Annotated in this window: 41 protein-coding genes and 2 pseudogenes; 21 read left to right on the top strand and 22 right to left on the bottom strand. The window is 40.0% G+C overall.

Features of this window, described 5'->3' with window-relative positions; translation table 11 throughout:
- Positions 1-113 (bottom strand): annotated as a pseudogene (locus H6G79_RS29470) (photosystem II D2 protein (photosystem q(a) protein)); the annotation flags it as partial.
- Positions 114-682: 569 nt separating this feature from the next.
- On the opposite strand from H6G79_RS29470, the gene H6G79_RS29465 reads away from it, so the two are divergent.
- The 8 genes from H6G79_RS29465 (at position 683) to H6G79_RS29435 (ending at position 8,631) form a co-directional block, all read left to right on the top strand.
- On the top strand, positions 683-1,276 hold the full coding sequence (locus tag H6G79_RS29465; protein ID WP_190595062.1) for a photosystem I assembly protein Ycf4: 594 nt from the start codon (positions 683-685) through the stop codon (positions 1,274-1,276).
- 174 nt (positions 1,277-1,450) lie between these two features.
- Complete coding sequence (locus H6G79_RS29460; RefSeq protein ID WP_190595061.1) at positions 1,451-2,239, top strand: peptidylprolyl isomerase; 789 nt, start codon at positions 1,451-1,453, stop codon at positions 2,237-2,239.
- 257 nt (positions 2,240-2,496) lie between these two features.
- Positions 2,497-2,694 (top strand): 50S ribosomal protein L35, encoded by a 198-nt coding sequence (gene rpmI / locus H6G79_RS29455; protein ID WP_062289269.1) that lies wholly within the window; start codon positions 2,497-2,499, stop codon positions 2,692-2,694.
- 24 nt (positions 2,695-2,718) lie between these two features.
- Positions 2,719-3,075, top strand: coding sequence for a 50S ribosomal protein L20 (gene rplT, locus H6G79_RS29450; protein WP_190595060.1), 357 nt, complete (start codon positions 2,719-2,721; stop codon positions 3,073-3,075).
- Between the two features lie 179 nt (positions 3,076-3,254).
- A complete protein-coding gene (locus tag H6G79_RS29445) occupies positions 3,255-4,025 on the top strand; it encodes a transporter substrate-binding domain-containing protein (RefSeq protein ID WP_190595064.1) in 771 nt (256 codons plus the stop codon).
- Between the two features lie 234 nt (positions 4,026-4,259).
- Positions 4,260-4,784: a tetratricopeptide repeat protein gene (locus tag H6G79_RS29440; RefSeq protein ID WP_190595059.1), complete on the top strand. Its 525-nt coding sequence runs from the start codon at positions 4,260-4,262 to the stop codon at positions 4,782-4,784.
- 183 nt (positions 4,785-4,967) lie between these two features.
- Positions 4,968-5,090 (top strand): hypothetical protein, encoded by a 123-nt coding sequence (locus tag H6G79_RS37515; protein WP_277877372.1) that lies wholly within the window; start codon positions 4,968-4,970, stop codon positions 5,088-5,090.
- Positions 5,091-6,651: 1,561 nt separating this feature from the next.
- Positions 6,652-8,631 (top strand): primary-amine oxidase, encoded by a 1,980-nt coding sequence (locus tag H6G79_RS29435; protein WP_190595058.1) that lies wholly within the window; start codon positions 6,652-6,654, stop codon positions 8,629-8,631.
- Positions 8,632-8,729: 98 nt separating this feature from the next.
- Here H6G79_RS29435 and H6G79_RS29430 read toward each other — a convergent pair whose 3' ends face one another.
- Positions 8,730-9,272 carry an HD domain-containing protein gene (locus H6G79_RS29430; RefSeq protein WP_190595057.1) on the bottom strand — a complete coding sequence of 181 codons (543 nt, stop codon included), beginning with the start codon at positions 9,270-9,272 and terminating at the stop codon, positions 8,730-8,732.
- Between the two features lie 463 nt (positions 9,273-9,735).
- On the opposite strand from H6G79_RS29430, the gene bchB reads away from it, so the two are divergent.
- The 7 genes from bchB to H6G79_RS29395 all read left to right on the top strand — a co-directional run bounded on the left by bchB (position 9,736) and on the right by H6G79_RS29395 (position 22,583).
- Positions 9,736-11,262, top strand: a complete 1,527-nt coding sequence (gene bchB, locus H6G79_RS29425; protein ID WP_190595056.1) for a ferredoxin:protochlorophyllide reductase (ATP-dependent) subunit B — start codon at positions 9,736-9,738, stop codon at positions 11,260-11,262.
- 427 nt (positions 11,263-11,689) lie between these two features.
- A complete protein-coding gene (locus H6G79_RS29420; RefSeq protein ID WP_190595055.1) occupies positions 11,690-12,265 on the top strand; it encodes a Rid family hydrolase in 576 nt (191 codons plus the stop codon).
- 297 nt (positions 12,266-12,562) lie between these two features.
- The gene (locus H6G79_RS29415) at positions 12,563-14,089 is read left to right on the top strand and encodes a slipin family protein (protein WP_190595063.1); all 1,527 of its coding nucleotides are present in this window, start codon (positions 12,563-12,565) and stop codon (positions 14,087-14,089) included.
- Positions 14,090-15,130: 1,041 nt separating this feature from the next.
- A complete protein-coding gene (locus H6G79_RS29410; RefSeq protein WP_190595054.1) occupies positions 15,131-15,730 on the top strand; it encodes a helix-turn-helix domain-containing protein in 600 nt (199 codons plus the stop codon).
- A gap of 477 nt (positions 15,731-16,207) precedes the next feature.
- Complete coding sequence (locus H6G79_RS29405) at positions 16,208-19,303, top strand: ABC transporter transmembrane domain-containing protein (RefSeq protein ID WP_190590045.1); 3,096 nt, start codon at positions 16,208-16,210, stop codon at positions 19,301-19,303.
- A 405-nt stretch (positions 19,304-19,708) separates the two neighbouring features.
- The gene (locus H6G79_RS29400) at positions 19,709-21,259 is read left to right on the top strand and encodes an HlyD family efflux transporter periplasmic adaptor subunit (RefSeq protein WP_190590046.1); all 1,551 of its coding nucleotides are present in this window, start codon (positions 19,709-19,711) and stop codon (positions 21,257-21,259) included.
- A 547-nt stretch (positions 21,260-21,806) separates the two neighbouring features.
- Complete coding sequence (locus H6G79_RS29395; RefSeq protein WP_190590047.1) at positions 21,807-22,583, top strand: peptidylprolyl isomerase; 777 nt, start codon at positions 21,807-21,809, stop codon at positions 22,581-22,583.
- Positions 22,584-22,649: 66 nt separating this feature from the next.
- Here the strand turns inward: H6G79_RS29395 and H6G79_RS29390 are convergent, their stop codons facing one another.
- The 11 genes from H6G79_RS29390 to serA all read right to left on the bottom strand — a co-directional run bounded on the left by H6G79_RS29390 (position 22,650) and on the right by serA (position 31,486).
- Positions 22,650-23,756 carry a T3SS effector HopA1 family protein gene (locus tag H6G79_RS29390; protein WP_190590048.1) on the bottom strand — a complete coding sequence of 369 codons (1,107 nt, stop codon included), beginning with the start codon at positions 23,754-23,756 and terminating at the stop codon, positions 22,650-22,652.
- Between the two features lie 234 nt (positions 23,757-23,990).
- Positions 23,991-25,187: a phosphotransferase gene (locus H6G79_RS29385; protein ID WP_190590049.1), complete on the bottom strand. Its 1,197-nt coding sequence runs from the start codon at positions 25,185-25,187 to the stop codon at positions 23,991-23,993.
- A gap of 74 nt (positions 25,188-25,261) precedes the next feature.
- On the bottom strand, positions 25,262-25,507 hold the full coding sequence (locus H6G79_RS29380; protein WP_190590050.1) for a hypothetical protein: 246 nt from the start codon (positions 25,505-25,507) through the stop codon (positions 25,262-25,264).
- A 99-nt stretch (positions 25,508-25,606) separates the two neighbouring features.
- Complete coding sequence (locus H6G79_RS29375; RefSeq protein WP_190590051.1) at positions 25,607-25,864, bottom strand: hypothetical protein; 258 nt, start codon at positions 25,862-25,864, stop codon at positions 25,607-25,609.
- Between the two features lie 522 nt (positions 25,865-26,386).
- Positions 26,387-26,629, bottom strand: a complete 243-nt coding sequence (locus tag H6G79_RS29370) for a hypothetical protein (protein WP_190590052.1) — start codon at positions 26,627-26,629, stop codon at positions 26,387-26,389.
- Positions 26,630-26,738: 109 nt separating this feature from the next.
- Positions 26,739-26,987 (bottom strand): hypothetical protein, encoded by a 249-nt coding sequence (locus H6G79_RS29365; protein WP_190590053.1) that lies wholly within the window; start codon positions 26,985-26,987, stop codon positions 26,739-26,741.
- Between the two features lie 104 nt (positions 26,988-27,091).
- Entirely contained in the window at positions 27,092-27,343 is a 252-nt protein-coding gene (locus H6G79_RS29360) for a hypothetical protein (RefSeq protein WP_190590054.1), read from the bottom strand.
- A gap of 615 nt (positions 27,344-27,958) precedes the next feature.
- The gene (locus tag H6G79_RS29355; protein WP_190590055.1) at positions 27,959-28,243 is read right to left on the bottom strand and encodes a hypothetical protein; all 285 of its coding nucleotides are present in this window, start codon (positions 28,241-28,243) and stop codon (positions 27,959-27,961) included.
- A gap of 368 nt (positions 28,244-28,611) precedes the next feature.
- Positions 28,612-28,767: a hypothetical protein gene (locus tag H6G79_RS29350; RefSeq protein WP_190590056.1), complete on the bottom strand. Its 156-nt coding sequence runs from the start codon at positions 28,765-28,767 to the stop codon at positions 28,612-28,614.
- Positions 28,768-28,852: 85 nt separating this feature from the next.
- A complete protein-coding gene (gene prmA, locus H6G79_RS29345; protein ID WP_190590057.1) occupies positions 28,853-29,770 on the bottom strand; it encodes a 50S ribosomal protein L11 methyltransferase in 918 nt (305 codons plus the stop codon).
- A 135-nt stretch (positions 29,771-29,905) separates the two neighbouring features.
- The gene (gene serA / locus H6G79_RS29340; RefSeq protein ID WP_190590058.1) at positions 29,906-31,486 is read right to left on the bottom strand and encodes a phosphoglycerate dehydrogenase; all 1,581 of its coding nucleotides are present in this window, start codon (positions 31,484-31,486) and stop codon (positions 29,906-29,908) included.
- Positions 31,487-32,167: 681 nt separating this feature from the next.
- Between serA and H6G79_RS29335 the strand changes: the two genes are divergently transcribed.
- The 3 genes from H6G79_RS29335 to H6G79_RS29325 are packed head-to-tail and all read left to right on the top strand — an operon-like array spanning position 32,168 to position 34,748.
- Positions 32,168-32,908 (top strand): Uma2 family endonuclease, encoded by a 741-nt coding sequence (locus H6G79_RS29335; RefSeq protein ID WP_190590059.1) that lies wholly within the window; start codon positions 32,168-32,170, stop codon positions 32,906-32,908.
- Positions 32,909-32,951: 43 nt separating this feature from the next.
- Positions 32,952-33,578 carry a restriction endonuclease subunit R gene (locus tag H6G79_RS29330; protein WP_190590060.1) on the top strand — a complete coding sequence of 209 codons (627 nt, stop codon included), beginning with the start codon at positions 32,952-32,954 and terminating at the stop codon, positions 33,576-33,578.
- Positions 33,579-33,581: 3 nt separating this feature from the next.
- On the top strand, positions 33,582-34,748 hold the full coding sequence (locus H6G79_RS29325; protein WP_190590061.1) for a cysteine desulfurase family protein: 1,167 nt from the start codon (positions 33,582-33,584) through the stop codon (positions 34,746-34,748).
- Here H6G79_RS29325 and H6G79_RS29320 read toward each other — a convergent pair.
- From H6G79_RS29320 to H6G79_RS29290, 7 genes and pseudogenes are all read right to left on the bottom strand, one after another.
- A pseudogene (locus tag H6G79_RS29320) lies at positions 34,749-34,985 on the bottom strand (element excision factor XisH family protein); the annotation flags it as partial.
- Positions 34,986-35,016: 31 nt separating this feature from the next.
- The gene (locus H6G79_RS29315) at positions 35,017-38,520 is read right to left on the bottom strand and encodes a PAS domain S-box protein (protein ID WP_190590062.1); all 3,504 of its coding nucleotides are present in this window, start codon (positions 38,518-38,520) and stop codon (positions 35,017-35,019) included.
- 568 nt (positions 38,521-39,088) lie between these two features.
- Positions 39,089-39,859 (bottom strand): DUF3891 family protein, encoded by a 771-nt coding sequence (locus H6G79_RS29310; RefSeq protein WP_190590063.1) that lies wholly within the window; start codon positions 39,857-39,859, stop codon positions 39,089-39,091.
- A 128-nt stretch (positions 39,860-39,987) separates the two neighbouring features.
- Entirely contained in the window at positions 39,988-40,683 is a 696-nt protein-coding gene (locus H6G79_RS29305; RefSeq protein WP_190590064.1) for a manganese catalase family protein, read from the bottom strand.
- A 231-nt stretch (positions 40,684-40,914) separates the two neighbouring features.
- Positions 40,915-41,187, bottom strand: a complete 273-nt coding sequence (locus H6G79_RS29300; RefSeq protein WP_190590065.1) for a GlsB/YeaQ/YmgE family stress response membrane protein — start codon at positions 41,185-41,187, stop codon at positions 40,915-40,917.
- A 539-nt stretch (positions 41,188-41,726) separates the two neighbouring features.
- Positions 41,727-42,485, bottom strand: a complete 759-nt coding sequence (locus H6G79_RS29295; protein ID WP_190590066.1) for a chromosome partitioning protein ParB — start codon at positions 42,483-42,485, stop codon at positions 41,727-41,729.
- A 3-nt stretch (positions 42,486-42,488) separates the two neighbouring features.
- Entirely contained in the window at positions 42,489-43,865 is a 1,377-nt protein-coding gene (locus H6G79_RS29290) for an AAA family ATPase (RefSeq protein WP_190590067.1), read from the bottom strand.
- Positions 43,866-44,198: 333 nt separating this feature from the next.
- Between H6G79_RS29290 and H6G79_RS29285 the strand changes: the two genes are divergently transcribed.
- A complete protein-coding gene (locus H6G79_RS29285; protein ID WP_190590068.1) occupies positions 44,199-45,083 on the top strand; it encodes a ParA family protein in 885 nt (294 codons plus the stop codon).
- 205 nt (positions 45,084-45,288) lie between these two features.
- Here H6G79_RS29285 and H6G79_RS29280 read toward each other — a convergent pair whose 3' ends face one another.
- Positions 45,289-45,894 carry a Uma2 family endonuclease gene (locus H6G79_RS29280; RefSeq protein WP_190590076.1) on the bottom strand — a complete coding sequence of 202 codons (606 nt, stop codon included), beginning with the start codon at positions 45,892-45,894 and terminating at the stop codon, positions 45,289-45,291.
- Between the two features lie 441 nt (positions 45,895-46,335).
- On the bottom strand, positions 46,336-49,218 hold the full coding sequence (gene ileS, locus H6G79_RS29275; RefSeq protein WP_190590069.1) for an isoleucine--tRNA ligase: 2,883 nt from the start codon (positions 49,216-49,218) through the stop codon (positions 46,336-46,338).
- 166 nt (positions 49,219-49,384) lie between these two features.
- Here ileS and H6G79_RS37020 point away from each other — a divergent pair, with 166 nt between their 5' ends.
- Together H6G79_RS37020 and H6G79_RS29265 are read left to right on the top strand one after the other, a co-directional pair.
- A complete protein-coding gene (locus H6G79_RS37020; RefSeq protein ID WP_242048609.1) occupies positions 49,385-50,035 on the top strand; it encodes a DUF6883 domain-containing protein in 651 nt (216 codons plus the stop codon).
- A gap of 27 nt (positions 50,036-50,062) precedes the next feature.
- Entirely contained in the window at positions 50,063-50,311 is a 249-nt protein-coding gene (locus tag H6G79_RS29265) for a DUF4926 domain-containing protein (protein WP_190590070.1), read from the top strand.
- The last annotated feature ends 224 nt before the right edge of the window (positions 50,312-50,535 follow it).

Genomic DNA, 50,535 nt, shown 5'->3' with positions numbered 1-50,535 from the left:
AATAGTAATATTCCTGACCAACCTACAAACACGAAGCGATCGCGCTTTAACCAGTCGTCTAGTACGTCAAACCACCCTCTTCTACTTGGGGCGCGTCCAACTGCGATGGTCATCGGACTAAAATCCTCTTTTTACTAAAAATTTCAACGCTCTTGAGGAATAAACGTTTTTTTGACAATTCCCGCAGCCTGAAAGCGGCTGATTTTCTGAGAGGTTGCCTTCTAAGTAAGTTGACATTTCTCAGGGTTATGCCATTACACGTACCATTGGCTAGTAACCTAGCTTGTGGTAACTTAATGATCCTTAACTTATCACATTAGTTCGGTTTTTTGCCTGAACTACACAGGGAATTCTGGTATTGATTACAAACCTATTAAATAATATGAATATCAGAAATTTTACAATCTGACACAACTTTTCTCAGAAATATCACAATTATCTTTGAAGGGAGTGGGGAGTTGGGAGTGGGGAGTAGTAGTCTACCAAGATAGATTTTCGTGGTGGCTGGCTTCGGAGAAAAGGTGAGAAGATTTCCCCAATTCCCCCTGCACCCCTGCTAGGGCTTGGTGAATTAGTGGGGAGTGGAGGAGACAAGGAAGGGGTGGAAATGAGAGAGAATAACTAATGGCAAGGGAAAAATCACCCTTGACCCTTGACCCTTGACCATTCACAAAGTAGTTCCATGACCGTATCAACAACAATTAACCAAGGCGATTCTAATGGCGATCGCGCTTCTTCGGGCGTGTTACATCAAAAAGTTCTCGGTTCTCGTCGGTTGAGTAACTACTGGTGGGCAACTATTGTAACTTTAGGAGCCACAGGCTTTTTGTTAGCTGGTATATCGAGTTATTTGCACGTCAATTTGCTATTAGTCACCGATCCGACTCAATTAGTGTTCTTACCCCAAGGTTTAGTTATGGGCTTGTATGGCACTGCTGGTGTACTTTTAGCTTTATTCCTGTGGCTGATGATTTTATTAGATGTGGGCGGTGGTTACAACGAGTTTAACCACGAAACTGACACCGTTAAAATTTTTCGCTGGGGGTTCCCTGGCAAAAACCGCCGCATTGAAATTTCTGCCCGCATTCGTGATGTCCAATCTGTAAGATTAGACATTAAAGAAGGTTTAAATCCTAAGCGTGCAGTTTACCTCAGAATTAAGGGACGGCGCGATGTTCCTTTAACAAGAGTCGGTCAACCCCTGTCTTTGACAGAAATAGAAACCAAAGGTGCAGAATTAGCCCGCTTTTTGCAAGTTCCATTGGAAGGACTTTAATTAAGTAAAAAGTAGAAAGGCAAAAGTTAAAAGAAAATAATCTTTTGCCCTTCGGGTTCGCCATTTGCTTTATGCCGGGAAACCCGTCCACCGCAATGGCTTACTTTTTACCTTTACCTTTTAACTTTATTCACTTGAGAGGCTAAGATACTCTGGTTGAGTCAGTACCTGAAAATGCGGTTAAAAGTTACAAAATTTTTAGTTACCTTTTTGATGGTCGCTGCTTTAATGTTGGGAGGATGTTCTACACAGCAAGTTAGCTCTAGCACTTCTTCTCCAACAGGAACAGCTACCGAAACTAGTAATACAACTACTGAAGCAACGCCTGTACCTGAAACAACAAGTGAGAGTATTCCCGGAATGAGTAATTTACCAAGGCTTGAAGGTAAAGCTACTGTAGTGATGACGGTGAAAGGTTCACCCATCACTATCGAAGTAGATGGTACAAATGCGCCGATTACCGCAGGTAATTTTGTCGATTTAGTCCAAAAAGGTGTTTACGATGGGTTGGCATTCCATCGAGTGGTACGTGATCCGCAGCCGTTTGTTGTTCAAGGCGGTGATCCCCAAGGGAAAGACCCGAAATTTCCTGCTGATAGATTGGGAACAGGCGGTTATATTGACCCGAAATCTGGCAATGAACGCTATATACCTTTAGAAATCAAACCCAAGGGTGAAGCTGCCCCAATTTACAGTAAAACCTTTGAAATGGCAGGTGTAAAGACAGTACCAGAGTTAAGCCATAAACAAGGTGCGATCGCAATGGCGCGATCGCAAATGCCAGATTCAGCTTCTTCGCAGTTTTATTTTGCTTTGGCTGATTTGGGTTTCTTGGATGGTAACTACGCTGTATTTGGCTATGTCACCCAAGGCTTTGATGTCGTCAACAAAATTCAACAAGGCGATCGCATTGATTCTGCGAAAGTTACCCAAGGCGCAGAAAACCTGAAAGTTCCTCAATGAAGAGTGCTGAGTGCTGAGTGCTGAGTAAGAAAAAGAGTACTCAGTACTCAGTAAAGTAAAGAACTTGCAATACTTCAGATCCCCGACTTCTTTGAGAAGTCGGGGATCTTGTTCTCTCCCACTCCCTGGGTACTGAGCGCAGTCGAAGTACACTCCCCATTCCCCACTCCCTAATTTCTGAAACTACCTTGGCATTTCAGCAAATTTAATAGTATATAATGATAGATTGTGTCGAATCGTCAAATTAAAGCCAGCAAATGCCTAAACTAAAAACCCGTAAAGCAGCCGCAAAACGGTTCCGCGCTACTGGTAGCGGTAAAATCGTCCGCCGCAAAGCGTTCAAAAACCACTTGTTAGAACATAAAACCACTAACAAAAAACGTAAATTTTCCAAAATGGCCATCGTCAACGAGCGCGACGAAGAAAACGTACGCTTGATGCTTCCTTATTTGTAGAGTAAATTTTTTAGGAATTAGAACATGACACGGGTAAAACGCGGTAACGTAGCTCGTAAACGCCGCAATAAAATTCTCAAGTTAGCTAAAGGTTTTCGCGGTTCACACTCAACTCTGTTTAGAACTGCTAACCAGCAAGTAATGAAGGCACTACGTAGTGCCTACCGCGATCGCAAAAAACGCAAGCGTGATTTCCGCCGTTTGTGGATTACTCGGATTAACGCGGCTGCTAGACAACATGGTTTAAGCTACAGTCAGTTGATTGGCAACTTGAAAAAAGCTGATATCCAACTCAACCGCAAGATGTTGGCACAATTGGCAGTTTTAGATCCTACCAGCTTCGGCAAAATTGCTGAATTAGCAGCCAGTCAAGCGAAATAAAGGTGCTAACGGATGAATAACCTTTGAAGGATGAAGTATGAAGTATGAAGGTTGAAACTTACCCCCAAAATCAATCAAGGGGTTTGCACAAATTTGGCTCGTTGCTGAAAAAATTAATCAAGCAACAAGTCTGTTTTTCATCCTTTATCCTTTATCCTTTATCCTTGAATCGGTTATATATGGGGTTATTTAGCGGAATTTTGGTGATTTTCTGCTGTTTATTGTTAGTCACAGGTTTACCTGCATCTGCCGCAGAAATGCCAGAAATTCAACGGCGGGGCTATTTTAAAATTGCCGTTAAAGATAATTTGCCTCCCTTGGGATTTAGGGACGCTAACGGCAATCTTCAAGGCTTGGAAATTGATTTGGCGCAACGTTTAGCCGCCGATTTGCTAGGGAAAGCCGAAGCGGTGAAATTACAGCCTGTAGCAAATCGCGATCGCTTATCTGTAGTCTTAAAGCATCAAGTTGATTTTGCTATTGCTAGAGTCACGGCTACTGAGGCACGTTCCCGGTTAGTAAGTTTCAGTGTGCCTTATTATTTGGATGGCACGTACTTGATTACTAAAGATACTTCTATTAAAGAAATTCAGGATTTAGCTAACCGTAAAATAGCTGTCCTCAACAATTCTGATGCGATCGCTCAAGTACGTTATTATCTCCCCAAGGCTGAGTTAGTGGGAGTCCAATCTTACCAAGAAGGGCAAGAAAAGTTAGAAAATAATACAGCCACAGCCTTCGCCGCCGATGCAAGTGTTCTGAGTGGTTGGATCAAACAATCTCCCCAATATCGTCTGCTACCAACCAAGCTATCAACAGCGCCTTTATCTGTGGTGATGCCCAAGGGTGTACAATACGACGAATTGCGACGAAATGTAAATGAAGCGATCGCCCGTTACACAGTTAAAGGTTGGCTGAAGCAACGCGCCCAATATTGGGGACTACCTTAAAAGAGATATTGTACTTTTGCCTTTTAACTTTTAACTTTAGGACTTACGCAACGCCGATAATGTCATTGCGACCGAAACGAAGTGTAGGGAAGCAATCTCAGCGTCAGGGGAGATTACTTCGCTATCGCTCGTAATGACGGAGTTACGTTACTTTTGCGTAAGTCCTGAACTTTTAACTTCTCTAAGATTGATAATAGATAGAGAAAGTAGTTTTAATATTTGTCTTAGCAGGCGATGGATAATAATCTAGCTGTTGTTTACCTCTCGATTGTGGTGGCAATTCTGACATTCGCGGTTGTGAGTGTTTTTCGGCAAATTCTCAAAACTCGCAGGTTGGAAAGTGCATTTTCCAAACTGCGAAAAAAACTGGAGAAAGAAAAAGGTACAACTCAGGAATATTACGAGTTAGCCTGTATCTATTCTGAAAAAAAATTGTACGTGCAAGCGATCGCGTTATTTCAAAAAGCTCTCAAAGCTGCTGAAGAAGAAGGCGAAGAAGCAACTGCTCCTATTTACAATGGGCTTGGTTACGCTTACTTTGCTCAAGAACAATATGACTTGGCAATTCGCCAATACAAAGAAGCTTTGAAAATTAAACCCGATTATGTAGTAGCTTTAAATAACATTGGTCACGCCTATGAGCGCAAAAAATTAAATACTCAGGCGCTACAAAGTTACGAAGAAGCTCTCAAATTGGCTCCTAATAATTCCACCGCTAAACGTCGTGCTGAATCTTTACGCCGTTTAGTTTCTGCATAGTTCAGGATTTCAATAAAAAGAAGGGTAAGGGATTATTTTAAAAGTGGTTAGTTGTGTTTGTTGATACTTATAGATCCCTCCAACCCCCCTTAAAAAGGCTATGGTGTACACACAAATATTCGTGTAGTGCATCTGTCCCGCCTCGGAATGAATTCCGAGTCTCATAGCAAAAGTCATCTGAAGATGACTCACCTAAAAATGTCTTATAGTCCACGCTTTGTGGACTTTGGCTATGAGCCTGGAACTTTAGTTCAAGGCGGGATGCGGTTTCATACGGCAAATTTTCGACTTGTGTGTACACCGTAGCTTAAAAAGGGGGGGCTAAGATTCTTTTAAAGTTAAGAGAATAGTAGGTTGGGTGTAGCGATAGCGTAACCCAACAAAGCCTTGAAAATGTTGGGTTCCGTTCCTCCACCCAACCTACACCAGTCTAAGTTTTTGCCTTAACGGAACTGTATTGCGTTATAGACCCCTTGAATTGTCATTACGAGCGCAGTGATAACGGAGCGAAGTAATCGCATAATCCCGTAATTTTGGCGATTGCTTGTCTACGAGACGCTACGCGAACGCAATGACAGGCTTCCAGAGCGATCGCAAAACCGAAAGCTAGACGACAAAACCAAACTTTGGCTAGGATTTCAAGACTTGTGTGTACACCGTAGCCTTTTTAAGGGGGATTTAGGGGGATCTAAAATGTTTGGCTACCAACAACAGGGCTTTTAAAACATCCTCTCCTACACCCTTACCCCAATCCTTGATTTTTTCTCCCTCTGCGTAACTCATCCGCATCGTCAACTAAGTAGATACCATGAGTACTAGACAAACCTGACTGGTCACTGTATCATGTTTGTATTAACTTGATGGTTGACAAATCAAAGCGGGGGCTAAAAACCCTGGGGATTCGTCAAAATCGCCAGAACCTTGACAACAAAATAATTACAGCGTTTCATATATCTGGTAAGTTGAGAATTAGTCGCAATTATGACGGCTGAAATTGACATCTTTTTGAGATTCGTCAAATTGCTTCCCAAAAACCTTGCTCCGTATCGGTTTCAGTACGGCGGGGTTTCTAACCACTAATTCCCATCACGGGGATTGAAACTTTCCACCAGCAACCATACCGACCGGCACACTAACGTTTCTAACCACTAATTCCCATCACGGGGATTGAAACCAATTAGCGCGACCAAAGCGGCTAACTCTTGCCACTGGTTTCTAACCACTAATTCCCTTCACGGGGATTGAAACTATGGTGTTAATGGTTGCCAAGGACGAGATTGTGGATCGTTTCTAACCACTAATTCCCCTCACGGGGATTGAAACTGTCAGCCCCTGCGCTTTGTTCTTAGCTTTACTATTGTTTCTAACTACTAATTCCCCTCACGGGGATTGAAACCACACCAATCAAGAATACGATTTATACGAACTCGAAAAAGTTTCTAACTACTAATTCCCCTCACGGGGATTGAAACGCCGGAAACATTAGGCGTAGCGCGGGTATGAAACAAGTTTCTAACTGGCGTAGCGCGGGTATGAAACAAGTTTCTAACTACTAATTCCCCTCACAGGGATTGAAACAAATTAAGCGAAATTCAGACAAAAGCCTATTTTTCGTTTCTAACTACTAATTCCCCTCACGGAGATTGAAACAACTAAGACACAAGATTCGTGAACTACTTCCATTAAGACGGTTTCTAACCACTAATTCCCCACAAGGGGATTAAAACAAAAGTGCGATCGCAAAATCTATCGGTTTTATATAAGACTAATATCTGCACCTACACAAATACATTCAGCAATCAAACCGGATTTATATAGTTCATACTGAGAAATGAATAAATAGAAGTTCTTTGTTTGCTAGTTACAGATGATGAAGAAACTGCGGTTCGCTGTTTTAGCCATTAATATTATTATCTGCCTGAGTATATTTTTTGGACTAATAAGTAAAGTCTCTGCTCAACAACCGCAGATTTTACACCCTTTAACGCCGTTAACAGAAACAGAAATTACCACAGCCGTTGAGGTAGTTAAAAAAGCAAAATCGTTAAGCGACACGGCTATTTTTTCGATTGTGGCTTTAAAAGAACCAGATAAACAGGAAGTTTTAAATTTCACACCCAATCAAGAAGTTCAACGGCAAGCTTTTTTAGTAGTATACGAACGTTTACAAAACAAAACCTACGAAGGTATTGTTGACGTAAAACAGCAATCCCTTAATTCTTGGCAAGAAATAGCCAATGCTCAACCAGCTTTAGGTTATACAGAATGTGCCTTAACATCTCAAATTGTTAAAGCTGATGAAAAATGGCAAAAAGCCATGCAACGAAGGGAAATTAAAGATTTTGATGATGTTAAAGTTAGTTGTTGGGCGGCGGGAATCTTAAGTAAACAGGAAGAATCAACAGGCGATCGCTTGGTGCGTGGATTATCTTATTATCGAGGCGATAACTGGAATTATTACGGTAGTCCCATTGAAGGTGTACTAGCGACAGTTAATTTAAATACAGGTAAAGTCGTCAGTATAATAGATAGAGGCATCGTACCATTCTCTAAAGAAAAGTGGGACTATGATCTAAAATCTTTGGGTAAATTACTCACACCACCAAAACCGTTAAAATTTTTTCAGCCTTATGGTAAAACCTTCCAAATTAATGGAAATGAAATTAGTTGGCAAGGTTGGAAGTTTCGCTATTTAATGCACCCGCGTGATGGTTTAGTGTTGTATTTAGTAAATTACCAAGATGGGGAAAATCTGCGACGAGTTTTATATCGTGGTAGCCTATCAGAAATGGTAGTCCCTTATGGTGATCCTGATCCTACTTGGTCATTTCGCAATGCTTTTGATGTTGGTGAATATAACTTTGGTGTGTTAGCGAATGCGCTGGAGTTGGGTAAAGATATCCCCAGCAATGGAGTTTTATTAGATGCGATATTTGCCAACGAACAAGGCGAACCTGTGACAATGCCGCGAGTTGTTGGTATTTATGAGCGTGATAATGGTATTCTCTGGAAACATTATGGATATGATACTCAGCGTAATGATGTCCGCCGCAATCGGGAGTTAGTGTTAACTATAACGGCGACAATTGATAATTATGATTACAGCCTGAATTGGATTTTTCACCAAGACGGTACTTTAGAAGTTCAAAACGAATTAAGCGGAATTGTTCTAGCGCAAGGAACAAATTTAGAAACAGAATCTTTTGATAATTCCTATGGACGGTTACTGGCTAAAAATATTTTTGGGGTAAATCATCAACACTTTTTTAATTACCGCCTTGACATGGATGTAGACGGACAGGCAAATTCTGTCACAGAGATGAATGTTAACTCTGTACCAATTAGTGGTAAAAATCCTATAGGAAATGCGATCGCAGTAGAAAACACACCATTAACCACAGAAAAAGCTGCCGTCCGTGATGTTGATACCAAACATAGCCGAGAATGGATGATTAGCAGCACCGATAAAAAGAATACTCTCGGCGTGGGAACTGCATATATGTTAATGCCAACTGGAAACACCATATTTTTCCCAACTGAAGGTGCAGAAATTCGCAAACGCGCCGAATTTGCTACACATCATTTTTGGGTAACAAAATATAAACCAGATGAACTTTATGCAGGTGGTAATTATCCCAATCAAAGCCAACCAAAAGAAGGTTTACCAAAATATATTGCTGACAATGAGTCATTAACAAATCAAGACATTGTAGTTTGGTACACGATGGGAATGACACACGTACCCCGTCCTGAAGACTGGCCGGTAATGCCTGTTCATCGTGTTGGTTTTAAGTTATTTCCACGCGGTTTCTTTAGCCGTAATCCTGTGATTAATTTACCTGAATAACTATCAAATACTCGCAGATCCCCGACTTCTTGAAGAAGTCGGGAATCTAGTTCTTCACGAATGAGGCACAAGATTATGAATCTATACATTCTTATTTTTTATACGGCTTGACTACGCACTAGTCTTAAATGACCATCAGAAGCAATTTTTTCAAAACAAGAATCCATTTCTATAAAAATATCCCAATACTCTTTATGGCATCTTTTTACTAACATCTTCATAAATAAATCTTCTAATTGATTGTTACGCTTGCCTTTCCAAAGTGTATCGCTTAAGGCAACACATATCTCTTCAAAAGAACATTCCATTGTTTGCCATTGAGCATGAGAACGACAGCAACGCGCCAGAGTTGAATCAACTCCATTTTTGATGAGTAAATTCTCACCATCAGCTTCGTGATTGATACCTTTAGCTGTCAATTCCTCTGGATGAATAATTTTACCTGCATCATGAAACGCTACACCCAACCGCAAAAAACTTTCATCAAACTGCACCTGTAATTCATACAATTTTGAGATGAGCAAATCAGCAGCTTCGCCAACTAATTTAACGTGAAGTATCAGTTTTGGTAAAGCTCCCAATTCCTCTAGAAACTGATAAGCTTCATTGACTGTTTGAAAGGTTTTGCTTTGATGACTCATGTAAAATTACTCATCAGTATTATTAAATAGGTATAAGGACTAAGTTAAATTTAACTTGAGATTGGCGGGTTTCGACTTCGCTCAACCCTCTTTTAGTGCAAGATTTGAAATGATGTAATATCAAATACTCTGGTTCTTTAAAGATAGCGATCGCACTTCTCATGCCAAAATATATGTAGAAATATTAAGAATACTTGCCCAGAGTTTATGAATAAATATTAAATAACAGCTTTATCTTGCTAACAAGATTTGCATAAGACTAAGAATTATTTCCTTAAACAATATATATGTTGTTTAACTTAAAAGCTAAAATCTAATCATCACAAAGGTTTCAGCGATTCTGACACCAATCAACTAGTAAATAGTCCTATTTCTTCCACGCTACAAGTTTTGGGACAATCAAAGACTAATAATTTCGCAATCATAGTCCACCTCTGATTTTGTTCACAAGGGAGAACGCCTGATGAAATTGGCTTACTGGATGTACGCAGGCCCAGCCCACATTGGTACTTTGCGAGTCGCTACTTCGTTTAAAAACGTTCATGCGATTATGCACGCTCCCCTCGGAGATGATTATTTTAACGTTATGCGTTCCATGCTCTCACGGGAGCGAGATTTTACCCCAGTGACAGCCAGTGTTGTAGATCGCCACGTATTAGCACGCGGTTCGCAAGAGAAGGTGGTTGACAATATTACCCGCAAAGATGCAGAGGAACACCCCGATTTGATTGTGTTAACTCCCACTTGCACCTCTAGCATTTTGCAAGAAGACTTACAAAACTTCGTCGAACGGGCGCAGCTAGAAGCCAAAGGCGATGTCATGTTGGCGGATGTGAACCATTATCGCGTCAATGAATTGCAAGCAGGCGATCGCACTCTACATCAAATCGTTCAATACTATATTGAAAAAGCCCGCAAAAAAGGCGAACTACCGACAACCAAAACCGAAAAGCCATCAGTTAACATCATTGGTATTTCTACCCTGGGTTTTCACAACAACCACGACTGTACAGAACTGAAAAAACTTATGGGTGATTTGGGAATTGAGGTAAACGCCGTCATTCCCGAAGGTGCTTCTGTTCATGAATTAAAGAATTTACCCAAGGCTTGGTTTAACTTGGTTCCTTACCGGGAACTAGGTGTAATGACAGCTAATTACTTACAAGCAGAATTCGGAACACCTTGCGTAGATATTACCCCAATGGGTGTGGTAGAAACTGCCCGTTGCATCCGCAAAATTCAACAGGTAATTAACGAACAAGGCGCAAATGTTGACTATGAAGAATATATCAACGAGCAAACCTTGTATGTTTCCCAAGCGGCTTGGTTTTCCCGTTCGATTGACTGTCAGAATTTGACTGGTAAAAAAGCTGTGGTATTTGGCGACAACACCCACGCCGCCGCCCTTACCAAAATTCTCTCACGAGAAATGGGGATTCATGTAGTTTGGGCAGGAACTTACTGCAAATATGATGCTGACTGGTTCCGCGAACAGGTAAGCGAATATTGCGACGAAGTACTGATTACTGATGATCATGGCGCAATTGGGGATGCGATCGCACGAGTCGAACCCTCAGCCATCTTCGGTACACAAATGGAACGCCACGTCGGGAAACGCTTGGATATTCCTTGCGGTGTAATTGCTGCACCAATTCACGTCCAAAACTTCCCCATTGGTTACAAACCATTTCTAGGCTACGAAGGTACAAATCAAATCACCGATTTAATCTACAATTCCTTTACTTTAGGAATGGAAGACCATTTATTAGAAATATTTGGTGGACACGATACTAAAGAAGTAATTACGAAAGGTATTTCTGCCGAATCTGATTTGAATTGGACAAAAGATGGTTTAGCAGAATTAAATAAAATACCTGGATTTGTGCGCGGTAAAGTCAAGCGAAATACTGAAAAATTTGCCCGCGATCGCGGTTTCAAAGATATCAATGCTGAGGTGCTATACGCTGCTAAAGAAGCTGTCGGGGCTTAGTTTTACGGTTAACTGTTAGCTTGAACTCGATTGATGATGTAAGAGCATTTATAGACAAAAATGCTCTTACTATCTCTTTTTTAGTTGTCAACACTAACATTTACAGAGTTAAAAAATGAGAAATTGAGTGTTGATATTTCAAGTCCGTAAATTCTTTCTCAATCTACAATTTAAAATTCAAAATAGTCTGAGATAAAAATCCTTAATTTTCCGAGGAAGCCAGTAACAGCAATTTTTTTCTAAGAGTAGCGTTTTTTTGAAATACTCTAAAGTAATTTAGTCAAATATTAAAGATATTTTAAAGTTAGTATATTAGCTGCGTAATTGCACTCAACTTTTGAAAAAAGACGTGATTTTTGAGTCCAATTAACCACATAATATAAGCATAGCCTAGTCAAAAATAGATCATTTAATCGAAGGAACTTCAATGACTCAACGTATCACTCGTGCGGTTAATTCAATAGTGACAAAATTTTCACGCAGAAATGCTCTTTTGTGGCTAGGAGGTAGCGGATTAGGTACTGCTATAGTTGCAGCAGGAACCCAAAAGGAAGTAGTCGCGCAAGGTAACAGAAATAGAGATGTGACGTTGCTGAATCCACCAACGTTATATAACGCACCTCAAAATGGCTATAGTCACATAGCGATTACACCACCAAGAACAAGAACCGTGTATATTTCTGGCCAATTTGGTTCAGATTTACAAGGTAATGTAATCTCCAATGATTATGAAGAACAATTAGTCAAAGCTTTTCAAAATCTGCGCTTTGCCTTAAATGCGGCTGGTGCAAGACCACAAGATGTAGTCAAAACAACTGTTTTGATAGTAAATCACACCCAAGAAAAATTAATTCCGTTAGGACGCGAAATTGGTAATTTGTGGGGGAATAAACCACCCGCAAACACACTCATTCCTGTTCCTCGATTGGCGCTTGATGAGATGTTGTTTGAAATTGATGCTTATGCTGTGATTCCAGAATCAGGTAATAATGGCTGGTATTAATTTCTAGATAATTTTAATTGCTACGTATGAACTTGTAGGGGTGAACAGGTGTTCACCCCTACAAGTTTTTGTATGTATATCGAAATTTTGGAGAATGGGTATAGTAAATAACATTTTACATTTGCGAAGTTTAAAATTACAATGTAGTATATATATTACAGATGTTAAAAACTTATTAGCTCAATCACGGTGTGTTCTGGGCAATTTTATACATCAGTACACAAGTGGAACTGCTAAATGTTTTTATTCAATCTGCGTCAGGGGCGAAAACTTCCCCAGTTATCTATGCAAATTACTATGTGGAAAACTTTTTATATCAAACCTCACGAAATCGGTATTCTATATCACCGTAGTGATTTTAAGAAAATTTTGCAGCCCGGTACTTACACTTATTTTGGTAAGCATTGGCAAGTTAAAACCTATGACCTCAATCAACCAGAGGCGAAGATTGATAACTTAGAACTATTGTTGCGAAATCACAGTTCTGAGTTACAGGAACATCTTATAGTTGTGAGAACTGGTTTCGGTCAAGCGGCTTTAGTCCACTGGGGACAAACTTGGGTGAGTATTCCGCCAAACCAACTCCGGGCTTTTTGGCGTGGTTTTATTGAGGTAGAAACTCATCTATTTAACTTGAATCAAAGTTTAGTTTTAGCTGCGGAGTTTGTTCAACAATTACGCGGAATTGCGTTGAATGGAATCAAGAAATTTCTCATTTCTGAGTATGAGATTGGTTTGCTGTATGTACAGAATAACTTTGTACAGCCGCTAGAACCTGGGGAGTATGCTTTCTGGGCTGTTGATAGAGATGTGACAGTGCGGACTCTCAGCCGGATTTTGCCAAATCCTGATTTTCCTTTAGAGGATGTGCTAATTGAGCGACATCCTGAGTTTGTGGCGGCTTATTGTGAGGTAGTACAATTACAAAATCAACAAGTAGCGATCGCACGTTATCAAGGTAAAGTAATTGCTATCCTCAAACCATGTAGCCGCAAACTATTTTGGCAAGGTGTAGAAATAGAAGTAGTTGACATCAACACCGAGGCAACATTACCACCACGTTTAATTGCTGAATTAGTTTCGGGTTTACCAGAAACTCTGGCTTTGAGTCGCAACTTCTTGCATATTTGCGAAGTACCTGCACAACACCTGGGGTTACTGTATATCAATCAAGAGTTTCAAACTCAACTGCAACCGGGAATGCACGTCTGGTGGCTATTTGGGCGTTCTTTGCAAACCGAAGTTTTTGACCTGCGTCAGCAAACTCTAGAAGTTTCTGGCCAAGACATTTTGTCTAAAGACAAAGTACCATTGCGCTTGAATTTAACGGCTGGTTTCCGCATCATCGACCCTCTGAGAGCCAAAAATGGCTTGTCAGATATTGTTGGTTACTTGTATAAAGAAGCTCAGTTTGCTTTGCGTGGCGCAGTTGGTGAAAGAACCTTAGATGCTTTACTAGAAGATAAAGGCGCAATTGACAGAAGTATTTCTGAATATATCCGTCAAAAAACCGCCGACTATGGAATTGAAGTTGATTCAGTAGGGGTAAAAGATATTATTCTGCCTGGAGAAATTAAAACTATCTTGAGCAAAGTAGTAGAAGCGGAAAAAGCCGCCCAAGCTAACGTAGTGCGTCGGCGTGAAGAAACTGCTGCAACTCGCAGTATGTTAAATACCGCCAGAGTTATGGAAGATAACCCGGTTGCATTGCGGTTGAAAGAATTAGAAATACTAGAGCGAATTGCCGAGAAAATTGAAAAAATTCAAGTTAATGGTAGCTTGGATAGTATCTTGACTGAATTGATTCGGATTAATCGGCCATAATATCCTGTAGGACTTACGCATAAAAACGAAAAATTAAGGGTTTTGGCGAGGGTATAGGGGTGTATGTATCTAAAACCCTTACACCCAATCTTCATAGACAATCTTGGTGCGTAAGTCCTGTTACGTATAAAACACTCGCATCTTTTTTAATGTACTTTTTGTCCTAAATATTGGTTATTTTATTTGACATAAATCTAATTATTAAACTTTCAATAAAGAAAATATATTTTTTTCATGAAGTTCATCTTTTTTTCATAAAACCTATTGACTATATTTAGAAAAATTCTTAAAAGAATAACAGTTAGGCTAACTTAACAAAGTGAGGAACCACAGGTTTTCGGCAAAATTTCTCTTCTAGCTTACTTTCTTATACTCATCAAGCAATTTTGTGAAACTAATACCAGCGTTACACCAAACTATAGGAAAGTTGGCCAAATTATTCAGTCTTACTAGTTCATAGTTGATTTTGTTTAGGTGTTTACCAGAAACTGCTGTTTATTGAGGCAAACAACAGCTATGCTGGCTAAATATTTTGTCAGGTTTATAAACTACTACTGCTCAATGCTTTGCGCTCACAATTGGGGAGCGCAGTTTTTAACACAATTTTTCTCTACAGGTAGAATAGTTGCTACTAGAAATACTTGTAATTTGACGATTTTAGTAGCAGCTATTTACATACAGCACTTTTGAAGTAAGTGAGGTACACCATGAGTATTAAGTAATGAGTAATCAGTAAATTTCTGACTCATTACTCATTATTCATTACTCATTACTTTTCTCAATCAGTTGCTGTACCTCATAAACATCGAATCTGCTGTATAAATCTAGATTGTCCAAACAAATGCAATATGAAAAATTCCCCTGATTATTCGTAAATTCAAGGGGCAAACATTCAACGTCGGCTAAAAGTTTTCATTTTCCATCAGTCAGAAGTCAGTCTTCCCAATCAACAGGTTTTCAAGAGTAAATTTATCCCTTCATCATTGCCAGATTCTGACTTCACATCGAATAAGCAATTGTCAACAATAACTGGTAGTAATTATGTCAAACTATTCTAGCAAATACCAAGGTTTGGAAAATTACGATCTGCAAGATAGTAAGTTTTTGACACCTTTTCAAAGAAAAGCTTTGTTGAAAAATTTGCAAAGTAATTTACAGCCAGAATATCTCCGCAGAATTGAAATTATGTTGCTGGCGGATATGGGTAAATCTCAAACTCAAATATGTGAGATTGTGGGTTGTTCTCAAGAAATGGCACGTTACTGGATTGGTATAGCAGAAGCAGGTTTAGCGCATAAATGGAATGAGCGACCAATTGGGAGACCAAAAATTGTGAATGCTCAATATATTGACAGATTGAAAGAATTGGTAAGTCATAGTCCGCGTGATTATGGCTACGCATTTACTTATTGGACAGCCCAATGGTTAAGCAAACATTTAGCAAATGAATTGGGTATTTCGATTAGCGATCGCCATGTTAATCGTCTACTCAAACAAATGGGACTTTCGACTAAACCAAAAAGTTCCAACCAACAAAAAACAGAAGAGACAAAAGATAACAATATTACCATTGGTGACTTGCAAACTCACAGTGAGCCGGCTTTTCCTTGGTCATTTAATTTAATGCAGACAAATCAATAAGGTTCATTTAAGGTAATGAAGGTCTATCTATTAGACAAAGACTAAGATTTGGGGGATTCTCCACGCCACATGCTTCAAGTCGGCAAAGCCGCCCAACGCAGTGGCTCCCCAAGCCCCCGATTGGGGGACGGTTGCGTCCCCCAAACCCCCTCCAAAATCATTTTTTCGTTTTTTGTTTATTCATTATTTGTGGGTTTAGTTGTGATTTAGTTTTGTTATTTGAACCGTATTGGGGCTGGAGGCTAGTACAGGTCGGCGTAAATAAATAGACCAGAAGGAATTGCTAAAAGGCTTGTAGTATTGTTGTTCTTTCTTTTCCTTTTGCCTTTTTACTTTTGCCTTGTTGTACTAGTTTGTTATTTATACTAAGTTGCTTTCAGAAATAGCATTCCCATTCCCTAGCCTCACCCACAGCAGGGACGTTGTATATAACGTCTCTACAAATACGACTTGCTATTAATTTCTGGAGATTAGTAAATGCCATTAGGATTTTCTCAAGAACAGTTAGCACAACAAATTACTCATACTTTGGGCGAGACATTATCTAGTCAAGATATGGAAAGATGCTTGACGGAAGTGCAAATTGTCGAACCGCCTGTTGCTAAACAATTTTGGCAAGCAACAACGGCAAATCCGGGGATTTATATTATTGTCGCCGGGAAAGTGAGACTGTTGGATAATGCCAATAACTTAATCACTACCCTGACAACTGGGGGTGCATTTGGTGAATCAACGTTGTTTCCTGAAGAAGAGTTTTGTTCTTACGTGGCGAGGGCTTCTGTTAACCTCAAATTGGGCTATTTACCGGAAGCACTGTTGCAGGCGATGATGCAGAAATATTCTAGTATGAGCGATCGCCTGCAAAAAAGAGCAGAACTTTGGAATTTACTCTTATTATGTTGCCAAAGTGCGCCCATTACCCTCAATGGCTCTGTGGAAGAGATGCTTCAGGCTTTATCTCTCTTCCGGCGACACAATTTAGATACTGGCGCACCTCCAGCCAAATTATTTCAAGATACTAGACTTTGGCTATTGCGTCGCGGCAAATTACTCCACGCTGACGGACGGATATTAACATCCGGCAACATCTATATATATCCCCAAGAAGGCAGTTGGCAAGCTACACAACCAACCATTGTCTATAGTCTACATAATGCTGATTGGCAAACGGCTGTGGCGTATTGGCCGCAGTTGGCTGATTTGGCGGGAGTGGGGAGTGGAGAGGTAGGCAGGGGGCAGTGGTTCGGCTCCTTTCGGCTTCTCCTGACGGAGACGCTGCGCGAACGCTCAAGGCAAGTCGCTCACCAACCGGGAGGAAGGGATGAAAGTTCTGTACCGCATCCATCACCGAAGCCCAAGAAACTGCGTCAAGCTTATTTTCCTAACCCGACGGTGAGGGCAACTCATGTGTGGGGAAGATTGACGAAGCGGTATCCCTTTTTTGAACAACAAAGTGCCGCAGATTGTGGTGCAGCTTGCTTGGTGATGGTGAGTCGCTATTGGGGTAAGCGTTTAAGTATTAATCGACTGCGAGAGTTAGCGAATGTAAGTCGTGGTGGTGCTTCTTTGAGAGGTTTGACAGCCGCCGCCGAGAGTGTGGGTTTTGCGACTCGTCCGGTGAAAGCGAGTTTGGATAAATTAGCACAACAAACCCTACCTGCGATCGCTCATTGGGAAGGTAAACATTATGTCGTTGTTTATGAGATTACCAAAAAAAGGGTAATTATTGGTGATCCGGCGATCGGGCAACGCAATCTGACAGTCGGTGAATTTAAAGCTGGGTGGACTGGTTACGCCTTATTACTCCAACCCACCACCTTACTCAAAGAAGCTGAGGAAGAAAATCTGCAATTTTGGCAGTTTTTTGATTTAGTTAAACCCCATTGGCGAGTGCTGTTAGAAGTGTTCATTGCTTCGGTATTTATTCAAGTATTTGGATTAGTGACACCTTTATTTACGCAACTACTTTTAGATAGAGTCATTGTTCAAGGAAGCAGCCTGACATTAAATGCTGTGGGTTTAGGATTGTTAATTTTTGGATTATTCCGCGTCGCTATTAATGGACTGCGACAATATCTTTTAGACCACACAGCAAATCGGATTAGCTTATCTTTATTGGTAGGTTTTATCAAACATACCTTTCGTTTACCTCTAGCATTTTTTGAATCGCGTTACGTTGGTGATATTGTTTCGCGTGTCCAAGAAAATCAAAAAATTCAGCGTTTTTTGACTGGGGAAGCTTTATCAATCACTTTAGATTTACTGACAGTATTTATTTATGTCGGGTTGATGTTTTGGTACAGCCCATCAATGGCGTTACTTAGCTTATGTATTGTCCCGCCGTTTATGCTGTTGGCGCTGGTGGCTACACCATTTCTCCGCCGCATTAGCCGTGAAGTATTTACCGCCACTGCCAGCGAAAACAGTTATTTAATTCAATCTCTCACGGGGATTCGTTCAATTCGGTCGATGTCCATTGAGCAAACAGTTCGTTGGCATTGGGAAGAACTGTTGAATAATTTGATTAAAAAGACATTTAGTGGGCAAATTGTCGGCAATCAACTGCAAATTTTTAGTGCCACAATTGAAACCGTGGTCAGTACAGGATTGCTGTGGTTTGGGGCATCATTAGTAATTCAAAATCAACTAACAATCGGACAATTAGTGGCTTTTAATATGCTTTTGGGTAATATTATTCGCCCTTTCCAAAGATTGGTGGTGTTGTGGAATCAAGTACAGGAAGTAATGATTGCGACCGAGCGCATTAATGATGTTTTAGAAGCCGAACCAGAAGAAGATTTACAACACCATCCCCGGCAGACTTTACCCAGATTGCAAGGACATATTAAGTTTGAAAATGTCACCTTTCGCTATCATCCAGACAGTGATATTAATGTCTTAGAAAATCTCAGTTTTGAAATTAACCCCCAACAAACCGTAGCTGTAGTAGGGCGGAGTGGTTCGGGCAAAACTACCTTATCTAAATTGATTTTGGGGTTATATCCGCCGACAGATGGTAAAGTTTTAATTGACGCTCACGATGTGACTAGTATATCTTTGCGATCGCTGCGTTCTCAAATTGGCGTTGTTGACCAAGACACCTTTTTATTTGGCGGCACAATCCGCGAAAATATCAGCATTGCTCACCCCGAAGCTCACTTAGAAGAAATCATCCAAGCGGCGCGTTTAGCAGGTGCAGATGACTTTATTAAACAGTTACCAATGGGTTACGAAACTCAAATTGGTGAAGGTGGCGGAATGTTATCTGGTGGACAGCGACAAAGAATTGCGATCGCCCGTGCTTTACTCGGCAATCCGCGTTTATTATTATTAGATGAAGCCACCAGTCACCTCGACGCTGAATCTGAACGCATCATTCAAAATAACCTGACAACCATCCTCAAAGGACGCACCAGTTTAATCATTGCTCATCGCCTTTCCACCGTGCGTCACGCAGACTTAATTCTGGTATTAGATCGCGGCTTATTAGTTGAAAGTGGCACTCATGACGAATTAATTGCCAGAAAAGGTCATTATTTTTATCTCAACCAGCAACAACTGGCGCAAACATAGGACTTATTTCGTATTCAGTGAAAGACTGATCATTAAGTCTGTAAGGGTTTAGGGGTGTATGGTAATACTGTTCAGTTAAGAGAATAGTAGGTTGGGTGTAGCGATAGCGTAACCCAACAAAGTCTTGAAAATGTTGGGTTCCGTTCCTCCACCCAACCTACACCTGTTCCCTGTTCCCTGTTAAGCGTCAATCTAAGTACGTAAATCCTGACCTTTATTAAGTCAATACGGTTCAGTTAGTAATTTTTTCTTCTCTTCGCGCTCTTTGCGCTCTTTGCGGTTCGTTAAAAAAAATGACTTTAACAAAGAGTTTTAGTCTTAACTGAACTGTATTGCTTTATCATTCCAAAAACAAATTGAGTATCTGGGAAATTTGCACATGAATAGAAAACTGTTGAATTACCTATGCCAAATTCTTATCCCGATTTCTCATCCATACTTACTCAACCAAAGCAGCATGAACCTCGCCAGTTTGATGACTCTGATGTAGTTGTCGATGAATCAATCCAGACAACTGAAATTAATGATTGGTATTACGGTACAGAAGAACTTCTCGATGCTTTACCCAAGCTTTGGACACGTTCAATGCTGTACCTGCTAGTCGCCTTTGCTGCTATTGTGATCCCTTGGACAATGCTCGCTAAAGTAGACGAAACAGGCTCTGCTAGAGGGCGTTTAGAACCCAAAGGTGCAACGCAAAAATTGGGCGTTCCGGTTACAGGTGCAGTCAAAGCCGTCAATGTCCAAGAAGGCGCGACGGTGAAAGCTGGACAGGTTTTGATGCAGTTAGATTCGGATGTATTGCAAACAGATTTGCAACAAACACAAACAAAGTTAGAAGGGTTAAACACTCGACTATCACAGTTGGAATTACTCAAAAATCAACTGATGCTGGCGATTAATATTCAAGAACAACAAAACCAAGCCCAAGCCTTAGAAAAAGTTGCCCAAGTCAACCAAGCACAACAAAATCTTGATGCCAAAATCAGCAGCTATAACCTGCAAAGATTAGAAAAACTCGCCACTGTTGAACAGGCTAGACAGAAAATTAATTCCACACAGATTGACCAAAAATTAGCGCATAGTCGTTTTAATCGAGATGTCGCGGAAGTTGACCGCTATCGTCAACTTTTAAACGAAGGTGCGATCGCGCAAGTTAAAGTAGTGGAATTAGAAAAAATTGCCGAAGAAAGTCAACGCTTGCGAGAACAGGCCAGCGCCGAACTCACCCAATCAGAATTAAGTTTAAAGGAGGAAGTGAGCCGCTATCAATCCATTATGAGCCAAGCTTGGGCAGATATTCAGCAAGCAAAACTCCGCCTCGAAGAACAGCAAAGTAGCTATCAAGGCGTAGTGCAAGCCGGGAGACTGGCGCTGCTGAAAAGCCAAGAACAACTCAAAGATATGCAGAACCAAATCACTAGCCTGCAATCAGAAATTGCCCAAACCAAGAGTCAGATTATCTCATTCAAACTGCAACTAGAACAGCGTGTAGTGCGATCGCCAATTGATGGCACAATCTTTGAATTACCAGTCACAAAACCAGGCCCCGTAGTCGAAGCTGGACAAATCGTCGCCCAAATTGCACCTAAGAATAGTGAGTTGATTATCAAAGCCCAAATGCCCAGCCAACAAAGTGGCTTCTTGAAAGTTGGTATGCCTGTCAAAGTCAAATTTGATGCCTATCCCTTCCAGGATTATGGAGTTATTCAAGGGCGCGTTCATTGGATTTCACCAAGCTCGAAAATTCAAACTGATAGTGAAGGCAAAGCCACTATCGAAACCTATGAATTGGATATTGTTTTAGATAAAACCTATATCCAAGCTGGTGATAAACGCATTATATTAACACCAGGTCAAACAGCAAATGCTGAAGTAATTATTCGTCAACGTCGTGTCATCGATTTTATCTTAGATCCATTTAAGAAATTGCAAAAAGGCGGATTAGAACTGTAATTATTATGGCTACTTTGTTTTGAAACGTGAATAAAATTGACAAGGTAGACAAGGAGGACAAAGGAGACAAGGTAGAGAGAGCTATAAAATCATGTATCTTGATTTTTAATAGGGTAGGCTGTGATAGTCTGTCCTAATTTTACTTTTCATTTTATGTCCGGTTAATTAGTTATATTTCTCACATTATTTAACCCCTCCTCTTGAATCTACAGTGTACACACAAATCTCAGTTGAGCGCATCTGTCCCGCCTCGGAATAAATTCCGAGTCTCATAGTGCAAGTCCTCTAAAGAGGACTCAACAAGAAATTAATTCCAGTCCACTTGAGTGGACTTTGGCTATGAGCCTGGAACTTTAGTTCAAGGCGGGATATGGTTTAATAATACAAATTTTCTGAATGTTTATGTCTAACATAAAATATTAATTAGCAGGCGAAACTTCCACTAGATAGAGATAAGAAATAATCTTGCCAGCCAACATATATAGATATGAGATTAACTTCAATGCGCCCTACAAAACACTAATCAGAATTAGTGGAGGAATTAATTATGGCAAAGCTGTTAAATATTGCTGTGGAAGACATTATTGACTACATCAAATTGTCTTGTCAAGTTCCTAGTATATTAGATGCGATCGCTACTCAAAAAATTATTGCCGAAACAGTCGAAACACTTGGAATTACCGTCGAAGTTGAAGAACTACAAAAAGCCGCAGATAGTATGCGTGTTGCCAATAAACTCCTCAGAGCAGAAGACACTTGGGCTTGGCTAGAAAGATATCATCTGTCTTTAGATGATTTTGAAGAAATTGCCAAAGCCAACATTTTATCTACAAAATTAGCGAATCATTTATTTGCTGAAAAAGTCGAACCATATTTTTATGCTCGTCAATTTGAATATTATGCCGCCGCAATTTATGAAGTTATTTTTGATGATGAAGACTTAGCATTAGAGATATTTTATGCCCTGCAAGAAGGAGAAATTGGTTTTCAAGAAGTTGCCCGCCAATATATCGATAATCCCGAAATTCGTCGGGCTGGAGGTTATCAAGGAATCCGCACCCGCGCTGACTTAAGACCAGAAATCGCCGCCGCCGTATTTGCTGCGACTCCACCACAAATTATCAAGCCAATTGTCACACCCAAAGGAGTACATATAATTGCTGTTGAGGAAATTATTAAACCGGAATTAAATGAGCAATTACGTTTGCAAATTATCGGCGAGTTTTTTAGTAATTGGTTACAGCAACAAGGTGCAAATTTAGAAATAGTGACAAAGCTACCAAATAATTCTCCACCATCTCAAAATTTACCAAGACCTGCTTAATTACTCAATTTTTAAATCCCCGCCTTCTTTGAGAAGTCGGGGATTTTTCGAGGACTACTAGGAAAATTATGATAAAGATAAAGGTATATAGATATCCGCAGAATTAGCATTCAAATAAGGGCGTTGTAATTCTACTTGGGATAAGGCAAATTGTTGGAAAATTGCTGTGAGGCGATGGGCGGGTGTATCATTGCCTTGCTCCCAAGCATCCAGCAAACCGTTAGCGATAATTTGACAACGATGTGTCCCAAAACTTTCTTGTTCAGCAAATCTGCGGTTTGGTTCTTCCGCGATCGCTAACCCCGGTGCCATAAACTTAGTAAATAAAGGGACTTCCGGCTGAAAATAAGACTGACATTCGACATACACCCTTTCTAACACTGGATGAATTGCCTCATAATCCTTTTTATCAAAGTAAAATACTGCGGAATCGTAACGTTCGTAATCGGAAGGATTGTATAAGGCTTTCAATGAGAAAGGAATCTCTAGAAAATTGAGTTGCGTAGTCAAGGTGTGCATAACTGCAACAGCACCTTCGGGAGTGACATTAAAGTAAACACGCACCAATCTTTCCCGATTTGTCGCCGTTCCAGCGTTCGCCACCGCCATATAAAATCCATTTTGTACCAAATTTTTGGGCATTTTGACCGCAACATACTTACCCACAGTTGTAGATTGATGTTGGGGTAATAGATGACGACTGCGTTCAATATGCAGAGTTAAACCATCTTTCTGGACTGCCAAAGTGTTATCAAGATTTTCTTTGACTACCTGCCAATTGTAATACCAATAACCATCGCCTTGATTACTTTCGTGCAGGCGATCGTAAAAAGCTACATCAACACCAAGTAAAGTATTATTTTCTAGATGTTGGTTTAAAGCTACAGTGTTAGTTCCTGTATTAGCAGCCAGAGAACTTTTTAAAGAACCATTGTAATAAATGCCATAAAGAAAACTTCGCAATTGCATACTTAAAAATTTCTTTTGTAGCGCCGCAGGTAATTGCTGAAAACGAGAAATTGCTGCTTCTGGCAGTTGCAATGGTTGGTAATCTGGATGCTTAATACAATAAGCAGACTCAATTTCAATCTGAGAAATAATATCTTGTAGTGATGTCTGCAATGACTCAGGAATTTCTGCAAGTTGAGTGGCGATGGAATCTAACATTTGCATAAAAGCTTACCTGTGATTTCAGAATTCAGGAGTTAGGAAGCAGTTTTGATGAAGAAATTTACAACCATGAATCAAAGAGGTATTTAACCTACTCCCAACTCCCTTTATTTCTCTATAGATGGTTAATTCTAATCGGACGCAGTGATATGAAAAATCAAGCGTGTGGAGGAGGGTGTAGATGTTCAAAATCCTTACACCCCTACACCCTCAAACCCTTACACCCATTCTTCACCATTAACCTTTGTGCTTAAGCCCTGTCTGATAAACGCTTGACGGTAAGAGTTCTAAAGCTTCAACACCAAAAATTGTTTTTATTGATGCTTGGGGATTACATAGCAAACTCTTAGCAACTTGCAGCATACAAATTCCGATATTACCGAAGGTTTTGTCATGCTGGAGTCCGGCTTGAATGGCGGTAATTAAGGCTAAACCGCAAAACTGCACTACTCTTTCTAAGAAATCTGGACGACGCTGCAAAATTTCTGGGAATTGAGTTAAATAAGTTGACATTAGCGCCGCAATCGAAGGCTGAAGTAATTCTAATGGTGTTGTAGCGAGACGCAATGACTCTTCAATAGCCATCGACTTACTAGTTGTCATACTATACAACCAAAATTGCAAATAGCTGGAAATGAGCATTCCTAAATCATGCGCCGGATCTCCCCAAGCGCCACGTTCCCAGTCAATCAAGCGAATGATACTTTCACCAGACAAGGAGTTGTTTGCAATTGCGTCTTCCCAACTTAAAGATAAAAGAAGATTGTTCAGCTTCAGGTCATGATGAGTCAGACAATAGCGGGTGTAAGAACGGCTCAATTCTGCGATCGCCTGCCCCAAACTATCGTAACGTTGATATAGGGCAAAAAATTTCAATCCCTCACTGGGAACTAGGCCAAAGATTTCTGGAGTAATTCTATCTAGTCCTAAATTGAGATTCGGATTTTTGAGTTGAGATACTTGCTCAGTTTTTTGCAAGAATGCTTCATATTCTGGATGGTCAATTGTAGCACGATGAAGTGATGCTAAAGTTTCGCCCATCACTTTTGCAATCTCAATAGGAAAGACATTCTCTTTGAGATAGAAATCAGCCAAATCTCGATAATTACTCAAATAATTAAAAACAATGATGGAATTTTCGCCATCAAAATGCACTGCTTCTGAACAACAAGCGCGAAGATGATTAATTTCTGGAAAAGTTTGTAAGAACTGATGCACTCTCCATTCGTCAGCAAACTCTCCAGCCGTTTTTCCTTCTCGATTTAGGCGTTCTTGTTTCACTAAAAGTTGCCGATTATCTGGTAAAGTCACTAACAAGTTAAAGTTTTTCGCCGGTTTTAACTCAATCTTTGTTAATGATTGTTCTGCTTGATTACAAAGTCCAACTGTAAGCAAGTATTCCAATACATTTTGAGAGCTTAATAAAAATGCCATAGTGTTAGATGTGGAGAGTTTTTGCAAAATTAACGATGATTGCTATAATCACCGTCTCAATTGTGATGCAACAATTAAAATAAACTAAACACCGAACGGGTAGATTTAGGCTGAGGAATTGTGAAAGATTTTGCTATTGATGAAATACTGTAGATTGCATAAGTGGATAAGATAAAATTCAAGAATGTATAAGCAAAATTCAGAAGTTGCTGCAATTCCGATTCCCCACCATAGATAAATAGAGAATCTCGTTCATTTACTTCAGTCAGGTAGCTGTCTAAGTCAAGAGGACTTAAATCAGTAATGATAATCTTGGCCATTTCATCATTCCCAGAATAGATATAGTTGACTCTCTTGGATTTGATTTTTATCTTCCAATCCATGAGAGCCATCTAGCAGAGTAGTAAACAAAAAACTTATTAGTAATTAGACTTACTAAATGATTTAGCTAGGCTATAAATATGCTGAATAGCATAGACATTCACAAATCCTTCAATCAGTTTATTAAATACACTGATGTATGAATCAGAGCCATAACCGTATTCATAAGAATTAGAGTTATTTCCCCCGTATGCAGTACTCATGTCAACATCACTCAAATCATTAAGAAAGCTTTCAGAATCGTGGAAGAGTTGAGAACCAGCAACATTTAGTTCTGAAAGAGTGATATTAGCCATAATTTTTTCCTCAAAGACTTGGTTGGAATCAGGTTTATTTTTAGGTAATGAAGCTGAATCGCACTTCATTTTTAAATTTAGATTACCGAGTTTCGACACTTAGATAAGCTCAGTAACCACTTTGCTCAATCCTCTTATAATCAGATTGTTGAGCATTGAATGGAGTCGGGAGCATCCCACTTTTTTAATATGTCATTGCGAGCGCAAAGAAGTGGAGTGAAGCAATCGCAAAATCCCTCACTAAGAACGAGTCCATGCGATTGCTTCGTCGTGCCTCCTCGCAATGACAGGATTATTATTTTGCTGAGTAATAAAAACTGGGATGCACCCAATGGAGTCGAAATGCGTCTTCTAAATAATTTTTTCCTAGAGTGCTGACTTAGGTCAATTCTCTGTGATGCTGCACTTAATATTAAGTTGGAGAAATTCAGCCTGCATACTCTACATCAAAGTTGTATAGTGTCGAATGCAGACTGATTTATGGCATCATTGACAGAGAATTATTATTGCACTACAAAGCTATTAGTAGTAGCCGCCGTCCTTAGAACTAAAAGATTTAGCTATGCCAAAAATATGTTGAATAGCATAAACATCAACAAATCCTTCGATTAGTTTGTTGAATCCATAGAAGTCACTAACGTAGCTACCATCAGCACCCTGTGTAGCGATCGCATCAACTTCGCTGAGGTCATTCAAAAAGCTTTCAGAATCTTGAAACAGTTGAGAACCAGCAGCATTTAATTCTGAAAGGGTGATATTAGCCATGATTTTCTCCTCAAAGACTTGCTGAAAATTGATCATTTGTGTGGGTAATTAAGCTATCTTTCACTTAACTATGCTGCGAAAGATAGCTTAGTAGGAAATTACAATGCTATTAATAGGCGGAGTTACTGTAGCCGCCTTTGCTGAAGGATTTAGCTATACCAAAGATGTGTTGAATAGCATAAACATCAACAAATCCTTCGATTAGTTTGTTAAATCCGTAAAAGTCGCTAATGTAGCTACCATCAGCACCCTGTGTAGCGATCGCATCAAAATCGCTGAGGTCATTCAAAAAGCTCTCGGAATCTTGGAACAGTTGAGAACCAGCAGCGTTTAATTCTGAAAGAGTGATATTTGCCATGAATTTATCCTCAAATATTGGATGAGAATTGATAATTTGTCTGGGGAATTAAGCTATCTTTCCCTATTATGTGAAAGATAGCTTAGTAGTGAATTACAAAGCTACTAGACAGCAGAGATACCGTAGCCGCCTTTGCTGAAGGATTTAGCTATGCCATAGACATGTTGAATAGCATAAACATCAACAAATCCTTCAATCAACTTATTTAATCCAAAGCCGTCGTAACCATAGCCATAGCCATAGCCAGAACCACCAGCGATCGCATCAACATCGCTCAGGTCATTCAAAAAGCTTTCGGAATCTTGAAACAGTTGAGAACCAGCAGCATTTAATTCCGAAAGAGTGATATTAGCCATTATTTACTCCTAATACAGTTGCTTGTCATCCAGTAGTTTTTGCAGGCAATTAAGCTTGGTTTCGCTTAACTGTTACTGCAATTTTTATTTATGCAACCTATAAAAGTCAACGCTAAAAACGCCATTCAAAAGACATAAATAAATGTCTTGCGTCTATTTGAAACATTAGTGGGATATATTGACTTTTCCGAAATAAAAATAATTTGAAGAATAATACCATTTCACGAAATTACTGATAGAAATCGCTTCCTCTGCAACTCTGCTTCTGGTCGCCGAGCGAAGTCGAGGCGCTACTTGCATATCCGTATCATTTTTAAAGTGAAATGGTATAACTCATAAATCAGAATAGTAGGTTGGATGGAGTGATAGCGTAACCCAACAAAGTCTGGAGAATGTTGGGTTCTACACAAGTCTAAGATTGATATATTTGTAAAATATTTATCCATAAAAAATCCCCAACTTATTAAATAAGTTGAGGATATACAACAGCATATTTTTATCAATTCGCTAATTACTGAAATAAAAAATCGTGCGTTTTAAAACTAATGCAAGTTAGAACACACGATAATCAAGAATGAATTAGCTACTAGCGTGTTGATACCCATTTACTAAAAATCAATACTCAATGTAGTAACCTCCATACCGTGACCTTTGACCATAGCGGTTGTTAGGTTGTTGTTGCTGTTGTTGCAAGCCAGCGATTGTTTGTTCTAGTTCCGTTGACACATCCCGCAGAATATTATTGATATTTTGCTGCGTTTTTATGAGGTCGCTAGTGTCAATTGTGATTGAACTTGAGCTTGCACCTGCTTCCACCTTTGTGGCTTCTCCAGCAGTCAGTTCAGTAATATACTGTTCGTCACTACTGGAATAGAGGTCTGAGATAGTTATCCTTGCCATTTATTCACCTCCACAAATTTGGTGATATTAATTAACGCTGCACAACATCTAAAATGTCTCTCTTATATTCTGTATACGCATTAAAAAAATTCAAGATTTTTTAGCTGATTTTTTAGACACAATTCAAGGAGTTTCGTCTATAAAAGCGCAAAATTAATTGTGGTGTAAGTTGTTAAGTCTAAGCAGTTCTGTTTGGTATATGACTAAAGGAGTTCAACAATTAACAGTTGAATAAACGAAGGTCTGATTCTAAATTGGGCAGAATCTTATACCATTTTGGATTTTAGATTTTGGATTTTGGATTGGGAAATTGCTTACTGGTGAGCTTTTCAGTAACCCATTTGTCGCAATCATTTTTCAAATTGGTATTAATAGCGCAAGTTTTGACTAGCAATACGCTGGATTTCTTCAAGTAACTGGCTTGGTAGGCGATTTTCCAATGCAGAATTATTTCGTTCTTGTAGCTCATCGGCTGTTTCACCGCGTAACAGCCAGCGAATTTTGCAACAAAATGAGATGAGCAAAATTAAGAGACGTTTCAGGAAACGTCTCTACAAAAATTTTGTGAATACATAACAAAAGCCAAAAGGTGCTATTTGACGTATCAAATCAAGAACGCCGTGCATTTAAACAGCACCATTCTTTCTTTTTCCACAAAGCTGCAACCACCCAACCATTTTTTTCTAAGGCATCGGCTACGGATTTAGATTGTTCGATTAAAATGCCGCTAAAGATTGCCCAAGTGCTAGGTTTAGCGATCGCAGTCATTTCGGGAACCAACTGAATAATTACATCAGCCAAGATATTACAAACAATACCGTCTACTGGCTTGTCGATGATTGTGTTTAAAACATCTACACTGCCTTCGGCGGGAATCAAGCGTTCTGGACTAATGTTATTCAGGGCGCGATTACTAAAGGTTGATTGCACTGCCAAGGGGTCATTATCCACTGCATAAACTTTTTCGGCTCCTAGCAAAACTGCACCGACAGATAAAATACCAGAACCACAACCGATATCTGCAATTGTGACTGGTTCTTTTTCTGCATTGCCCACAAACGATTGCGGGACTTCACTCAAGCGCATTTCTAAGGCTTCTAAACACAGTTGAGTTGTGGCATGGTTTCCTGTCCCGAAGGCGACACCAGGATCAAGGAGAATGATTAATCGTCCTGAGTTTTCTGGTGTTGGTAGCCATGCAGGGTTAATCAAAAAGCGATCGCCAATTTCCAAGGGTTGCCAATATTGCTTCCAGCTACTCGCCCAATCTTCTTCATCAATTAACTGCCAATGTAAGCTCGGTGCAGACATTCCCACACACAAAGCATCTTGACGTAACCGCAGCGCCAATGCTGCCAAATCGAGTAACTGAGCTTGAAATTGCGGTAAGTAAGCCTTAACTAAGGAGGAATTTCCTTTGCGTTCGCTGGCTGTTCCCCGACTACCAAAATCTTCCAGTCGCCAAAAGATAGAATCTTCTAGCTCTGGTTCACATAAAATTTGCAGTTCCCACCAAGTGTTTGCCATATCTAAGTGCTGAGTGCTAAGTGCTGAGTGCTGAGTAGAGATGCAATGCGTCTGTGCAAGAGTGATGAGAGTGGTAAGTTGCTTTGAACTTCTAATATTCTTCACTCAGCACTTTCAACTCAGCACTCAGCACTTTTAAAGTGTTACTGTATAAGCGTCACGAATCCCTTGTACTTTGGTGATTTCCGCCAAAATGCCATCGGGTAAGGGATCATCAATACTCAAAGCCATTACCGCGTCACCACGGACGATTTTCCGCCCCACCTGCATACTAGCAATGTTGACGTTAAAACTACCGAGGAGAGAACCGAGTTTACCGATAATTCCTGGCATGTCGCGGTGTAGGGTAAACAGCATGTGTTTGCTGGGGGGAACGTTAATGGGGAAGCCATCAACGTCTGTGAGGTGAATTTCTTTTTCCCCCAACAAAGCACCTGTAACTGAGTGAGTACCTAAAGTACCTGTGGCTTCCAAGCGTAAGGAACCAGCATAGTCCCGCACGGAAGCATCCCTGGTTTCAATGACGCGAATTCCCCGTTCCTTGGCTTCAATGTTGGCGTTGACGTAATTTACTCGTTCCCGTAGAGCTTGGTGAAGTAGACCTTTTAAGGATGCGACTACTAGGGGCTGACTCTTATTAGTGGCTAGTTCCCCTTGCAGTCTGACTGTGAGTGTTTCGACGCGACCGCCAGCTAACTGACCAACCAAGTTACCCAAGGTTTCAGCCAGTTGCATGTAAGGTTTGAGTTCTTCTAAAACATCGGGGCCGAGTCCGGGAATGTTGACGGCGGAACGGGCGGGGAGTCCTAATAAAACATCGCGGATTTGTTCAGCCACGTCAATGGCAACGTTGACTTGCGCTTCTGTGGTGGAGGCTCCCAAGTGGGGGGTGAGGATGATATCTTTGCCGAGCGATCGCAATTCTGATTCACCCAAAGGTTCTGACTCGAACACATCTAAAGCTGCCCCAGCTATTTTACCTTCTTTGATGGCTGCGGCTAAAGCTGCTTCATCAATAATCCCGCCACGCGCACAGTTAATAATCCGCGCTGTCGGCTTCATTTTTGCCAAAGTTGCAGCGTTGATTAAATGGGTAGTTTCTGGGGTTTTGGGAATGTGGAGTGTGATGTAGTCTGCTTGCTGGAAAAGTAAATCCAACTCTACTAACTGACAACCAATTTGTTCTGCTCTTTCGTTGGAGATAAAAGGATCATAGGCGAGTAATTTCATTCCCATTGCTTTAGCCACACTCGCAACGTGGGAACCAATTTTTCCTAAGCCCACGATACCGAGTGTTTTTTTGTAAACTTCCGCACCAACAAAAGTTTTACGATCCCACTCTCCACTTTTCACCGAAACATTAGCATCAGGAATGTGACGGGACAAAGCCAACATCATTGCTAATGCGTGTTCTGCTGCTGCGATCGTATTTCCTTCAGGGGAATTAACTACAACAATGCCTTTGCGGGTAGCAGCAGGCACATCAACGTTATCTACCCCTACACCAGCACGACCAATAATTTTTAACTGTGTGCCAGCCTCAATAATTTCTTCTGTTACCCTAGTACCAGAACGAATCATTAGCGCATCGTAATCACCAATAATTTCGATTAATTCTGCGGGTTTTAAACCAGTTTTGATATCAACTGTAGCAACTTGGGATAAAATATCAATCCCAGCTTGATCAATAGGATCGGAGACAAGAACCTTGGACATGATTACTTCATTTAAAGCTAGAGGTTTTGCTGCACAAGACTTTTTAGTTTAGTCTTTATCGGTTACAATTCAGCAAAAATATTCGTTTCATTATCAATTTAGATTGCTATCAATTTAGATTTATGAGAATGTCATTTTAAGCAAAGCAGCGACCAGGATAGTCTGGGGGAAGCACCATAAATATTTGATACTTCTGTGACATCCTCTGCAAACAACATCTTTAAAGCAATCTAAAATCTCAACCCAAAATTTAAAATTTTTTGACGCTGCCTCCTAATCTCGGAAAAAGAGTGGCTGATAATAAACCCTCTCGTAAATATAAACCAATCAGAGATCCAAAAAACTAATATCTTTATTAATCATCGTAGTAGGGGCTAGAGGCTAGGGATTAGGGAGTATAAAATTTTTCTCCTGTAATACCATTTCACGAAATTACTGATAGAAATCGCTTCCTCTGCAACTCTGCTTCTGGTCGCCGAGCGTTCGCGCAGCGTCTCCGTCAGGAGAAGTCGAGGCGCTACTTGCATATCCGTATCATTTTTAAAGTGAAATGGTATAACCTGTAACCTGTCACCTATAACCTTTCACCTATTCATCCGAAATCGCTATAATTCTGGTGAGGATATTGGCGTGGATTCATAGATTAAAGCCCAGTATCCGTAAGTTTTGGGGAAACTAGCCATGTTAGAGTACAACTTGCTGAGGTACTTGCCCTCTGCTGAGGAACTACCAGACTCTGATGAAACACCAGTAGATAATGAACTGCAAGAATTAATCCCAGGGTTACTCAAAGCAATACTGTTAATACTTTGGTCAGAACGCATGGACTGGTTTTTTGGCGTAGATATGGGTATTTATTATCACCCTGATGAACCGCCAATTGTCCCCGATGGTTTTTTAAGTTTGGGTGTAGAACGGTTCTATGATGAAGAACTGCGTCCGAGTTATGTGTTGTGGGATGAAAATGTTCTGCCAACTTTGGTGTTAGAAGTAGTTTCGCCCAACTATCGCAAAGAATACAGCGACAAGTTAAAAGAATATGAGGCTTTAGGTGTACTTTATTATGTGATTTATTCTTCTCGTCGTCGCCGCAAACCTCGCTTAGAAGTGCATAAGTTAGTTAATGGTAAATATGAATTACAATCAGGCAATCCTGTGTGGTTAGCAGAAATTGGCTTGGGAATTGGTTGTGAACGGGGAAATTACTCTGGTGTCACTAGAGAATGGCTTTATTGGTATGACGAAGTTGGAAACAGATATCCCACACCCGCAGAACAAGTTAAACAAGCACAACTACGGGCTGAGTTAGCAGAACAACAAGTTCAACAAGAAATACAACGCGCCCAACAGGAAGCACAACGCGCTCAAAAATTGGCGGAACAATTAAGAGCTTTGGGTATAGATCCAGATACTCTTGATTAAAAGTTAATTTGGGCATAATTCATCCAAATTCACGATGTTAAATATGGTTCAAGTCGTCCAAGCGCAAAATATCGGACTTGCTTATTTAGAGGAAAGATTTAGCCTCCAAATTTCAGAAAATGAAGGATTTTTCACAGAATGGCTGGAAAATTTACCGTCAGTGACAAATTTAGATCAACAATATTTGGATAGAGTCAAAGCTAATTTTTTAAGTTTAGTTAAGCGTCCACCAATTTTAGAAAATGCCGTCAAAATGGTGGTAATATCGCCTCTATTAGACTTGGCGGGATTTTATCGAGAGCCTTATGCGATCGCCACCGAAGAATCTGTAGAAATTACAGTCGAAGATGCAGAAGAAATTGTCAGGGGCAGAATCGATGTCTTGGTGATTAAAGAGCAGTTTTGGTTGTTGGTCATCGAATCGAAAAGAGCCAGTTTATCTCTTTTAGAAGCGATTCCCCAGGCTTTAGTATATATGTTGGGTAGTTCCAATACAGACAAACCTGTGTTTGGACTAGTTACAAATGGAGAAGATATTCAATTTATTAAGCTAATAAAATACGATAAACCTCAATATGCTTTGTCTGATAAATTTACTTTATCTAGGCGAGAAAATGAGTTATATAAAGTTCTGCAAATATTAAAAAAACTCAGTCAAGTTTTACATTAATTTATGTCTCATCGTCCGATTTATCTTGATTGTCATGCGACTACACCAGTAGATGAACGAGTGTTAGCAGCAATGTTGCCTTATTTCACCGAAAAATTTGGCAATCCCGCTAGTATTAACCATGTTTATGGTTGGGAAGCCGAAGCGGCTGTGAAACAAACGCGAGAAATCTTAGCAGCAGCAATTAACGCCACACCCGAAGAAATTGTCTTGACTAGTGGTGCAACAGAGGCGAATAATTTAGCCATTAAAGGTATTGCTGAAGCTTATTTTCAAAAAGGTCAGCATATTATTACTGTAGCGACCGAACATAAAGCAGTTTTAGACCCTTGTGAGTATCTGAAAAGTCTGGGGTTTGAAATTACAATTTTGCCAGTACAACAAGATGGGTTGATTGACTTAAACCAATTAGCAAAAGCCTGTCGTCCAGAGACAATTTTAGTATCGGTGATGGCGGCGAATAACGAAATTGGGGTGTTGCAACCTTTAGCAGAGATTGGGAAAATATGCCGCGATCGCAATATTATTTTTCATACCGATGCTGCCCAAGCTATTGGTAAAATCCCCTTAGATGTGCAGGCGATGAACATTGATTTAATGTCGTTGACTGCTCATAAAGTATACGGGCCAAAAGGTATCGGTGCATTATACGTCCGTAGACGTAACCCTAGAGTACAACTTGCACCCCAACAACATGGCGGTGGACATGAACGGGGAATGCGTTCAGGAACTTTGTACACACCGCAAATTGTTGGTTTTGGCAAAGCTATAGAACTGGCTTTAGCAGAACAAGCGACGGAAACTGCACGTCAGACTCAATTAAGAGAAAGTTTGTGGAAGCAATTATCCCAGTTAGAAGGAATTCACCTTAACGGACACCCGACGCAGCGACTAGCGGGAAACTTAAATATCAGCGTTGAGGGAGTTGATGGCGCTGCATTATCCCTCGGACTACAACCTGTGATGGCGGTATCTTCTGGTTCTGCTTGTTCATCGGCAGTTACCGCACCCTCTTATGTTCTCACAGCCTTGGGCAACTCTGAGCCACTAGCTTATGCTTCCGTGCGGTTTGGCATTGGACGGTTTAACACAGCCGCAGAAATTGATATAGTAACGAAACATGCGATCGCCACCATTCAAAGTTTACGTAAACAGAAAACCTTGGTTTAGTCAGGGGCTTGTAGCTTTTAGGGTGGGCAAATGCAGATAATTTAGGAATAAATTGTCATGATTGCGCTTGATAATCATTTGGGCTAATTGGCGTTGAAAATAACTGTTATATGTTCCCTGTGTAATCGCTAAATAAAGTTCAAAATCTAAAGCTGTCTCTAGTAAAATATCTCGATAAACTACATATTGACCCATCTCTTGCTCTAAATCATTAATAAACGCGCGACCTAAGAAACTTTTGACTTCTACATGCCCACCCTACCCCTACCTATTCTCTGCTATAAATCAAACTGGCTATGACTGCTGCTAATTCTGCTGGTTCGATGGGTTTGGTGAGATGTCGCTGAAAGCCTGCGGAGATAATCTTTTGGGAATTAGCTTCACCAGCAAAAGCAGTTAAAGCGATCGCAGGTAATATACTGGCAGGAGTAGTCTTTCTTACCTGCTCAATCAGCATATAACCATCCATTGTGGGCATCCCAATATCACTCAACAGTAAATCTGGTTGGGTTTGAGCGATCGCTTGTAGGGCATCTGGGGCTGAGTTTACCGCCTGGACTGTTGCACCATACTGTTCCAAAAGAAAAGTTAGTAAATTCAACGTATCCACATCATCATCGACAATAACTATCTGCACGCCTTGAAGATTTGGGGTATTTTCAATTAACGGATAGTTGGGCAATGTTTCAGCCGCAGCCACAATTAATGGTAACTGTACGGTAAAAGTTGCGCCTAAGTTTTCTCCGGGACTTGTGACTTGCACAGAACCACCGTGGAGTTCGACAAGATGGCGCACAATGGCTAATCCTAATCCTAGTCCACCAAATTTTCTGGTTGTGACCTCATCGGCTTGACGGAAGCGTTCAAACACGAATGGGAGAAACTCTGCACTAATGCCTTTACCTGTATCTGTAACTTGAATTTGGGCAGAATTACCAACGGTTTCTAGTCGGACTTCTACTCTACCGCCTTCCGGTGTAAACTTTACTGCGTTGGTGAGGAGGTTCCAAATAATTTGTTGGAGGCGGTTGGGATCACCTGCTACTGGTAGCGTACTCACGGCAAAATCTGTTTGTAGCGGAATTGATTTGCTTTCGGCGGCTAAACGCACAGTCTCTAGTGCAGCTTCTAGACAAGTTACTAAGTCAACTGTGCAGATATTCAAACTCAGCTTACCGCGCAAAATCCGTGAAACATCAAGTAAATCATCAATTAATCTGGCTTGTAATTTAGCATTACGCTCGATGGTTTCTAGGGCTTGGGTGGTTTTAGCTGCATCTAATCGGCGGCTTTTGAGTAGTTTTGCCCAACCGAGAATCGGATTTAGTGGCGATCGCAATTCATGAGAGACAATTGCTAAAAAGTCATCTTTCATCCGGTTGGCTTTTTCTAGTTCTATTCTGGCTGCACGTTCTCGTTCTAATGCTTGCACCCGTTCAGCTTCGGCTTGCTTGCGTTCGGTTAAATCTAGAATAAAGCACACCCAGCGAAATGGATAGCGTGTTAATAAAGTCGCACCCAACAGAATCGGCACACGCGAGCCATCTTTGCGGATATATTCTTTTTCAAACGGAGTGCATACACCAGAAACAAAAACTTCCTCTACCTTGGCTTGATCGAGTTCTCTATATTCTGGTGGTGTCATATTTTGCCAACGCAGTTTCCCCGCTAATAAATCTTCTTGGGTGTAACCAAGCATTTGTAAAAAGGCATCGTTGGCGAAGGTAATTTTATCTGGTTCGGCTTCAATAATTCCGATGATGCTTGATTCTAATAGCTGTCGCAAGCGAGATTCGCTTTGTTTGAGTGCTTCTTCGGCTTGTTTGCGATCGCTAATATCAACATTAACTCCTACCATCCGTAAAGGTTTACCTTCGCGATCGTAGTAAACTTTGGCTCTAGCATGAAGCCAATGAATACTGCCATCCCGCCACACCACCCGAAAATCTGTGAAAAACTGGCCTGTTGTTAAAGAATTCACGATATCTGCATGGGTTTTGGCTAAATCGTCAGGATGAATCCATTGTTTCCAAGCTTCATAAGTTCTGCCAAATTCACCTGGTTGTAAACCGTAAATTGCTTCTAATTCTTTTGACCAAATATTGACGTTAGTGGGGATATGCCACTCAAAGCTACCAATTTTACCAACGGATTGGGCTAAATCTAACCATTCTTGCTTTTGGCGTAATGCTTCTTCGTTACGTTTATGTTCAGTTATATCTAGAAAAGCCCCAATTACACCCCTAATCTTACCCACCGAATCACGTAAAGGTGCGGTTTTGCCGTAAATATACTGGACATCATCTTCACCAAAAACAAACTCAAATTCTCCCTCCATTTCTTGACCAGTTGCACCAGATTGCTGCATTGGGAGTTCATGGAGGGGAACATCTTGACCATTTTTTTGAATTTTAAATGGCCAAGGGTATTCTCCACTGGCTGGAGTTGCTGTCATAATTGAGCCTGGTTCTAGGCGCATTAATTTATACGCACTGCGGTTAACTGTCATTTGATGACAGTGGGGATCTTGAGCAATCCAAACTGCGGCCGGTACAGTTTCCATGATGGTTTCTAGTTCTTCAGCCCTGGCTTTGGCAAGTGCTTCACTCTGGCGCAATTTGGCTTCGGAATGCTTGCGTTCGGTGATATCTACATTCACAGCTACAGCGTGAATAATTGCGCCGATTTCATCGCGGATCGGGATAGCAGAATTCAGGATGGTTTTGCGTTTACCATCAAAACTTTCAATATCAATTTCTTCGCCAATGACTGTCTCACCTGTCGCCAAAACTCTAGCTAATGTCCATTCGTGGGCAGCAATTGGTTTACCTGTATCTGCCCACCATCCTTTATATTCATGATATTGGCTGGGATCATCCAAACAAGGGGCATTTTCTCCCCAAATTGCTTTGATAGCTGGATTAACTTCGATAAATTTGCCTTGAACATCAGCAATCACTACTCCTACAGGCAAAATATCGAGCATGGCACGCAACAATTGACCTTCGCGATCGCGCTTGGCTTGTTCTTGCGCTAAAATTGCCTCGGAATGCTTGCGCTCGGTAATATCAGTTAGCATTGCAACCATACCAGAGAATTTGCCTTGCTCATCTAAGATTGAGCTAAGAGCAGCAATTACCCAAAGTTTTGATGCGTCTTGGCGGCGTAAGCACAGTTCAAATTGTCGTTTTGTTTCTTCGTGCTGTTGCTGATTTTGTTCTAGCCATTGCTGAATTTCGCTTTGAGCATTATGTTCTAAAAAATCAAAAATGGCGCGATCGCTCATTTCATCTACACTATAACCAAGCATTGTAGCTAGTCGGGAATTAACCGATTCTGTTTTTCCATCTTGGTCAAATATCCATATCCCTTCATAAGCTGTCTCCAAGAGACGGCGATAATTCACTTTCAACTTTGCCAACTTAGACTCAGATTTCTGCTTGGCAATATATAACTCTGAATTTAAAGAACTAATTAATAATGCTGTAAACCCAAAAACAACTAGCTGTAGTACATCAGCCCCGGTTTTGGGTAGTAGAGAATAAATGGGCGAAATGAAAAAGTAGTTATTGACTACAACCGCCAACAAAGTTGCCCATAAGCCAGAAACTAACCCCCCATACCAACTACTAAATAATACAGCGACAAAAAAAATTGGCGAGACTTCTAGTTTTAACAAGTTATCCAGCGTTAAGCCTAATAGCAGCGCCATTAACACCGAGAACACAGAAACAAAGTAACGCTGCAAATAGAAGCACTGGAGCTTTGACATACTGCGATTAATCCTTGGCAGTCACCTGTCTCTAAGACATAAAATGTTTATTCCGTCTCGGCAACCATCCTGAGTTATATCTTATCTAAATATTTAAGTTGTATGCGTATCACTGGCGTAAACCACGGGTGATTTAAAGACTTAATAAAGTGTTACATAATATACTTGTCATTTCCCAAAACAAGTGATAACTTCTAGTTGTGTGTGAGGAGCAAGTTGAAAATAAAAAGCGCCTGGGGTGGAAACACGGCAACACCATCAGGTGCTTTTTATTTGGGTTAGAAATACTAACATAGTTTGTGCAATTCGTAAAACTGTCACACAACAGATTTACTAATTCAAAAAACAAATGCTATTTTATATTTGTGTGTGAGGAGCAAGTTGAAAAGAAAGAGCGTCTGGGGTGGAAACACGGCAACACTCCCGGACGCTTTTTCATTTGTATTTTTCGATGGGTTTAACTAGTACAGGTCGGTGTAAATAAACAGACCACACTTCGACCAAACGGCAGTTGAGCGAAGCCGAAACTCAGTGACCATAAGGAATTGCTAAAAGGCTTGTAGTATCACTATTCTTTCTTTTTCCTTTTGCCTTTTGACTTTTGCTTTGTTGTACTAGCTACAAAAGTCCACTCTAGTACTGTGATGGGAGCTTGTTGGAGAGCTTGAATCAGTTTAGCGGGAGTAGCAAACTTGACTTGGGATAATTCACAAGCTTCGACATTGACAGTGAATTTTTCGTCTTCAAACGGCCAAGGTTGGACTGTGACTAAAGAGTCTGTGCGTTGCATAATGTCATAACGTTGACCATCAGACCCTGTGTTAATTTCTAAGAAGCGTTCATCCGCAGGTAATTCTTGCTGACAGAGAATTAGAGATAGGCGATCGCACCACTGCATAAATGCGTAAGCTGTATCCACTTCATCTTGCGTTATTCCTAACTCTTTACGCCAGTGTTCTTGGTTTTTTACTTGTTCGTCTAAAAACTTGTCTAATTCTGGTGACTTACCACGTTTAGACTCATTTATCCGACACAGGTGCTTAGAAATTAAAAGAGTTACCCAGCGTCCACGATAGTGAGCATTCTTAATCAGATTCGCCAACTTATCAACGTTGATTTCAGGATTCAACATAAAATCCATTGGTGCGCCAGCTTCCGTCAGGTTATCTTCTTCCCACTCTTTTTCTAAGTCATCATGATGAGAAATTGCAGCTAATGTTTCATATAACCTTGGTGGTGCATTTTTCCGCCGCCACTGTCCGGCTAACTGTGCTGCAAGTAAAGCATGAGCGCGATGATAAATTACTTCCCAACCATTTTGTGTAGGTTTAACAATCACTAATCAATCTCCCTAGAAAAGTAATGGGTTTTGCATTAAAAAAGCAATAAAATAAGTCAGGGAAGAAACTCCCACTGACTTAAGTCATAATTATTGAGGGTTGACAAGGAATTAGGAGGACAGAAACTTTAGTTAGTTTTGCTTTCTAAAGGATTAGCAACGTATTTGAAAGCAGGTTCAGAATTCCAGGGGCCGCGCTCATCGTGACCATTGCCATTAGTAGATAAGTTATAGTAAATATTCACTGTTTCATCAGGCTGAATATTACCGAAAAATGGATCTGTCAATTTACCCACAGAATCTAATGCTTTCATAAACATCTGGGTATGAGAAATTTCTCTGGTTAACAAATGCACCAAAGTATTTTTTGTCCCTTGATCTGGTGCTAATTTAATTAACTCTTCGTAAGTTTGACGAGCGCCAGCTTCAGCCGCAATATTCGCTCTTAAATCACGAACTACATCGCCACCTTCGTTGATATAGTTAGCTGTCCAAGCATTACCTTGGCTATCTAAAAAGTGGGGGCCAATACCGCGAATAGCGAACAGAGTACTTTTATAAGCATCTGTTTGGTCAGTATTTTTAGTATGAGCTTCAATTAATTTACCAACCATTTCTAAATGCCCGAATTCTTCAATGGCAATATCTTGCAACATATCTCGAATTCCAGCATTTTCCACATGAAAAGATTGCACCCAATATTGCAAAGCGGCGGTTAGTTCTCCAGTTGCACCGCCAAACTGCTCAAGCAGTAACTGAGCAAAACGGGGATTGCTGTCATTAACATTGACAACATGAATTGGATCTTTCTTATGGAAAAACATGCAAGACCTCTGGGATTATTTTCAACAAAACATAGTGGGCAATAAATTTATTGCCTTGGCAGTTGAGAGTTTTTAACTGCTTTTATAGATAAACAATATGATTAGTGTGTTGTTGGCAAATTAGCTTTCTACAGCAGGTAGGACAAAAGTATATTTCGGGGTTGTAAAGAGTGTTATTGGTAAAATTTACCCAACACACTCTCGGTTTAATAATGGTTTACTCACAAGAGTTTAAGCGTTACTGCTTCTTCGCAGTAGTCCCCATAAGTAAATAGCAATAATGGCACCAATGATTGCTATAAATAAGCCAGGAAGACTAAAACTAGTGGCTGTCAATTGCAAAGTCCCTGTTTGCAACAAAGTATATAAACTTCCGCCAAGAAAAGCACCAACAATCCCTAAAATCATTGTGGAAAGAATACCGCCACCTTGATAGCCAGGGTAAATGGCTTTAGCGATCGCACCAGCTAATAAACCTAATATTATCCAAGCAATAATATTCATAACGACCTCGAAAATCTCATCTGTACTCAGATTAACAACATTGATTTATTGGCGTTTCTTCCAGATGAGGTAACTTTTGAAGTCAAAAGATAGATAGATTTTTCTCTACCAATTTATATATAACAATACCTAAATATAGCTATCCTATTTGAGATATGAATAAGATAATTCAGAGCGACAAGGGAGACAAGGGAGACAAGGGAGATATATGTTTGTAACTTGCTTAGGCTTGCTATATCTCAATATGCTTGTAGTTTCTCAGTAACAAAGAAGGTGGTGAAATATGAGATATTTACATAATAGTCTATTGAGAATTTGCAGGCGATCGCATTACCAAAGCCTTAAACACCCAGTTAATTTATCGATAGTTTGAATGAAAACAAGCTAGAGATAGTTTTGATATTATGTGCGATCGCTAGTATATTTATTATGCGAAGGTTCTAAAACATGAGTTTTGATCCTCACGCAAAGGCGCAAAGAGTTATAAGATTAATGTATAATGTCTAATATTTTGTCTTAACTTTGCTCATAAGTAAGAATTACTTAAATACTAGACGAGACCAACTATCAATAATATCAACCATTTTATCACCACTAATACCTTTAACTTGTTTTTTACCCGATGTAATTGTTACTCTTGCTATAACATCTTTTAACGAATCAAATGGTTTCTTTTTACGAACTTTCTCAATACTTTCAGCAACTTGAGCTGCTTTCTTATCTGTAAATCCGGCAGTTCTTAATCTTAAAGTGAGTTCTAGCACATTTAAACTATTAAATGCTTCTAATGGTGTAATTTGTTTGGGTATTTGATTTTCAACTGACTTTATGTATTCATAGAGTTTTTGTCTTTCTTTCTTTTCTTGCGCTAATTCTAATCTTAAGTCATTAATTTGCTTTTCTATTAAACTAATTTCTTCCTTTTCCAAGCTTAGTTTAGATTTGTTTGTTTTTGTCGATACTATATTTTCTTCTATAGTATTAGAATATTTCAATTCTCGAAATGCTGCTACTTGCTTCAGTAGCATATCCTCATTTTTAGGTGAAATTACAAAAGCATTAACCATTTCACCCTTTCGGGGATTTTTTTCTTTTGCTTTTACAGCAGCATAGTACTCAAAATGCCCATCAATAACTGTATAATTTTCGGCATCTGTCGGTTTTAATACTAATGGTCTTATAATTCCTCCACTTTCTAGAATAATCTCTGCCAGGTTATCTAAATCAGCTTCAGAAAAATTTGAACGAGGTATATTAGAATTAATATCTTTCACGTCTACAAGATAAAATTTCATCATTAATTAACCCTCCATTTTTTGTAAAACTTCATCTGCTAAAATTTCAAACTCCATAGCAGATTGTTCAGCATTAGATTTAATTTCTGCATATTTAATAACAGACTTGGGATCTGGATACTCTAATTCTCCAACTGTTATTGTTTGATTCATACACTCTGACAACACTGTTCTATCATAAATTACTGCTTCGAGCAGAGGTAGATTATAGCGTTCTAATATGACATCTCTCTGTTTTGGAAAGGTATATTGTAAAAATTTAGCATTCGTAGAAATTTTAGAAGCAAGAACGCCTATTATATTAATGGGTAATTTGCCTATATCATCTCTATATTCATTAACTTGTTTAATAAAATTTATTACTGTCGGTAAACCTTGATTTGCAAATGGTTTTAAATCAGAAGGAATTATTAAGTAATCAGCTGCAATCAAAGCAACTTCAGCATAATAATCCCTTGAGGGAGGCGTATCAATAATTACAATATCATAATTACTTTCTACCATATTCAATTTTTTTACTAACCTACGTCTAGTAGCAGCAATTTTGTTTAATGTATCTTGATATTCAATCAAGGTTATATGAGAAGGTATGACATCAATCTCAGGATTATTAAAGTATTGAGACTGACGAACAATATCTGGAATATAATTAAATTCTCCTGATTCTATTAAATGGTATACATTTTTGTCTTTTAAATCATCATCTTCTTCAAATTGAAATTTAATTAGCCCTGTAGCAAAAGTGGTGTTTGCCTGGGAATCGATATCAATTAAAAGAACTCTTTTACCTTTTTTACTTAAAGCTGCTGCAAGGTTAACAGCAATAGTTGTTTTTCCAACTCCGCCTTTATTATGGTAGATTGCTATGGTCTTCATGTAATTCTTGCCCTGTTCTTGTGAATTCAATTGTTCTTGATAATCAGCAATTACAATTTTATCTATTACCTGATTTTTGTTGAGACTATCTCTACCAATCAAGCTTTTAATTTCTTCTATTTTTATCTCTACATCTTTACCTGCACAAGAAAAAACTAACTGAATATCATCACCTGATTTTTGATAAATTCTAATCTCTTTACCGTTAGTCAATAATCCATATCTCACATTCAAGCTGGTTAAATAATGCCTGAGTCTGAGAAAGTGATTATTTAAGTTTTGTTTAGGATGCTTTGCTTCCATCACCACACTCAATGGCGAGTTAGCGTCTATGACAAATGGTAGAACTTGTGCGGCAAATGCGAGAAAATCTAGGCGGATGCTACCAACGGCGACTTCTTGATGCCAAGTGTCTGGTGTATATCCTAACTGTGGTAGCAAATATTGGACTATGAGTTTGCTTTCAACTTCACTTTCGTTACGGCACAACTCAGGATTGAAAGCCAAATTATTTACCTCGATAGAATTTAATTTATTGCATCATGCTTATATCTGTTTGATTCTGCCACAAAATTACTGGCTAAGATTGTGTATAAATATTTTTTAAGTATTTGTAAAAAAAATAAATATCATTTTGAACAGAGTAATTTCCACAAACCTCAGATCCCCAATTTCTTCCAAAAGTTGAGGATCTGTTTGTTGGGGAATGATTCAAGACTGCTATAATTTGAAGGTTTTAATTTTTGATTTCCCACAAATATTAAATTTAACGAAAGTTTTAAGCGTTCAGGATGGGTGTACGCTACCTAGATGGGAATGCGTCATCAGAGGAATTAACCAATGGGATATGTAATTGCTACTGCAAATATGAAAGGCGGTGTAGGGAAAACGACTCTCACCGTCAACTTAGCTACTTGTTTGGCGAAAAATTACGGTAAAAAGGTACTGGTATTAGACTTAGATACCCAAATTAGCGCCACACTTAGTCTGATGTCGCCTTTAGACTTTGCCAAGCGGCGCAAACAAAGACTGACATTTAGATATTTAATCGATGATGTCATTAATCCAGATCCTAACAGCAAGCTGACAATTAACGATATTATCCAACCTCAAATTTGTGGACTTAGCGAACTAAGTTTATTACCGGGTGATATCGATTTATATGATGAGTTTGTTGTCTCAGAAATGCTGCACAAACAAACGGTTGCTTTTGGTGAACAAAACTTTGAAAATGTCTGGAACCGTTTTGAAAGAGTATTGATAAATAACATTTTAAAACCAGTGCGTGATGAGTATGATTTTATTCTGTTAGATTGCGCTCCTGGTTATAATTTGCTGACTCGCAGTGCTTTAGCTGCTAGTGATTTTTACATCCTCCCTGCCAAGCCAGAACCTTTATCTGTGGTGGGAATTCAACTTTTAGAAAGACGCATTGGCCAGTTAAAAGATAGTCACGAACATGAAGCGAAAATAAATATTAAAATGCTGGGAATTGTTTTTAGTATGTGCAATACTAATTTACTGACTGGCAGATATTATAAACAAGTTATGCACCGAGTTGTGGAAGATTTTGGTGTAGAACAAATTTGTAAGGCACAAATCCCAGTTGATATTAATGTGGCGAAAGCTGTTGATAGTTTTATGCCTGCTGTATTAAATGCACCTCAATCTGCTGGTTCTAAAGCATTTTTGCAGTTAACGCAAGAGTTATTGCAAAAGTTGTAATCATCATTTGTAGAGACGTTATATATAACGTCTCTACTTTCGCACAATAATGGATGCTCTGGTAATTATCCCATATAGCTTGAGTAGTTCCAGCAGCGTCAATCAACGCTGACAGTTAAACTATTATGCAATGAGAAGTTATTTATTTGCAGGTATTAAAATAATGAATAAGAGATTTATTAAGTTTCTTTATAATATTATCCGTTTACCAAATTTGACTTAAATCTAAAACAAATCCTGGTAATATATCTTCACCGCTTAATGTTGAAGGATTATCTAATTCTTCTACAGCTTGTTCAGGACGATAAATAAATACTTTTTGTTGTTTTCTATCTATTAACCAACCTAATTCTGTACCATTAGCTATATATTCTGCCATTTTTTCTTGTAATGTTTGCAAATTATCTGTCTCTGAACGCAATTCCACTACAAATTCAGGACAAATAGGCGCAAACTTCTTTCTTTGTTCTACAGGTATTGTTTCCCATCTTGCTTTTTTTATCCAGGCTGCATCAGGAGAACGCACTGCACCGTTAGGTAAGGTAAAACCACCGCTAGAACCAAAACCTACACCCGTACCATCTTGCTTTGTCCATATCCATAATTGACCAGTTAAATTAAAATTGCGTTCATCTGTTTCCGCGCCTGTGGGTGGCATAATTAATAATTCTCCCTGGTGATTACGTTCAATGCGAAAATCACGGTTTACTTGACAGAAATCAAAAAGTTGCTCGTCACTCACGATGATGTTTGGTTGCATTTTCAACACCATTCCTAAGAAGTCTGTGGTTACAGGTGATTGGGTGTTCATCATCTTGGAAAATATAAATTCCTATATAACGTGATGTGCTACTTATTCTTTAAACCCCTCTCCAAACCTCTCCCCGAAGCGGAGAGAGGCTTTGAATTTTGCTCCCCTTCCCTCGTAGGGCTATCCATTAGTCACATCTTTCTTAAAAATCCTAAAACGCTTGTTTTGTAGTCATCTTGAAGACTGAGGGGTCAAGCATACTTGACAAATTCGCTCTTTATCTTCTCGCTAAAATTGGCTTTTTATTGAGAATTAAGAACGAAGTAATCAGGGTTAGAAAAAGCGTGAGTGAATACTCTCATAAATGTTGAGAAAGATCCGGGTAATGGATAGCCTCGTAGGGAAGGGGTTGGGGGTTAGGTTGGAGAAAAAGTTGCACACGGCGTTAAACAAATGTAGAGACATTTCATCAAACGTCCCTACATTCATGTTAAACCTGTTTTAAAACTCACCAACTAAGGCGGGAATGCACCTTTCGCACAATAAAGGATGCTCTTGTGATTCTCCCACATGAGTTGAGTAGTTCCAGCAGCGATCGCATTTTTCGCCTTCTGCATTCACTACCCCAATTTGCCAGTCTACGGTTTGCGCGGTGTATTTTAATCCTTGCAATTTCTCCGCAGAGTCTAATACTTCCACCTGAGATGTCAGCAATAAATACCGCAATTCATCAATACCATTACCCTTGGTTGGGTTAAAGGCTTTGATAGCATCACCTAACTGTTTGTGAGGGATATGAATCAAAGCTTTAGCTTCCAGGGAAGAACCAATCATTTTTTCTATCCTGGCTTGTTCTAGAACTTTGTTAACATCGGTGCGGAGTGAACGCAGAGTATCCCAAAATTCCCCTAAGTCTGGATTATCCCATTCATCATCTAACTGCACCCAACCAGCTTGAAACACTGATTTGTAAGGTGTTTTATAGGGGAGAAATTGCCAGATATCTTCCGCAGTATGACAGAGAACAGGTGCGATCGCTCGTGCTAAATTTTCTAAAGCAATGTGTATCACTGTCTGACAACTGCGACGGCGAAAAGCATTCGGCGCACTGATGTATAGTCTATCCTTGGCGATATCTAAGTAGAAGTTGGATAAATCAACAACGCAGAAATTCTGCACAGTTTGGAAGAAACGGAAGAATTGGAAACTTTCAAACGCTTCTGTAACTTCCTGGAACACCTCACGTATGCGGTGCAGCATATATTTATCTAACTGCGGCAAATCCTCGAAAGGTACTGCATCTTTTTCTGGGTCAAAATCATGCAAACTTCCCAACAAGAACCGCGCCGTATTGCGAATCTTACCGCGCACATCGTTAAGCTGCTTGATGATATTTTTCCCAATGCGGACATCACCGGAGTAGTCTACCGAAGATACCCACAATCGCAATACATCTGCACCATAAGCTGGGTCTGATTTTTGATTTTTCCCGCCTTCAATGATGGCATTGGGATCAACCACATTTCCTTCTGATTTACTCATTTTCCGACCTTGTTCATCCAAAGCAAAGCCGTGAGTTAAAACAGTTTTATAAGGTGCAATGCCATTTACCGCTACACTAGTCAGCAAACTCGACTGAAACCAACCGCGATGTTGGTCGGAACCTTCCAAATATATATCGGCGGGGTAGCGTAACTCTGGACGTTGCTTAAGTACAGCCGCCCAAGATGAACCAGAATCAAACCACACATCCATTGTGTCTGTACCTCTGCGGTAAGACTTGCCATTGTTGCGATAAGATTCTGGTAATAATTCCTCTACCGACAATTCCCACCAAGCATCAGAACCTTTCTCAGCGATGATGGCTTGAACGTGGTTGATAGTTTCCTCATTTAACAGAGGTTCATTCGTTTCCTCATCATAGAATACCGGAATTGGCACACCCCAAGAACGCTGACGAGAGATACACCAATCAGAACGTTCCGCCACCATTGGCGTGATACGATTTTCACCTTGGGCTGGTATCCATTTTACCGATGCGATCGCCTTTAATGCTTCCTCCCGAAATCCCGCCACCGAAGCAAACCACTGTTCAGTAGCCCGGAAAATCGTTGGTTTCTTCGTCCGCCAGTCGTAAGGATACTTATGGGCGTAAGCCTCCTCCTTCAACAGCGAACCCGCCGCCGTCAGCGCATCAATTACTGCCTGATTCCCATCACCCAACACATTCAACCCCGCAAACTGTCCCGCTTCCTCGGTAAAGTTGCCGTTATCATCCACTGGCGCAAGAATCGGCAAACCGTAACGCTGACCCACAATGTAGTCTTCTTGACCGTGACCAGGGGCAGTATGTACTAACCCAGTACCTGACTCAGTAGTGATATAGTCACCACCTACAACCACCGGACTTTCCCTGTCATATAAAGGATGACGGTAAGTAGTATGTTCTAACTCCTTACCCTTAAAAGTAGCCTTCACCGTCAACTCAGCCGAGATAGTCGCCGCCAACCGTTCCACCAAATCCGCCGCCACAATCAGGTATTTAAACCCTCTCTGCGCCTCTGCGTCTCTGCGTGAAACCTCCACAACCGCGTAATTCAACTCGCCATTAACCGCCACCGCCAAGTTACCGGGAATTGTCCAAGGAGTAGTAGTCCACACAGCCACACCCAACTCTGGCAAATACTCACCCAAAACAGATTTAACTGCCTCAGCCAAACCCGTCACAGGGAACGCCGCATAAATACTCCGCGAAGTATGCCCTTCTGGATATTCCAACTCCGCCTCAGCCAAAGCTGTTTTAGAACTCGGACTCCAGTGAACAGGCTTCAACCCACGATAGATGTAACCTTTCAAATACATCTGGCCAAAAACCCCAATTTGCGCCGCCTCATATTCCGGCTTCAGCGTCAAATATGGGTTATCCCAGTCGCCCCAAACACCATAGCGTTTAAAATTCTGGCGTTGGTCATCTACCGTTGCTAAAGCAAATTCTTTCGCTTTTTGCCGCAATTGCAAAGGCGTTAAACTCTGCCGTTCTGCCGACTTGAGATTTTGCAAAACCTTCAACTCAATTGGTAAGCCATGACAGTCCCAACCAGGCACATAACGAACCTTCCGCCCTTGTAACAACTGGTAGCGATTAATAATATCTTTGAGAATTTTATTTAAGGCATGACCAATATGCAGAGAGCCATTTGCGTAGGGAGGGCCATCGTGCAGTATAAATAATTCGCCTGGATTTTCTTGCGACAGGCGTTCAAAAATTTGATTGTCTGCCCAAAACTTTTGGATTTCAGGTTCACGCTTGATGGCGTTAGCCCGCATCTCAAAATTAGTTTTAGGTAGATTTACAGTGTCTTTGTAGCTTCCAGTTTCCGTCACAGCTTCATGCCTAAGAATATATGTGCAGGTTCTATCAATTATAGAAGATGGCAGGAAGTCTCAAATTACTTGTTTTGCTCACCCCAGCGCATAATAAGTAATAGGCATTTAATTATAATGTAATTTATACAATTAGTAATAAGTATAGTTACCAAATAAAATATATATGACAAAACCAGATGAAGAAGAGAATTTGAAAGAAGAGATTGAAAAAGCTCTCACCGCCATGAACAACTATATCAAAGAAGGTTATGATGCGCTTGCTAATCAACAAGACATTAGCGATAGAGAAATATATCAGCTATTCGCAGAAATAATGGGACAAGAACAAGCTGATGAATTGTTGAGTCAAAGAAAATGGAATACAAAACTTTTATTAAGGGATATTTCATTATTTCTAATGAAAGAACCTGAGTACCGCAAAAAATTTGAAGAGAGGGGATTCAATCATGAAGAAATTACTAAATTACCTGTGAATTTAAATTTACTTCCAAATTCAGAAAATGCAGTTGTTGACATTCGTAAACTTCGTGACTACTCCCTTAATCGAGAACATCCTACAGGAAAGGATAAAGCCCGTCTCTTTTCTTCAATTTTAGGTATGACTGCTGAAAATGCTGAGGAATTACGCCAAATTATTTTGGAAAAAGTCAAAACTCAAGAAGTTAGTTTGAATAGGTATGATGAATATGGACAACGCTACACACTAGACTTTACTCTGGAATGGCAGAATAGAACTGCAACTATTCGCACTGGTTGGATTATAAAAGATGGTTCTGATGTTCCCAGATTAACTAGCTGCTATCCTTTGCTGTAATGTTGTAATATGTGGAGACTATATTAAATGACTACAAATACACCAAAGTTGCTGGATATAGTAGCACTCACAATTGATCTGCCTGAATATAATTTGTTGCGTGGTCAAGTTGGTACGATAGTTGAAATGTTAGCGGATGGTGCTGCATTTGAAGTAGAATTTAGCGATCGCAATGGTCAAACCTACGAATCAGTTGGTTTACGTCCAGAGCAAATTATGGTTTTACATTTTGAGCCAGCATCACCTAGTTCAGTAGCAGAAATGGTTACAGCATAACTGAGTGTAGGCGAGTTTCAGAATTAGTAAAGCTCAAGCAAAAGCACTGGGAGAATTTTTTCATGTGTCTCCTGCATTACAGCACCTACGGCTGTTATGAGGTACAGTAGCAGCAACTAGCAAACCAGTTTCTTAAATGTTGAGGATTTATTAAGTCGAGTGCAACTGAGATTAGTTTATCAACCATTTCTGTTGTAGTTGGAGCAAAATTGCGTAAAAAAGAT

Origin of the sequence: Anabaena sp. FACHB-83 (assembly GCF_014697485.1) — a bacterium.
Classification (GTDB): domain Bacteria; phylum Cyanobacteriota; class Cyanobacteriia; order Cyanobacteriales; family Nostocaceae; genus Nostoc_B.
This window is presented reverse-complemented; position numbering and strand designations above follow the sequence as displayed.

Excerpts from the sequence above, each read along its gene's own strand:
- H6G79_RS29465 (WP_190595062.1), top strand. The coding sequence starts at position 683 with ATGACCGTATCAACAACAATTAACCAAGGCGATTCTAATGGCGATCGC.
- H6G79_RS29460 (WP_190595061.1), top strand. The coding sequence starts at position 1,451 with ATGCGGTTAAAAGTTACAAAATTTTTAGTTACCTTTTTGATGGTCGCT.
- rpmI (WP_062289269.1), top strand. The coding sequence starts at position 2,497 with ATGCCTAAACTAAAAACCCGTAAAGCAGCCGCAAAACGGTTCCGCGCT.
- rplT (WP_190595060.1), top strand. The coding sequence starts at position 2,719 with ATGACACGGGTAAAACGCGGTAACGTAGCTCGTAAACGCCGCAATAAA.
- H6G79_RS29445 (WP_190595064.1), top strand. The coding sequence starts at position 3,255 with ATGGGGTTATTTAGCGGAATTTTGGTGATTTTCTGCTGTTTATTGTTA.
- H6G79_RS29440 (WP_190595059.1), top strand. The coding sequence starts at position 4,260 with ATGGATAATAATCTAGCTGTTGTTTACCTCTCGATTGTGGTGGCAATT.
- H6G79_RS37515 (WP_277877372.1), top strand. The coding sequence starts at position 4,968 with ATGACTCACCTAAAAATGTCTTATAGTCCACGCTTTGTGGACTTTGGC.
- H6G79_RS29435 (WP_190595058.1), top strand. The coding sequence starts at position 6,652 with ATGATGAAGAAACTGCGGTTCGCTGTTTTAGCCATTAATATTATTATC.
- H6G79_RS29430 (WP_190595057.1), bottom strand. The coding sequence starts at position 9,272 with ATGAGTCATCAAAGCAAAACCTTTCAAACAGTCAATGAAGCTTATCAG.
- bchB (WP_190595056.1), top strand. The coding sequence starts at position 9,736 with ATGAAATTGGCTTACTGGATGTACGCAGGCCCAGCCCACATTGGTACT.
- H6G79_RS29420 (WP_190595055.1), top strand. The coding sequence starts at position 11,690 with ATGACTCAACGTATCACTCGTGCGGTTAATTCAATAGTGACAAAATTT.
- H6G79_RS29415 (WP_190595063.1), top strand. The coding sequence starts at position 12,563 with ATGTGGAAAACTTTTTATATCAAACCTCACGAAATCGGTATTCTATAT.
- H6G79_RS29410 (WP_190595054.1), top strand. The coding sequence starts at position 15,131 with ATGTCAAACTATTCTAGCAAATACCAAGGTTTGGAAAATTACGATCTG.
- H6G79_RS29405 (WP_190590045.1), top strand. The coding sequence starts at position 16,208 with ATGCCATTAGGATTTTCTCAAGAACAGTTAGCACAACAAATTACTCAT.
- H6G79_RS29400 (WP_190590046.1), top strand. The coding sequence starts at position 19,709 with ATGCCAAATTCTTATCCCGATTTCTCATCCATACTTACTCAACCAAAG.
- H6G79_RS29395 (WP_190590047.1), top strand. The coding sequence starts at position 21,807 with ATGGCAAAGCTGTTAAATATTGCTGTGGAAGACATTATTGACTACATC.
- H6G79_RS29390 (WP_190590048.1), bottom strand. The coding sequence starts at position 23,756 with ATGCAAATGTTAGATTCCATCGCCACTCAACTTGCAGAAATTCCTGAG.
- H6G79_RS29385 (WP_190590049.1), bottom strand. The coding sequence starts at position 25,187 with ATGGCATTTTTATTAAGCTCTCAAAATGTATTGGAATACTTGCTTACA.
- H6G79_RS29380 (WP_190590050.1), bottom strand. The coding sequence starts at position 25,507 with ATGGCCAAGATTATCATTACTGATTTAAGTCCTCTTGACTTAGACAGC.
- H6G79_RS29375 (WP_190590051.1), bottom strand. The coding sequence starts at position 25,864 with ATGGCTAATATCACTCTTTCAGAACTAAATGTTGCTGGTTCTCAACTC.
- H6G79_RS29370 (WP_190590052.1), bottom strand. The coding sequence starts at position 26,629 with ATGGCTAATATCACCCTTTCAGAATTAAATGCTGCTGGTTCTCAACTG.
- H6G79_RS29365 (WP_190590053.1), bottom strand. The coding sequence starts at position 26,987 with ATGGCAAATATCACTCTTTCAGAATTAAACGCTGCTGGTTCTCAACTG.
- H6G79_RS29360 (WP_190590054.1), bottom strand. The coding sequence starts at position 27,343 with ATGGCTAATATCACTCTTTCGGAATTAAATGCTGCTGGTTCTCAACTG.
- H6G79_RS29355 (WP_190590055.1), bottom strand. The coding sequence starts at position 28,243 with ATGGCAAGGATAACTATCTCAGACCTCTATTCCAGTAGTGACGAACAG.
- prmA (WP_190590057.1), bottom strand. The coding sequence starts at position 29,770 with ATGGCAAACACTTGGTGGGAACTGCAAATTTTATGTGAACCAGAGCTA.
- serA (WP_190590058.1), bottom strand. The coding sequence starts at position 31,486 with ATGTCCAAGGTTCTTGTCTCCGATCCTATTGATCAAGCTGGGATTGAT.
- H6G79_RS29335 (WP_190590059.1), top strand. The coding sequence starts at position 32,168 with ATGTTAGAGTACAACTTGCTGAGGTACTTGCCCTCTGCTGAGGAACTA.
- H6G79_RS29330 (WP_190590060.1), top strand. The coding sequence starts at position 32,952 with ATGGTTCAAGTCGTCCAAGCGCAAAATATCGGACTTGCTTATTTAGAG.
- H6G79_RS29325 (WP_190590061.1), top strand. The coding sequence starts at position 33,582 with ATGTCTCATCGTCCGATTTATCTTGATTGTCATGCGACTACACCAGTA.
- H6G79_RS29315 (WP_190590062.1), bottom strand. The coding sequence starts at position 38,520 with ATGTCAAAGCTCCAGTGCTTCTATTTGCAGCGTTACTTTGTTTCTGTG.
- H6G79_RS29305 (WP_190590064.1), bottom strand. The coding sequence starts at position 40,683 with ATGTTTTTCCATAAGAAAGATCCAATTCATGTTGTCAATGTTAATGAC.
- H6G79_RS29300 (WP_190590065.1), bottom strand. The coding sequence starts at position 41,187 with ATGAATATTATTGCTTGGATAATATTAGGTTTATTAGCTGGTGCGATC.
- H6G79_RS29295 (WP_190590066.1), bottom strand. The coding sequence starts at position 42,485 with ATGATGAAATTTTATCTTGTAGACGTGAAAGATATTAATTCTAATATA.
- H6G79_RS29285 (WP_190590068.1), top strand. The coding sequence starts at position 44,199 with ATGGGATATGTAATTGCTACTGCAAATATGAAAGGCGGTGTAGGGAAA.
- H6G79_RS29280 (WP_190590076.1), bottom strand. The coding sequence starts at position 45,894 with ATGAACACCCAATCACCTGTAACCACAGACTTCTTAGGAATGGTGTTG.
- H6G79_RS37020 (WP_242048609.1), top strand. The coding sequence starts at position 49,385 with ATGACAAAACCAGATGAAGAAGAGAATTTGAAAGAAGAGATTGAAAAA.
- H6G79_RS29265 (WP_190590070.1), top strand. The coding sequence starts at position 50,063 with ATGACTACAAATACACCAAAGTTGCTGGATATAGTAGCACTCACAATT.